The following is a 48,555-nucleotide window of genomic DNA, read 5'->3' on the forward strand; positions in this document are numbered from 1 at the left end:
GGACGACGGGACGGCGTGGGAGGAGACGGCGGACCAGTACGAGTCCGACCGGGACGGGCTCACGGAACGGCTGGCCGACCGCTGGGGCCCGCCCGACCGCGTCAGCCTCGCGAGCACCCTGGAGCGCTCCATGAACGGCGAGGACATACCCGAGCCCTGGGCGTCGCTCAGCGCGCACGTACCGGACGTCCACCTGTGGCGGGCGCCGGGCACCGCGCGCTGGGTCGCCCTGGGCGTCTCCCAGTGGGACAGGGAACTGCCGTTCCAGCTCCTCGCCGTGGTCACTCAGACGGATCCGCCGTAGCGGGCGGAGGCAGTTCCGCCGCCCCCCGCAGCCGGGCGAACTCCTCCGCCATGGTCGCCGCCGTCCAGTGCGCGTTGAGGCCACTGGGGTTGGGCAGCACCCAGACGCGCGTGTTCCCGATGACCCGCTCCTGCGGCCCCACCGCGGCCTTGCGGTCGTCGAACGCCGCCCGGTAGGCGGTCACGCCCACCACCGCCAGCCAGCGCGGCTCGAGCCGCGTCACCTTCTCCGCCAGCAGCCGCCCGCCCTCGCGGTACTCCTCGGCGCTCAGTTCGTCGGCCCGCGCGGTCGCCCGCGCCACGACGTTCGTGATGCCGAGCCCGTACCGCAGCAACTCCCGCTGTTCGGCCGGCCTCAGCAGCCGGGGGGTGAACCCGGACAGGTGCAGCACCGGCCAGAAGCGGTTGCCGGGGCGGGCGAAGTGGTGACCGGTCGCCGCCGTCATCAGCCCCGGGTTGATGCCGCAGAAGAGCACACGCAGGCCGCCCGCGACGACGTCCGGGACGAGACGGTCGCGGGCGGCCTCCAGCTCCGCCTGGGTGAAGCGCGTCAGAGGATCGCTCCGGGGGTGTAACCGGCGGCCTCCGGCCGCTGCTTGACGATCTCCTCGATCCGGGCGACGACGACGGCCACCTGGTCGGCGGCGGCACCCGTGAAGGACAGCTTGTCCGCCATCAGCGCGTCCAGCGCGGCGCGGTCCAGCGGGAGGCGCTCGTCGGCGGCGAGCTTGTCCAGCAGTTCGTTGCGCTCGGCGCCCTGCTCGCGCATCGCCAGCGCGGAGGCGACGGCGTTCTCCTTGATCGCCTCGTGCGCGACCTCACGGCCCACGCCCGCGCGCACCGCGCCCATCAGGACCTTGGTGGTGGCGAGGAACGGCAGGTAGCGGTCCAGCTCACGGGCGACGACCGCGGGGAAGGCGCCGAACTCGTCGAGGACGGTCAGGAACGTCTCCAGCAGACCGTCGAGCGCGAAGAACGCGTCCGGCAGCGCGACGCGGCGCACCACCGAGCAGGACACGTCGCCCTCGTTCCACTGGTCGCCCGCCAGCTCGCCCGTCATCGACGCGTAGCCGCGCAGGACGACCATGAGGCCGTTGACGCGCTCACAGGAGCGGGTGTTCATCTTGTGGGGCATCGCCGAGGAGCCGACCTGGCCGGGCTTGAAGCCCTCGGTCACCAGCTCGTGGCCCGCCATCAGCCGGATCGTCTTCGCCAGCGACGAGGGCGCCGCCGCGAGCTGCACCAGGGCGGTGACGACCTCGTAGTCCAGCGAGCGCGGGTAGACCTGGCCGACGGAGGTGAACGCCTGCGAGAAGCCGAGGTGGTCGGCGATGCGCTGCTCCAGGTCGGCCAGCTTCCCGGCGTCCCCGCCGAGCAGGTCGAGCATGTCCTGGGCCGTGCCGACCGGGCCCTTGATGCCGCGCAGCGGATAGCGGCCGAGAAGCTCCTCGACCCGGGCGTGGGCCACGAGCAGCTCGTCGGCGGCGGTCGCGAACCGCTTGCCCAGGGTGGTGGCCTGCGCGGCCACGTTGTGCGAACGGCCGGCCACGACCAGCTCGCCGTACTCCGCCGCGAGCCGGCCAAGACGCGCCAGCACGGCCACCGTGCGGTCGCGGACCAGCTCCAGGGAGAGGCGGATCTGGAGCTGTTCGACGTTCTCCGTGAGGTCGCGCGAGGTCATGCCCTTGTGGACGTGCTCGTGCCCGGCGAGGTCGTTGAACTCCTCGATCCGCGCCTTCACGTCGTGCCGCGTGACCTTCTCGCGTGCGGCGACGGAGGCCAGGTCGACCTGGTCGAGGACGCGCTCGTAGTCGGCGATCGCCGCGTCCGGCACCTCGATGCCGAGATCCTTCTGGGCCCGCAGCACGGCGAGCCAGAGCTGACGCTCCAGCTTCACCTTGTGCTCGGGCGACCAGAGCGTGGCGAGCTCGGTCGAGGCGTAGCGTCCGGCGAGGACGTTGGGGATGCGGGGCTTGGCGGGAGCGGAAGTCACGTGTACGGATTCTACTGGCGATTCGTGCAGGCCAGCGCCATGGGCTCGTTCGGCGGAACCTACGAGAGCCACGTCACCGCACGGCGTCGGCGCGGCAGCCCCGCCTACGGGGTGTTTCGAAGGTCGTGTGCGGTGCCCGCGGTGTCCGGTGCGTACTCTCGGCGTGCCGGACGAAGCGCTCGTACTGGATGTACTCGGCTTTCGGCCGGTGCGGCGAGAGGGCGTGCCGGGCGCCGTGGGTGCTGTGCGGGACTGTCGAAACACCCCCTAGGCCGGCGGAACCTCGTAGGGCAGCAGCTCGGGCCGCTTGGGCGGCAGGCCGTCGCCGGAGGAGCGGCCGGTCAGACGGCGGCCGATCCAGGGCAGCAGGTGCTGCCGGGCGAAGCGCGCGTCGGCGACGCGGCGGGTGAGCCAGCCGGGCGGCAGCGTCGCCGGCATCGGCGCGTGCCAGTCGGTGTCCTCGGGGTCGTGTCCGAGGCCCTGCCACACCGCCTCGGCGACCCTGCGGTGGCCCTCGGTCGTCAGGTGCAGCCGGTCCACGTCCCACATCCGGGGGTCGCCCAGGGAGGCGGCGCCGTACAGGTCGACGACCAGCGCGCCGTGCCGGGCGGCGAGGTCGTCGACGCAGGCGAACAGCTCCTCCATGCGCGGCCGGAACCGCTCCAGGACCGGGCCGCGGCGGCCCGGGCTGCGCATCAGCACCAGCTGCTTGCAGGAGGGGGCGAGCCGTTCCACGGCCTCGGTCAGCAGGTCCCGCACCCGGCCCATGTCGCACTTGGGGCGCAGCGTGTCGTTGAGGCCGCCGACCAGGGTGATCACGTCGGCGCCCATCGCGGCCGCCACCGGCACCTGCTCCTGGACGATCTGCCCGATCAGTTTGCCGCGCACCGCGAGGTTGGCGTAGCGGAAGCCCGGCGTGCGGGTGGCCATCCGGGCCGCGAGGAGGTCCGCCCAGCCCCGGTAGGTGCCGTCGGGCAGCCGGTCCGACATGCCCTCGGTGAAGGAGTCGCCGACCGCGACCAGGCTGGAGTACGGGGGTGTGGTGTTCGTCTGCATGGCGTCAGCGATGGTAACCCCTTCACATACCCGCCGGTCGGTCACCTCGGCGCCCCACCGGCGGGTCAGGCCCGCTGACCGAACAGCTCCCGCAGCACGTCCTCCATCGTCACCAGTCCCGCCAGCCGTCCGTCGGAGCCGAGCACAGCCGCCAGGTGCGTACGGCTGCCGCGCATCGCGGTGAGGACGTCGTCCATCGGCGTCGTCCCCCGCACGCGCGCGATGGGCCGCAGGTCGCGCACCCGGAACGGCTCGTCCCGGGGCGAGGCGTCCAGTGCGTCCTTCACGTGCAGGTAGCCGACGATCCGACGCCCCTCGTCCACCACCGGGAACCGGGAGAACCCGGTCCCGGCCGCCAGCCGCTCCAGTTCGTCCGGCGTGATGCCCACGTGCGCGGACACCACCCGCTCCACCGGCAGGACGACGTCCCGCACCGGACGGCGGCCCAGCTCCAGGGCGTCGTGCAGCCGCTCCTGGGCCCGGTCGTCCAGGAGACCCGCCTCACCGGCGTCCCTGACGATCTGCGCCAGCTCCGCGTCGGAGAACGTGGCCGTGACCTCGTTCTTGACCTCGATCCGCAGGAGCTTCAACAGGCCGTTGGCGAAGGCGTTGATCGCGAAGATCACCGGGCGCAGAGCCCGCGAGAGCGTCACCAGCGGCGGTCCCAGCAGCAGCGCGCTGCGCACCGGTTCGGCGAGCGCGACGTTCTTCGGGACCATCTCGCCCAACAGCATGTGCAGATACGTCGCCAGGGTCAGCGCGATCACGAAGGAGACCGCGTGTCCGGCGCCCTCGGGCACACCGAGCGCGTGGAACACCGGCTCCAGCAGGTGCGCGATCGCCGGTTCGGCGACGACACCGAGGACCAGGGTGCACAGCGTGATGCCGAGCTGGGCGGCCGCCATCAGCGCCGACACGTGCTCCAGCCCCCACAGCACGCTCCTGGCGCGCCGGTCGCCGTGCTCGGCGTACGGCTCGATCTGGGAGCGGCGTACGGAGATCAGCGCGAACTCCGCGCCGACGAAGAAGGCGTTGACGACCAGGGTCGCAAGACCGATCAGCAACTGGACGGCGGTCACTTCACGGCCTCCTGTTCGGACGGGTCGTCGAGCGGGGCGTGCAGCAGCACGCGCGCGGCGCGGCGGCCGGACGCGTCGACGACGTCCATCCGCCAGCCGGCGACCTCGAGGCTGTCACCGACGGCCGGGATGCGGCCCAGTTCGGTGGCGACCAGACCGGCGAGCGTCTCGTACGGCCCCTCGGGGGCGTGCAGGCCCACGCGGACGAGCTGGTCGGTGCGGGCGGCGCCGTCGGCCGAGTAGAGCACGCGGCCGTCGTCGTCCGCGCCGGCCGGGGCCAGGTCGGGCGTCTCGTGCGGGTCGTGTTCGTCGCGGACCTCGCCGACGACCTCCTCGACGATGTCCTCCAGCGTCGCCACGCCCGCGGTACCGCCGTACTCGTCGATGACCACGGCCATGGTCCGCTTGCCGGACAGCCGGTCCAGCAGTCGGTCCACGGTGAGCGACTCGGGCACCAGCAGGGGGTCGCGCATGATCTCGGCGACCGACACCCGGGTGCGACGGTGCGCCGGGACGGCCAGGACGTCCTTGACGTGGGCGGTGCCGACCACCGTGTCCAGGCTGCCGCGGAAGACGGGAAACCGGGACAGTCCGGTCGCCCTGGTGGCGTTGGCCACGTCCTCGCAGGTCGCCTGGGCGTCCAGGGCGATCACCTGCACGCGCGGGGTCATCACGTTCTCCGCGGTCAGGTCGGCCAGGTTGAGCGTGCGCACGAACAGCTCGGCCGTGTCCGCCTCCAGGGCGCCCTGCTTGGCGGAGTGGCGCGCGAGCGCGGCCAGCTCCTGCGGACTGCGGGCGGAGGCCAGCTCCTCGGCGGGCTCCAGACCCAGCCGGCGCACCATCCGGTTGGCGGTGTTGTTCAGATGGGTGATGAAGGGGCGGAACGCGGCGCTGAACCAGCGCTGTGCGTTGCCCACGGTCTTCGCCACCGCCAGCGGCGCGGAGATCGCCCAGTTCTTGGGCACCAGCTCGCCGACGACCATCAGGAACACCGTCGACAGGGCCGTGCCCAGCACCAGCGCGACCGAACTAGCCGTCGAGCGCGACAGCCCGACCGACTCCAGCGGCCCGGAGATCAGCTTGGCGATCGACGGCTCGGCGAGCATGCCGACCACCAGGTTGGTGACGGTGATGCCGAGCTGGGCGCCGGAGAGCTGGAAGGTCAGGTTGCGGACCGCCTTGAGGGCGCCGGCCGCACCCGTCTCGCCGCGCTCCGCGGCCCGCTCCAACTCGCCGCGCTCGACCGTGGTCAGCGAGAACTCCGCGGCCACGAAGGCACCGCAGGCGAGCGACAGCAGGATCGCCACCAGCAGAAGCAGCACTTCCGTCATCGGTTCACCCCCGTCCCATGGTCCGACAGGGCAGGAGGGACCGCGCGACGGCGGGTACTGCGAGGCTCGCCCATGGGCGGACGCTCACACCTTTCATGACGTGGAAGAGGCGGGGTGCCGTACGGTCCGCACGGTCACCCCTATGGTAAAGGAACGGTAAAGCGGCTCGTGCGGTGGTGGTCCGGGCTCAGCCGCCGAACGGCTTCACCCAGCGCCGCCACTGCTCCTGGGGCGTGTACCCCGCCGCATGCCAGGCATGGTGCGCCGTCTCGTTCGCCGTCAGCACCATGGCGTCCCCGCGCCGCCCCCCGAGCCGTACGAACCGTTCCTGGGCGGCGGCGAGCAGCGCAGAGGCGATGCCGCGGCGGCGCCGCCGCGGGTGCACCGCCAGCCGGTACAGATGACAGCGCCAGCCGTCGAACCCGGCGATCACCGTGCCGACCAGTTCGCCGTCCTCCTCCTCGGCGAGGATCAGCGCCTCCGGGTCACGGGCGACCAGCCGCTCGACGCCGTCCCGGTCGTCACTGATGCTCGTCCCCTCGGCCGCGGTCTTCCAGAAGGCCAGAACGGTGTCGAGGTCCTCGGGCGTCGCGGCCCGTATCCGCAGATCAGACATGAGCCGATCCCACCACGGCGACGGGGCCCGGACCCGGCATTCCACGATCCGGACGGCCGCCACCGGGCCGCCGGGCCCGACCCGGGATGCCATGACCGGGAGGCCGCCACCGGGCCGCCGCGTCCGGCGTGGGGCCGCACCGGCCCGTGGGGACAGGCTGCGTCCGGCATGGGGGCCGCACCGGCCCGTGGGGATCGGCCGGGTCCGGCCCGCATGGTGGTCGGCGGCCGGGCCCGGGTGTGTCACCGGCGCTCCCGGTACGCCACGGGGCTCCCGGGCGGGGCCGGTCGGCCGAGCCGTCCGACGTCAGCGCCGCACGACCGGGCCGCTGAGATCACGCACGACATGGCCGGACGCGGGACCGCTCGCGGTGTCGTCCCGCGTGCGGGGCGTACGCCGGGTCCGCCGGGCTCCTGCCGTCCGTACCGGGCGACGTGAGTCGCCCGCCGTCCCCTCACTCGTGCGCGACGGCCGCCAGCACGTTCATGCGTGAGGCGCGCAGCGCCGGCAGCAGCGCCGCCACGACACCCACCACGGCCGATCCGACGACGACCGCGGCGATCGTCCCCCACGGCACGGCCAGCGCCTTCATGCCTTGCAGGGCCAGCACCCGCTGGGTGCACACACCCCACACCAGCCCCAGCCCGAGTCCGAGCACCGCGCCGAACACGGCGATCACCACCGACTCCAGCCGGATCATCCGGCGCAGCTGCCGCCGGGACAGCCCGATGGCCCGCAGCAGCCCGATCTCGCGGGTTCGCTCCACCACCGACAGCGCCAGCGTGTTGACCACCCCGAGCACCGCGATGACGATCGCGAGCCCGAGCAGCGCGTACACCAGGTACAGCAGCACGGCGATCTGGTCGTGGACCAGGTCCTTGTAGTCGGCCTGGTCCCGCACCTGGACCTGGGGATACGGTGTGAGCGTCCGCTCCAGCACCGGCCGCAGCCGGTCGGCGTCGGTGCCGGCGGACGCGTTGACGTACAGCACCGAGTCCTGCCCGCCCGGCACGTACGCCTCGACGGTCGCGACGCCGACGAACAGGCCGCCCCGCATCCCGAAGCCCTCGGCGGCGTCCTGGTCGGTGAGCGCGCCGACCCGCAGCGACACCGTCCGGCCGCCGGGGAACTCGACCGGGAGCACGCTGCCCACCCGCACGCCGTGTTCCCCGGCGAAACCGACGTCCATCCCGATCGCGCCGTCGGCCAGCGCCGCCGCCGTGTCGCCGTGCGCGTACGTCACACGGGCGACCTCGTCCACCCGGTCGTCGTACCCGGCGGCCGTGGTCTCGATCCGCTCGCCGTCCGGCAGCCGCACCGCGAGCGGCGCGAAACGCTGCCGTACGACGGTGCCGACGCCCTCCGTGGCGCGGACCCGGTCGGTGACCTCCCGCGGGAACGGCGTGAAGTTGGCGTTCTGGATCACGAAGTCGGCGCCCAGCGTCTCGTCGATCTGCCGGTCGAAGGACTTCGCCATCGAGGCGCTCGCCACCGACATGCCGCCCACCAGGGCCAGGCCCACCATGAGCGCGGCCGCGGTCGCGCCGGTGCGGCGGGGGTTGCGCAGGGCGTTGCGCCGGCTCATCCGGCCGACCGGGCCGAACAGGGCCGGGAAGGCCGCCCCCAGCACCCGGATCACCGGCCGCGCCAGCAGGGGACCGGCGACGACGGTCGCGACGAGCGTGAGGACGACGCCGAGGCCCAGCAGGGACGCCGCCGCCGACGTCTCCGACGCGGTCACGCAGCCCACGAGCGCGGCCACGCCCAGCACCCCGACGGCCGACCCGACCACGGCGCGCGCCCTCAGCGGGCGCCCCACGCCGGCGACGTCGGCGTCGGCCAGCGCCGCCATCGGCGACACGGCCGCCGCCCGCCGGGCGGGGAGATACGCGGCCACGAAGGTGACGCCGACACCGACGGCGTACGCCGCGACGGGGGTGGCCCAGCCGACGACCATCTCGGCGGTCCTGAGATTCATGCCGAACGCGCTCATCAGCCGGATCAGCCCGGCCGCCAGCCCGATGCCGGCCGCGAGGCCGAGCGTCGAGCCGACCAGGCCCAGCAGCACCGCCTCGGTGAGCACCGAGCGCCGTACCTGACGGCGGTCGGCGCCCAGGGCGCGCAGCAGGCCCAGTTCCCGGGTGCGCTGGGCGATCAGCATCGAGAAGGTGTTGACGATCAGGAACACGCCCACCAGCACGGCGATCCCGGCGAAGCCGAGCATCACGTACTTCACGACGTCGAGGAAGCCGCCGAGCTGCTCCGCCGCCGACTTCGCCTGCTCGTCGGCGGTCCGCACGTCGTAGGGGCCGGACCCGAGGGCGGCGGTGACGCGGCGCTTCAGCTCGGCGTCGCTCACCCCCGGTGCCGCGTCGACGGAGACGGCCGTGGCCCTGTCCGCCGAGCCCAGCAGCCGCACGGCGGCGACCTCGGGGTCGAGGAGGACCAGGGCCGCGCCCGGGTTGGTGGTGCGGAAGGTGACGATGCCGACGACCCGCACCCGGAACGAACCCGGCTGGGCCATCACCGTCAGGGCGTCACCGATCTCCACGTCCTTCTTCTCGGCGGTGTCGGCGTCCAGCAGCGCCTCGGCGGCGCCGCGCGGGGCGCGCCCGAAGGTCAGCTGCACCGCGCTGCGGTCGGTGACGTACCAGTCGCCGGCGACGGTGGGCGCGCCGGTGGTCGGGCCGACGGACTCGTTGTCGCCGTCGACGACGGTGATGTTCTCCACGCTCACGTCGGCATGGGCCGAGGCGACCCCGTCGACGCGGGCCACCCGCTCGGCGAGGCCCGCGGGCAGGGTGCGCGCCGCGCCGGTGGGCACGGAGGCGTTCAGGTCGTCCCGGGGCTCGATCGCCACGTCGGCCGACGTGGACGCGAAGAGCCGGTCGAAGGTGCGGGTCACCGTGTCGGAGAAGATCAGGCTGCCCGCGACGAAGGCCACCGACAGCACGACGGCCAGTGCGGACAGCACCAGCCTTCCCTTGTGGGCGAGGAAACTGCGCAGCGTGGTCTTCAGCACCGGGTCACTCCTCCTCGGTGGCAGGGCTTCCGGTGGTGACAGGGCTGGCGGTGGTGGCAGGGCTCGCGGTGGAGGCGCGGTCGGTCCGGTCTCGAGTAGGGTCGAAGAGCTTCATCCGCTCCAGCACCGACTCCGCCGTCGGCCGCGCCATCTCGTCCACGATCCGCCCGTCCGCGAGGAAGAGCACCAGGTCGGAATGGGCGGCGGCGCCCGGATCGTGGGTCACCATCACCACCGTCTGGCCCAGCGTGTCGACGGCCTCGCGCAGGAAGGAGAGGACCTCCAGGCCGGCCCGGGAGTCCAGGTTGCCGGTCGGCTCGTCGGCGAAGATCAGCTCGGGCCGGGAGGCCAGCGCCCGGGCGCAGGCCACCCGCTGCTGCTGGCCGCCGGACAGCTGGGACGGCCGGTGCCGCAGGCGGTCCCGCAGCCCCAGCGTGTCGATCACCCGGTCCAGCCACGCGCGGTCGGGCTTCCGGCCCGCGATGTCCATGGGCAGGGTGATGTTCTCGGCCGCGTTCAGCGTCGGGATCAGGTTGAACGACTGGAACATGAACCCGATCCGGTCCCGCCGCAGCCGGGTCAGCTCCCGCTCCCTCAACGCCGTGATCTCGGTGTCGCCGAGCCACACCTGCCCGGCCGAGACCGTGTCGAGCCCGGCCAGACAGTGCATCAGCGTGGACTTGCCGGAACCCGACGGCCCCATGACCGAGGTGAAGCGACCGCGCACGATGTCCACGTCGACCGAGTCCAGCGCGAGGACCGTGGTCTCGCCCGACCCGTACGCCTTCGTCAGACCGCGGGCGCGGGCCGCCGTGCCGTCGGCCGGGACCGAACCGGGGGCGTGCCGCGCGGCAGGTGTGGACAAGACCGCCTCCTCGCTCAGGGGGACGTGCCGACTCGTCGTACCGGCCGAGAGTAGTGTGACTGGGCGCACACCCGGTATCCCTTTTCGGTCACCGGTCCGGCCTTGCCGGTGCTAGCGCATCGGCGCTAGCTTCGGAGTATGGCGAAGACCCAGCTGAACGTACGCGTCGACGAGGGCACGGCCCGGGCGGCCCGTGAACGCGCCACGGCGCGCGGCATGAGCGTCAACCGCTACATCGAGGAGCTGGTCCGACAGGACACCGGGGAGGCCGGCCACTCGTTCGTCGAGGCCGCCGCCGACTTCATGAAGGAGTACGAGACCCTCTTCGCCCAGGAGTTCGGCGCGGAACGCGAAGGCGGACCGGGCGAGGGCTCCCCGCGCGAGACCGGCACGCACGAAGGTCGCCGCTGAACCCTTGAGCGACCTCCGCATCGACCTCGCCTGGCTGCTGATGCTCGCCGAACAGAGGACACCGGGCGACCCCCAGGTCACCGACTGGGGCGCCCTGGTCGCCGCCGTGGCCCGCCACCAGGCCGAGATCTTCGACGTCCCCGTCTACGACACCCCGCACGCCCGCGCCGCCTCGCTGCTCCAACTCCTCCTGCACGTCCCGGCCCTGGAGCGCTCGAACGCCCTCTTCGCCTGCTCCGTCGCCTACGCCTACCTGGTGGCCAGCGGCGTCAAGGTCCTCACCTCGCCCGAGCAGGTCCGCGACCTGGCGCGCCTGGTCAAGAGCGGTGAGGCCTCGGTGGACGACATCGCGCGGGAACTGCGCCAGTGGAGCCGGTGAACCGCGCGCCCGCGCCGGTCAGTCCCCGTCGTCCGCCGGCCGCCAGGCCGTGCCCAGCACCCAGTACGACACCGGCAGCCTCGGCCCCCTCTCCGGCAGCACCAGGCTCCGGTACGGGCCCAGCGCGAACCCGGCCTCGCGCAGCGCCCGGACCGGCTCGCGGGAGAGGTGACAGCCGCCGCCGAGGTACGGCCACACCGTCCGGTCCAGCGCGCGCTGGGTGAACCTCATCGCCCGGCCGCCGCCCCGGCCGTGCTCCAGGAACCGCACCTCGGCCCCGGGCCGCAGCACCCGCCGCACCTCCGCCAGGGTGCGCGGCACGTCCCGCACACTGCACAGCACCAGGGAGAACACCGCCGCGTCGAAGGCCTCGCTCTTGACCGGCAGCGCCTCCGCCGTCCCCGGGACGACGTCGACCGGCACCTCGGCCCGCAGGGCCGTCTCCCGGGCCAGCCCGCGCAGCGTGCGCTCCGGCTCGATCGCGACGACCTCCGAGACGGCACCCGGGTAGTGCGTGAAGTTCAGGCCGTTGCCCGCACCGATCTCGATGACCCGGCCCGAGAGCCCGGCGAGCAGCCGCTCGCGCAGTCCGCCCAGGCCCACGCGGGTCTCCGCGGCCACACTGAGCCGGGCGTAGCAACGGGCGAACAGAGGATGGTGGACGGGATCACCGGACACCCTGCCGGAACCGATGGACCGTGGCGGCATGGCTACCTCCCGGGGCAGGACGGGCCTACCCGGAATTCTCCCCCGTACGGGCCCGTCGCACCCCTGCCACGCCGCACGGACCGGACGTCACCGGAGGACGTCGTGGGGTAGGTGCCCGGGTCCGTGTCGCCGTCGGTGTGCGGGACACGGCCGCCGCCGACGTCGGCCGCCCCGCTCGACGGCGCCGAGATCTCCGGGTCGGTCACCGAGTCGCGGCTCCCCTGATGACGAGAGCGGCGTCCCGGGGGCCGCGGAACACCGGCCCCCGCGGACGGGACCGGCGCCCCTACGGCGCCGCCCCCGCCCGGAACGCCTCCGCCTCCCACGTCCCGTCCAGCCGCGGCGCCAGCCACCCCGGCGCCGCCGTGCGGAAGTCGGCTGGGGCGAGGGACCCGGCGCCGAACGGCAGCGCCCCGAGCAGCGGGGCGCCGGCGACCTCCGGCAGGTCGCTGACGTTGCACCGCATTGCCAGGTCCGGCGCCTCGGGCCAGCCGCCGATGACGACGCCCAGCAACTCCAGCCCGCGCGAGCGCAGTTCACGGGCGGTCAGTTCGGTCGTGTTCAGCGTGCCCAGACCGGCGGAGGCCACCACCAGCACCGGCGCGCGCAGCAGCTCCGCCGCGTCGGCCAGGGTCGACCCGGTGTCGTCGAAACGCACGAGCAGCCCGCCCGCCCCCTCGACCAGCACCAGGTCGTGTTCGGCGGCCAGCCCGGCGGCGGCCTCGGCGACCTCGCGCGGACGCACCGGTGCCAGGCCCGCCCGGCGGGCCGCCGTCGCCGGCGCCAACGGGTCGGGATATCGGACGAGTTCGGTCGCGGTCACGGCCCCCGCGAGCCGCGCCACCTCGTCGGCGTCCCCGCGCTCGCGCGGCCCCACACCGGTCTGGGCGGGCTTGAGGACCGCCACCGTCCGGCCCGCCGCCAGCGCCGCCGCCGCGAGGGCCGCGGTCGTGACGGTCTTGCCGACCTCCGTGCCCGTCCCCGTGATCACCAGGATCGGCATGCTCACCCCTCCCGCGCCGCCGCGCACACCGCGCGCGCGATCCGTGCCACGTCCGCGTCGTCGGTGACGTACGGCGGCATCGTGTACACCAGGTCGCGGAACGGCCGCAGCCAGACGCCCTCGCGTACCGCCGCCCGGGTGGCGGCCGCCATGTCGACGGCGTGGTCCAGCTGGACGACGCCGATCGCGCCGAGGACTCGTACGTCCCGCACGCCCGGCAGTTCGCGGGCCGGCGCCAGCCCCTCGCGCAGGCCCCTCTCGATCCGCTCGACCTCCGCGAGCCAGTCCTGCCCGAGCAGCAGGTCGATCGAGGCGCAGGCGACGGCCGCCGCGAGCGGGTTGCCCATGAACGTCGGACCGTGCGCCAGCACCGGCACCTCGCCCCGTGAGATGCCGTCCGCCACCCGCGCGGTGCACAGCGTGGCCGCCATCGTCAGATATCCGCCGGTCAGTGCCTTGCCCACGCACATCACGTCCGGGGTCACCGCCGCGTGCTCCGCCGCGAACAACGCGCCCGTACGGCCGAACCCGGTCGCGATCTCGTCGAACACCAGCAGCACGTCGTGGGCGTCGCACGCCTCGCGCAGCACCCGCAGGTACGCGGGGGAGTGGAACCGCATGCCGCCCGCGCCCTGCACGACCGGCTCCACGATCACCGCGGCCAGTTCGTCCGCGTGCCGCTCGACCGCGGCCCGCAGCCGCTCGGCGTACGCCTCCTCGTACGCGACCGGGGGCGGGTCCACGAAGAGCTGGCGGGGCAGCACCCCGGTCCACAGTTCGTGCATCCCGCCCTCGGGGTCGCACACCGACATCGGCTGCCAGGTGTCGCCGTGGTAGCCGCCGCGCCAGGTCAGCAGTCGCTGTTTGCGCGGACGGCCCAGCGAACGCCAGTACTGCAGGCACATCTTGGCCGCGACCTCGACCGACACCGACCCCGAGTCGGCGAGGAACACGTGCTCCAGACCGTCGGGCGACATGTCGACAAGACGCTTCGCCAGTCGTACGGCGGGCTCGTGGGTGAGCCCGCCGAACATCACATGGCTCATGCGCCCCAACTGCCCGCGCGCCGCCTCGTTCAGCACCGGGTGGTTGTAGCCGTGGATCGCCGACCACCACGACGACATGCCGTCGACCAACTCGCCGGAGCCGTCGGCGAGCCGCAGCCGGACCCCGCTCGCCGACTGAACGACGAGCGGTTCGACCCGGCCGGGCATGGGGCCGTACGGATGCCACACGTGCCGCCGGTCCAGCTCCAGCAGCGCGCTCACGTCCGGATCAGGCATTGGGCGCGAGATCCGTCCCGGCGCCCCGGCGGCGGACGGCGACCAGGTCGGTACGGGCCTCGTGGGCGGTGGCCGGAGCCGTACCGCACACCCCGCCCCCTTCGCCGCCGTCCTGCGCCCCGCAGCCCCCGCCGCCGCAGCCCTCGGCGGCGCGGTGCTCCGGCAGCGTCACCTGGTCGGCGCCCTCCACCTCGAACCCGGCGTCCGCGATCATCTCCAGGTCGGCCCGGCCGGCCTGGCCCTCGCTCGTGAGGTAGTCGCCGAGGAAGATCGAGTTGGCCAGGTGCAGGGCGAGCGGCTGCATCGTCCGCAGATGCACCTCGCGGCCCCCAGCGATGCGCACCTCCACGTCCGGGCAGACGAACCTCACCATCGCCAGGATCCGCAGACACCGCTGCGGGGTGAGGTTCCACTCCTTGGCCAGCGGGGTGCCCTCGAACGGGATGAGGAAGTTGACCGGCACCGAGTCCGGGTCCAGCTCGCGCAGCGAGAAGACCACGTCCACCAGGTCCTCGTCGCTCTCGCCCATGCCGGCGATCAGACCGGAGCAGGCCGACAGCCCCGCCGCGTGCGCCTTGTGGACGGTGTCCACCCGGTCGGCGTACGTGTGCGTCGTCGTGATGTCCCCGTACGTCGACTCCGACGTGTTCAGGTTGTGGTTGTAGGCGTCGGCGCCCGCCTCGCGCAGCCGCTCCGCCTGGCCGTCGGAGAGCAGGCCGAGACAGGCGCACACCTCGACGCCCTCGTTCTGGTCCTTGATGGCCTTGATGGTCTCGGAGACCCGGTCGACGTCCCGGTCGGTCGGACCGCGCCCGGACGCCACCAGGCAGACCCGCTTGGCACCGCCGGCCAGCCCGGCGGCCGCCGCCTCGGAGGCCTCGTCCGGCTTGAGCCAGGTGTACTTGAGGATCCCGGCCGTCGAGCCCAGCCGCTGCGAGCAGTAGGAGCAGTCCTCGGGGCACAGGCCCGACTTCAGGTTGACGAGGTAGTTGAGCTTCACCCGCCGCCCGAACCAGTGGCGGCGCACCTTCCCGGCCGCGGCCACCACATCGAGCAGATCGTCGTCGGACGTGGCCAGTACGGCCAGCGCCTCCTCGCGGGTCGGCAGCTCGCGCCGAAGCCCCTTGTCCACCAGCATGTTCAGCAGGTCCATGGGAGCCGATCCTGTCCTACGGAACCGCTCGCGGCCAAGGTAGGGATCGCACAACACGCCCCCTTCGAGGTGTGGGTATTGCCACACCCTGGGTGGCGGGCCGTGCCGCTAGGGTCTGTCCGCTACCTACAAAAGCACCGGAGGACCCATGGCGTTCGGCTGGATCGACGAGCAGGCGGAGCTGCGCCGCCGCGCCGGACTCGTACGGACCCTGCGCCCCCGCCCGGCCGACTCGCCGCTCCTCGACCTCGCGAGCAACGACTACCTGGGGCTGGCCCGCCACCCCGAGGTCGTCGAGGGCGCGGCCCGGGCGGCGCGGACCTGGGGCGGCGGGGCGACCGGGTCCCGGCTCGTCACGGGCACCACCGAGCTGCACACCGGGCTGGAGCGCGAGCTGGCCGCCTTCTGCGGTGCCGAGGCGGCGCTCGTCCTCTCCTCCGGGTACGCGGCCAACCTGGCCGCGGTCACCGCGCTGGCCCCGCACGGCTCCCTGATCGTCTCCGACGCGGGCAACCACGCCTCCCTGATCGACGGCTGCCGGCTGGCCCGCGGCACGACCCAGGTCGTCGCCCACGCGGACCCCGACGCCGTGCGCAAGGCGCTCGGCACGCACGACGGTCCCGCCGTCGCGGTCTCCGACACGGTCTTCTCCGTGGACGGCGACGCCGCCCCGCTGGCCGCCCTCGCCGGGGCGTGCCGGGAGCACGGCGCCGGGCTGGTCGTCGACGACGCCCACGGGCTCGGCGTCCTCGGCGACGGCGGGCGGGGCGCCCCGTACGCGGCGGGTCTCGCGGGCGCGGACGACGTCGTCGTCACGGTCACGCTGTCCAAGTCGCTGGGCAGCCAGGGCGGAGCGGTGCTCGGCCCGGCGCGGGTGATCGACCACCTGGTCAACACCGCCCGTACGTTCATCTTCGACACCGGGCTCGCCCCGGCGGCGGCGGGCGCCGCCCTGGCGGCCCTCGGGCTGCTGCGCCGCGAGCCGGAACGGGCGGCACGCGCGCGGGCGGTGGCGGACGAGCTGCACGCGCGCCTGACGGCCGCGGGCCTGGCAGCGGTACGTCCGGACGCCGCTGTCGTCTCCGTGCGCGCCCCCTCCGCGGAGGGGGCCGTGCGCTGGGCGGCGGACTGCCGGGCGGCAGGCCTGGCCGTGGGCTGCTTCCGTCCTCCTTCCGTGCCCGACGGCGTCTCGCGCCTGAGGCTGACCGCCCGCGCGGACCTGTCCGAGGCACAGATCGAACGTGCCGTCCGGGTGATCAGCGGAACGCGGCCGTGAAACCCGTCCAGCTCTCGGGGGAGAAGAGCAGGGCGGGGCCGGCCGGGTCCTTGGAGTCGCGTACGGCGAGCAGACCGGCCCAGGGACCGGTGGTCGGGCGGGCCGTCTCGACGCAGTTGTTGGCTCCCGTGCTGTAGCTGCTGCGCAGCCATCGCAGGGCGGGGGGATCGTGGGAGTCCCGCGCTCCGGTGCTGGAGGGGACGTTCCGAGGCAGTGCGGTCATGGTGCCTCCCTACGCGCCGTCACCTGTCGCGGCGATGTAGTCCAGTGAGTCCTCGGGCGAGAGGGCGTGCGCCCGAAGGTTGTCGAAGGCCTCCCGGTAGACCCGGAGGTCTTCTTTCCGCTCGAGATAGAGGCTACTCGTCAAGTGGTCGAGAACAACCACATCCAGATCAGATGTGATCGAAAATGAGAAGATAACGAAAGGGCCGGTGACGCCGATGTGTGCCCCGGCCGTGAACGGCAGCACCTGCAGGGTGACTTGCGGCAGTCGTGCCGCCTCCACCAGCCGATCCCGCTGGCGGGCCATGACCTCGGGACCGCCCACCTCCCGGCGCAGCACCGCCTCGTCCAGCACCGCGTTCAGCTCCAGCGGCGGATCGGCGCGCAGGACGTACTGGCGGGCCAGCCGCACCTCCACCAGCGTGTCCAGCCGGTCCTCGTCGACGCCCTCCACGGCGGCCCGCGTCACCGCGCGGGCGTACTCGGGGGTCTGGAGCAGTCCCGGCACCACGGTCGTCTCCAGCGTCCGCATGGCGCTCGCCTGCGACTCCAGGCTGATGAAGTCCCGGTAGGTCGGCGGCAGCACCCCGCGGTAGGCGTGCCACCAGTGGTCGCGTCCACCGCCGCCGTCACCGTCGGAGCCCGCCAGGGCCAGCATGACTCCGCGCAGTTGGGTGTCCTCCACGCCGTAGGCGTCGAGGAGTAACCGCACATCGGCCGGTTTCGTGCCGCTCGTGCCGGTCTCGATCCGGCTCACCTTCGACTGGTGCCAGCCCACGAGCCGGGCCGCCTCGCCGCTGGTGAGGCCCGCGCGGGCACGCAGCGCCCGCAGTTCTGCGCCCAGCTTCCGGCGGCGCACCGCGGGACCGTGCTGCATGCGCGTCTCCTTACTCCCTCCGAGCCGTCCGCATACGTCCTGCCGTAGCGGAGTTCACCGCATCGGGCGACAGATATATGCACATCCTGGTGGATCGCCACCCGTGACCGGCGGGGTGATGGCACTCTGGCGGCGAAGCACCAGTCCGGGACCGTACTCGAACCATCCGCTCCGTGTCGGACCGCGGTCCCGTGGGAAAGGGACGACGTCGCCATGGCAGACCATCTGGAAGCATCCGTCACTCTGCCGAGCGAACCCGCCTCGGTGTCCACCGCCCGCGCCTATGTGCTGAGCACCCTCGGGGAATGGGGCCTGCCGGCCGACACGGAGGTGGCCGACACCATCCGGCTCATCGTCTCCGAACTCGCCACCAACGCCGTACAGCACACCTTCGGGCAGTCACCCACCTTCACGGTGGACGTCGTGCTCGACCGTGACGAACAGTTGCGCATCGGTGTCACCGACAGCCACCCGCGCTTCCCCAAACGCCTGCCGGCCGCCGTCCAGCAGGACAACGGCCGGGGCATGGTGATCATCCGCTGGCTGACCGCCGAGTGCGGCGGCAAGCTGCGCGTGCGGCCCACGCGCGAGGGCGGCAAGACCGTCTTCATCGAACTGCCGTGGGCGGTCCCGGCGGAGCCGGTGACGGCGGCGGGCCAGCAGGAGCCCTGACCCGCGCCCGGACGGCAGCGGCCGCGCGCGGTAGGGGCTTCGCCCGGCAACCGGGGCGGTGACGGCGTGTCAAGGTCCGCCGGCACCGCCCCGGAGGGTCACCTGACCCGTCCGTACCAGACGCTCTTGGTCCAGATCTTCTGCAGACGCACCACGTCCCCGGTCTTCGGCGAGTGCCAGATCTTGTTGTGACCGGCGTAGATGCCCACGTGGTAGACGTTCGACCCCGAGTGGAAGAACACGAGGTCACCGGCCTTGCGGCTGCCCGCCGAGATGTGACGGGTCTTGTTGTACTGCTGGGCGGCCGTCCGCGGCAGCGTCTTGCCGGCCTTCTTGTACGAGTACAGCGTGAGGCCCGAGCAGTCGAACCGGTTGGGTCCGGTGGCGCCGTACTTGTAGGGCGCACCCTTCTTGGACGCGGCGATCTGGAGGGCCTTCGTCGCGGGAGTCACGGCCGCGGCGTCGGAGGCGACACCCGGCACCACGACCGAGGCGCCCACGGCGGCGATGGCGAACGCCGAGGCCGTACCGGCCCGGGCCATGAGCGACGGGACACGATTCAGCGCAGTCATGCGCAACCCTTCGTCAGCCGCCTGTGAAGGATGACCTGTCGGATTCGGGCTGGCGAAGTTGCCCGGCCGCTGACGCGGCTTCACCCCAAGGGCTGCTCGGCCCGGCGCCTCCCCGCGGGGATGACCGTTCCGGCGACCCGTCGTGCTTGGGTCCTCCACTCCTGCCGATGCACTTCTGTCGACCGGTCATCCGGGCGGCGGCAGGACTCGGCGTCCGCCCGGACCGCCCCGCCGCTTGTGGCGGGGGCTTGTCGTCAGTCACGGATCTTGGCTCACGGATGTCCGAAAATCCCAATGGAATCGGGGATTTGTGGGCTTACTCACCACTCACCCGTTCGGGTGGACACCCTGATGTTCGATCAGATGTCAAGGTCGCATAAGGCCTCCGACCAGCGGCGGAACCCTGAGTTCCACCCAAGACGCGGGGGTGTCGCGCAACCCGTGAGGGCCCGGAACAGCAGTCAGATCTACACCGAACGGAGGTAAGCCGTTCAGCCCGTTTCAACCCCGGGCCGGACGGCGCGCCCGTCACGCGACCGACCGGGCCGGACGCGCGCCGCGTCAACTGTCGGAGAGCGGCGGAACCGTGACGCGCGCCGTGCGTCGCTCGCCGTCCAGGACGCGCAGCGCCCGCGCGAGCGTGGGCGCGTGCACCTCGCTCTCGCCGCGCTGGTGCATCAGCGTCAGCGCGTCGCGCAGGGCGGTCACCCGGCCCACCAGCGCCTGGGCGGCACGCAGTCCGCGGTAGGTGTCTCCGTGGCGGGCGGGGTTGATCCGGCCCAGCAGGTCGACCACCTCGAGGTAACGGTCGATCAGCTCGGCCTCGGCCCGCGTCAGCGCGGGCAGCGGCGGCAGCTCGGGAGGCAGCATCGGAGGGTCACCTCGCGTCCGGCGCGGTGCCGGTCACCCGACGGGCCGGCATGACCCGGTCCGCCAGGCCGTACTCCACCGCCTGATGGGCGTCGAGGATCAGGTCGCGCTCGATGTCGGCGCTCACCTGCTCCGGGCTGCGCCCGGTGTGCCGTACGAGCATCTCCTCCAGGAGGGCGCGGGTGCGGGCCAGTTCCCCGGCCTGGACGGCCAGGTCGCCGGTCCGGCCCCGCACCGGCTCCGGCAGCGCCGGCTGGCCCAGGACCACGCGCGCGCCCGGCAGGACGTGGCGCTTGCCCGGGGTGCCCGCGGCGAGCAGGACGGCGGCGGACGTGCCCGCCCGACCCAGGCAGACCGTCTCGATGTCGCAGGTGACGTAGCGGAGCGTGTCGTGGACGGCGGTCATCGCGCTGAACGAGCCGCCAGGGGAGTTCACGTACAGCGAGATGTCCCGCTCGGGGGCGCTGTGCTCCAGGTACATGAGCTGGGCCATCACGTCGTTGGCCGCGGTGTCGTCGATCGGCGTCCCGAGGAAGACGATCCGTTCCTCGAGGAGCCTGGAGTACGGATCCAGCGTCCGCTGCCCCGAGCCGGTGCGTTCGGTGAACTCGGGCAGGACGTGGCGTGCGTGGGCGGACGGTCGGGCCATGGGAACCCCTCCTTCGGCGTCTGTAAAAAATGTACAGGATGTACGTGACGTTAGAATGGGGTCATGGCCTACGAGATTCCGGTGACGCAAGCCAGGGCTGAACTCGCCGACCTGATCAACCGCGTGGTGTACGGCGGTGAGCGCGTCGTCGTGACGCGACACGGCAAGCCCCTCGTCGCCCTCGTCTCCGCCGCCGACCTGGAGCGGCTCGACGCGCTCGACGCGCCCGCCGAGGAGCCGGTGGTCCGCTCCGTCTCCGGCGTCCGGGACGTCGCGTCCGCCCCTCGGGGACAGCGCCGGTTCGGGATCACCGCGGAACACCGGGGGCCGAACCCCTCTTGACCGAGGGGCCGGCACCTCGGGCGGCCGTCAGTCGGCGAGCGCGGCCTCGCGGCCCCCGGCGGGTGCCGGGGTCGCACGGCGCTGACGCCTGAGCGCCCTGCCCAGCAGGACCGCCCCGAGGCCCAGCGCGGCCCACCACACGAGGGTCAGCAGCGGGCCGGTCGCCGCCGCGCCGTCGAAGAACGCCACCGAGCGCACCAGCGTCGTGCCCGCCCCCGGCGGCATCCACTGACCGATCGCCCCGGCCGGCTCGGGCAGCATCTGCGGGGCCGTGGCCGCGCCCGAGAACGGGTTGCCGAGGAACATCACCACGAAGGCCGTCAGGCCGATGCCGACCGGACCGAGCAGGGCGGCGCACCCGGCCACGGCCGCGCTCACCGCCAGCGTCGACAGGCCGAGCGTCGCGGCCTCCGCCCACCAGTTCCCGGTCAGCGCTCCGAGCCAGGTGTGCGCGAGCGCCGTGGCGACCATGCCCACCAGCGCCGCCGCCCCGACGAGCGCGGCGACGGCCCGTCCGCCGCGCAGGCCCAGCAGGGTGACGGCGGCGCCCGTCACGAGGCCGGCCAGCGCCAGCGGCAGCACGCTCGCGTTCAGCGCCGCGCCCCGCGGGTCGCTCCGCGGCGTGGCGACGACGTCCACCGTGCGCACCTCGCCGCCGTCCGCGGCGGCCTGCCGGGTCACCGCCTGCTGCAACACCTGGGCGACGAAGGGGCTCGCGGCCGACGCGGTCAGCAGCTTCGGGCCCTGAGGCGTGACGACCACGGCGCCGTAGACCGTCCGGTCCTCGATCGCGGCGCGGGCCGCCGCCTCGTCGGCGTAGCGGTGGATTTCGAAGGCACCCTCATGCTGCCGCAGCCGCTGCTCCACCTGGGCGGCGGCGGTGGTGGGTCCCGCCACGCCGAGCGGCAGGTCGTGGGGTGCGGTGCGGGCGGCCGGCCAGGCGAAGGCCCACAGGGCCAGGGCCGCGAGGAGCGGCACGAGCAGGACGACGACCGCGGTCGCGCGCCCGGCGGGTGTCCGGGGCGGGGCGGCGGAGGCTGCGGACATGGGAGTCTCCCGGGTCGAGAAGAAGAGGGCCGACGAAAAAGAAGGATCGTTCGTTTTCGATGCGCCACCACCGTGCGCCGGGAGGGCGGGGCTTGTCAAGAAGGAACGTTCGTTTTAAATTGGGGCCATGGCACGCGTATCCCAGGCCCACCTCGACGCCCGCCGGCGGCAGATCCTCGACGCCGCCGCGCTGTGCTTCGCCCGCAACGGCTTCCACGCCACGTCGATGCAGGACGTCCTGAAGGAGGCCGACCTCTCGGCCGGAGCCGTGTACCGCTACTTCAGCGGCAAGGACGAACTGATCGCCGCGATCGTCTCCGAGGTGCTGGGGGAGGTACGGGCGGCCTTCGAGGAGGCTGCCGGGCAGACTCCGCCCCCGCCGCCCGACCGACTCGTCGGCTCCGTCCTCGGCCGGGTCCTCGAGCTGCGCGAGTCGCTCGTCCTCGACGGCGCCCCCGCCTTCCCGCGCCTGGTCGTCCAGGTGTGGTCGGAGATCCCCCGCAACCCAGAACTCGCCGCCGTCCTGGGCGAGGGCTACGCCTCGGTCCGCGCGGCCTGGGGGCGGATCGTGCAGGCCTACCAGGACGCCGGCCTGATGCGCTCCGACGTCCCGACCGACCACGTGGCCCGCACGATGATCGCCGCCGTCCTCGGTTTCATCGCCCAGCAGTCCCTGTTCGGGCCCGCCCCGGTGGACGTCCTGCGCGACGGCCTGCGCGCGCTGACGACCATGTCGGACCCGCGGCCGGACGCCGGGTGATCACAGCTTGGTTAACGTGCGCGAAATGCACCGCAACTAGCCTGCCCCTCCACGCCACCAGGGACTTTGCCCCGTGGCCGCGGCAACCGGACCCCGCACGGTCCGGAGCGAGAGGTGAGGTGGGACGTGCAACTGACCCCGCACGAGCAGGAGAGGCTGCTGATCCATGTGGCGGCCGACGTCGCCGAGAAGCGCCGGGCCCGCGGGCTCCGGCTCAACCACCCCGAGGCCGTGGCCCTCATCACGGCGCACATCCTCGAGGGCGCGCGGGACGGCCGGACCGTCGCCGAACTCATGGCCTCCGGCCGCAAGCTGCTCACCAGGGACGACGTCATGGAGGGCATCCCCGAGATGATCCACGACGTCCAGGTCGAGGCGACCTTCCCGGACGGCACCAAGCTCGTCACCGTCCACGACCCGATCGTCTGAGAGGGCCTCGATGATTCCCGGAGAGATCCTCTTCGCCGAGGACCCGATCGTCTACAACGAGGGCCGCGAGGTCACCCGGCTCACCGTCCTCAACGCCGCCGACCGGCCCGTCCAGGTCGGCTCCCACTACCACTTCGCCGAGGCGAACCCCGGTCTGGAGTTCGACCGCGCCGCGGCGCGCGGCAAGCGGCTGAACGTCGCCGCCGGCACCGCCGTGCGCTTCGAGCCCGGGATCCCCGTCGACGTCGAACTCGTCCCGCTGGCCGGCGCCCGCGTCGTGCCCGGGCTGCGCGGGGAGACCGGAGGTGCCCTCGATGCCTGAGATCTCGCGCGCCGCGTACGCCGACCTGTTCGGCCCCACCACCGGCGACCGCATCCGGCTCGCCGACACCGATCTGGTCGTCGAGATCGAGGAGGACCGTTCCGGCGGCCCAGGACTCGCCGGCGACGAGGCCGTGTTCGGCGGCGGCAAGGTCATCCGCGAGTCCATGGGCCAGGCGCGCGCCACACGCGCGGAGGGGACCCCGGACACCGTCGTCACCGGTGCGGTGATCATCGACCACTGGGGGATCGTCAAGGCCGACGTCGGCATCCGCGACGGCCGGATCACCGGCATCGGCAAGGCGGGCAACCCCGACACCATGGACGGGGTGCACCCGGACCTCGTCATCGGGCCGGAGACCGAGGTCATCGCGGGCAACGGGCGGATCATCACGGCCGGCGCGGTCGACGCGCACGTCCACTTCATCTGCCCGCAGATCGCCGACGAGGCGCTGGCGTCGGGCGTCACCACGCTGGTCGGCGGCGGCACCGGGCCCGCCGAGGGATCGAAGGCGACGACGGTGACACCGGGCCCCTGGCATCTTGCCCGCATGCTGGAGGCGATGGAGCACCACCCGCTCAACATCGGCTTCCTCGGCAAGGGCAACACCGTCTCGCACGAGGCGATGCTCTCGCAGATCCGGGGCGGCGCGCTGGGTCTGAAGCTGCACGAGGACTGGGGGTCCACCCCGGCCGTCATCGACGCGTCCCTGACCGTCGCCGACCGCACCGGGATCCAGGTCGCCATCCACACCGACACGCTGAACGAGGCCGGGTTCGTCGGCGACACGCTCGCCGCGATCGCCGGACGCGGCATCCACGCGTACCACACCGAGGGCGCGGGCGGCGGGCACGCGCCGGACATCATGACCGTCGTCTCCGAGCCGCACGTGCTGCCCAGCTCGACCAACCCGACCCGCCCGTACACCGTCAACACCGCCGAGGAACACCTCGACATGCTGATGGTCTGCCACCACCTCAACCCGGCGGTCCCCGAGGACCTGGCCTTCGCCGAGTCCCGCATCCGCCCGTCCACGATCGGCGCGGAGGACGTCCTGCACGACCTGGGCGCCATCTCGATCATCTCCTCCGACGCACAGGCCATGGGCCGCGTCGGCGAGGTGATCCTGCGGACCTGGCAGACGGCCCACGTCATGAAGCGGCGGCGGGGCGCCCTGCCCGGCGACGGGCGCGCGGACAACCACCGCGTACGACGCTATGTCGCCAAGTACACGATCAACCCGGCCCTCGCGCAGGGGCTCGCCCGGGAGATCGGCTCCGTCGAGAGCGGCAAGCTCGCCGACCTCGTGCTGTGGGAACCGGCGTTCTTCGGCGTCAAGCCGCACCTCGTCCTCAAGGGCGGGCAGATCGCGTACGCGCAGATGGGCGACGCCAACGCCTCCATCCCCACCCCCCAGCCGATCCTGCCGCGGCCGATGTTCGGGGCGATCGGGCGGGCGCCCGCCTCGAACTCGTTCAACTTCGTGGCTCCGCTGGCCATCGAGGACGGGCTGCCGGAGCGGTTGCAGCTCGGCAAGCGCTTCGTCGCCATCGACTCCACGCGCGAGGTGACCAAGGCCGACATGCGGGAGAACGACGCCCGGCCGCGGGTACGGATCGACCCGGACAGCTTCGCCGTGCACATCGACGGGGAGTTGGTGGAGGCGACCCCCGCCGCCGAACTGCCCCTGGCCCAGCGTTACTTCCTCTTCTGATGTCCCGGGCAGCGCTTCTCGTCCTGGCCGACGGCCGCTTCCCCGCCGGAGGGCACGCGCACTCGGGCGGGGCGGAGGAAGCCGTGAAGGCGGGACGGATCACCGGGGCGGAGAGCCTGGAGGGCTTCTGCCGTGGGCGGCTGCACACGGCGGGGCTGGTCTCGGCCGCCCTCGCCGCGGCCGCCGCGCTCGGCGCGGACCCCGTGGCCCTCGACGCCGCCGCCGACGCCCGTACGCCGTCACCCGCTCTGCGGGCCGCCGCGCGCAGGCTGGGCCGGCAGCTGACGCGGGCGGCGCGGGCGGCCTGGCCGTCCGTCGAACTCGACTCCCTGGCAGGCGCGTTCCCCAAGGGAGCGCATCAGCCCGTGGTGCTCGGGCTCGCGGCGCGGGCGGCCGGTCTCGGCGCGTCGGAGGCCGCCCACTGCGCGGCGTACGAGAGCGTGAGCGGGCCCGCGACCGCGACGGTACGGCTGCTGAGCCTCGACCCGTTCGACGCGACCGGCGTCCTCGCCCGGCTGGCACCGGAACTGGACCGGGTCGCGGACCGGGCGACGGACGCGGCGCACCGGGCGCTCACCGAGGGGATCGACATGCTTCCGTCCGCGTCCGCGCCCCTGCTGGAGATCGGCGCGCAGGCGCATGCCGGGTGGGCGGTGCGGTTGTTCGCCTCGTGAAAGGCCGAGAGCGAGGCCGAGGTCGCCGCCGAGGCGTCCCCGCCTCCTGCCCGCCCGCCCGGCTCGGCAGGGCGAGCACCACCCCGCCAGGGCCGCGCCCCCGCACCCCGTCCGCGGTACCGCCTCCGCACCCCAGGCGCGGGTGGTCCGGCACCCCGGCGGGGCCGCACCCCCCGACCTCGCCCGGACCCCCCGCTCGGCCGCCGCATCCCGCCAGGGGCTGCGCGACCTCACCACAGGGGGTGCGCCCCCACACCACGAGGGGCGCGCCCTCACACCCACCGGGGACGCAGCCCCCGCGACCCACCGAGCACTCCGTCCGTCCCCCCACCCCGTCCCCGACCCCGACGGGCCCGTCCGCAGTCCCCGCCCGGGCCCACCGCCCCGGCCCGCCAGTGAAGGAGCCGCACATGCATCTCGACCACTCCCACGACGCCGCCCCGGCGCTCAGTGCCGACGCCCGCCGCGCCGACGGGTCCCGGCGTGCCCTGCGGATCGGGCTCGGTGGGCCCGTGGGATCGGGGAAGACCGCCACCGTGGCGGCGCTGTGCCGGGCGTTGCGGGACGACCTCTCCCTCGCCGTCGTCACCAACGACATCTACACCCGTGAGGACGCCGAGTTCCTGCTGCGGGAGGCCGTGCTGCCGCCCGAGCGGATCACGGCCGTCGAGACGGGCGCCTGCCCGCACACCGCGATCCGCGACGACATCTCCGCCAACCTCGAGGCGGTGGAGGACCTGGAGGACGAGGTCGGGCCGCTCGACCTGATCCTCGTCGAGTCCGGTGGCGACAACCTCACCGCCACCTTCTCCAAGGGGCTCGTGGACGCACAGATCTTCGTGATCGACGTCGCCGGCGGCGACGACATCCCGCGCAAGGGCGGTCCCGGCGTCACCACCGCCGACCTGCTCGTCGTCAACAAGACCGACCTCGCGCCGTACGTCGGATCCGACCTCGCGCGGATGGCCGCCGACGCCAAGGCACAGCGCGCCGAACTCCCCGTGGTCTTCCAGTCGTTGCGCGGCGAGAGCGGTGTGCGGGACGTCGCCGCCTGGGTACGGGCACAGCTCGCCGCCTGGACGGCCTGACATGAGCGGCGTGCACGCCACCGCGCGGATCCGGGCGCGCGAGGACGGTCGCGGGGGCACCTGCCTGCCCGTCCTGGAAAGCGACGGGCCGCTCGCGCTGCGCCGCACCCGTGCCCGTGGCGCCGAGGCGCACGTCATGCTCGTCGGCGCGATGAGCGGGCCGCTCGGTGGTGACCGCTTCGCGGTGGAGGCGCACGTCGAGCCGGGCGCCCGGTTGCGCGTCGGCTCGGCCGCCGCCACCATCGGCCTGCCCGGGCAGACCAAGGACGAGGCGCGCTACGACCTGCGCCTCGACGTCGCCGAGGGAGGGGAACTGCACTGGCTGCCCGAGCCGCTGATCTGCGCGCGCGGCAGCGAGCTGTACGTCACCACCCGCGTCGACCTCGCCCGCGGGGCGCGGGCCGTGCTGCGGGAGGAGCAGGTGCTCGGGCGGGCCGGGGAGGAGTCCGGGCGGCTCACCAGCCGGCTCGTCGTGCGGGTCGGCGGACAGGTGTTGCTCGACCAGGAGGTGGCCTGCGGAGCGGGCGCCCCCGGCGGCTGGGACGGGCCCGCCGTCCTGGCCGGGCACCGGGCCCTGGGGCAACTCCTCGTCGTACGACCCGGGTTCGCCGAGCAGCCGGTGAGCGCACGGATCGTCGGGGAGAGCGCCGCGCTGATGCCGCTCGCCGGCCCCGCCGCCCTGGTGACCGCCGTCGCGGCGGACGGGCTGCGGCTGCGGCGTGTGCTGGACGAGGCCCTCGCGTCCCTGGGGTGATCCGCCCCTCCATCCGGTCAGCGGTACGAACCTCTCCGGTTATCGGATTGGCAAAGAAGGCCGGCGAGACCTGTTCTCAGGAACCTCACAGCAGCAAGGATCCCCGTACCTGTGTAACGACTATGGGAAGGGCCCCACTTGAGGGACATACGACCGAACAGGCGTACCGCCGCGATCCGTTCGGCCGGCGCACTCGTCGCCGCGACCCTGATGGCCGGCGCGCTCGCCGCGCCCACGGCGAGCGCGACCAGCGGCCGTCCGGGTCAGGACCGGGAGATGCGCGGCGCCGCCGTCGCCGCGGAGCGCGCCGCGAAGGCCGGCATCGACTGGCAGGACTGTCCCGCCGACTGGGGCCTGGAGAAGCCGATCCAGTGCGGCTGGGTCACCGTGCCGCTCGACTACGCCAAGCCCTACGGCAAGCAGATCAAGCTCGCCGTCGACCGCATCGGCAACACCGGTACCAAGGGGGAGCGCCAGGGCGCCCTCCTCTACAACCCCGGCGGCCCCGGCGGCTCCGGACTGCGCTTCCCGCGCCGCGTGGTCACCAAGGCGCCCGTATGGGCCAACGTCGCCAAGGCCTACGACTTCGTGGGCTTCGACCCGCGCGGCGTCGGCAAGTCCGCGCCCATCTCCTGCGCCGACCCGCAGGAGTTCGTCAAGGCGCCCAAGGCCGACCCGGTGCCGGACAGCGAGGCCGACAAGCTGGCCCAGATCAAGCTGGCCCGTGAGTACGCCGAGGGCTGCGACGAGCGCAGCGGCGAGATGCTGCCGTACATGACGACGCCGAACACCGTGCGGGACCTGGACGTCATCCGCGCCGCCCTCGGCGAGAAGAAGCTCAACTTCCTCGGCGTCTCCTACGGCACGTACATCGGTGCCGTCTACGGCACGCTGTTCCCGGGCCACGTCCGCCGGATGGTCGTGGACAGCGTCGTCAACCCGTCCCGCGAGAAGATCTGGTACCAGGCCAACCTTGACCAGGACGTCGCCTTCGAGGGCCGCTGGAAGGACTGGCAGGACTGGGTCGCCGCCAACGACGCGACCTTCCACCTCGGCACCACCCGGGCCGCCGTCCAGGCCAAGTGGCTCGCCCTGCGCGCCACCGCCAAGAAGAGCCCCCTCGGCGGGGTCGTCGGCCCGGCCGAGCTGATCTCCTTCTTCCAGAGTGCCCCGTACTACGACTCCTCGTGGGTGCCGGTCGCCACCGCCTTCAGCAAGTACTTCGCCGGTGACCCCCAGGCCCTCGTGGACGCGGCCGCGCCGGACCTGACGGACACCGTCGGCAACGCCACCGCCGAGAACGGCAACGCCGTCTACACGGCCGTCGAGTGCACCGACGCGAAGTGGCCGACCAGCTGGCGGACGTGGAACCGCGACAACACCCGGCTGCACAAGGACCACCCGTTCATGACCTGGGCCAACGCCTGGATGAACCTGCCCTGTGCCTTCTGGCCGGCCAAGCAGCAGACCCCGGTGGACGTCACGACCCACAGGAATCTGCCGCCGGTGCTGATCGTGCAGTCCGAGCGTGACGCGGCCACCCCCTACGAGGGCGCCGTCGAACTGCACCAGCGCTTCAAGGGCTCCCGTCTGATCACCGAGCGGGACGCGGGCTCCCACGGCGTCACCGGCCTGGTCAACCCCTGCGTCAACACCCGGGTCGACGCCTACCTCCTCACCGGCGAGCTGGACACCGCGGACGTGACCTGCGCCCCGCACGCCACGCCCAAGCCGTAGGCTCCGCCGTACGACGACGAGGGGCGGCCGGATCGTACCGGCCGCCCCTCACCGTCGTCGCGGGCCCTCAGCTCAGCGGCATCCGGGGGAACCTGCGCGCCTTCTCCCTGGCCGCCGCCTCCTCCGCCTTGACCACGGCCGCGTACTGGTCGACGTACTCCTGTCCCGACAGCGACAGGATCGCGTACATGATCTCGTCGGTGATCGCGCGCAGGACGGCCTTCTCGTGCTCCATCCCCGCGTAGCGGGAGAAGTCCAGCGGCTCGCCGAAACGGATCACCACGGGGTGGACACGGGGGATCACCTTGCCCGGCGGCTGCGCCTCGAAGGTGCCGATCATCGCGCAGGGGATCACCGGCACCCCGGCCTTCAGGGCCATCACCGCGACGCCGACCTTGCCCTTGTAGAGACGGCCGTCGTGCGAGCGGGTGCCCTCCGGGTAGATGCCGAGCAGCTCGTCCTTGGAGAGGACGCCGAGGCCCTCGCGGATCGCGGCCTGGCCCGCCTCCTTGCCGGAGCGGTCGACCGGGATCTGGCCGGCGCTGCGGAAGAACGCCGCGGTCAGACGGCCCTTGATGCCGGGACCCGTGAAGTACTCGGCCTTGGCGAGGAACGTGATGCGCCGCCTGAGGATCGCGGGCATCAGGAAGTGGTCCGAGAACGACAGGTGGTTGCCCGCGACGATCGCCGCACCCGAGGCCGGCACGTGGTCGAGCCCCTCTATGCGGGGCCGGAACACCACGCGCAGCAGCGGTCCCAACACCACGTATTTCAGGAGGTAGTAGAACAAAGGGTCGCTCCTCAGTCCGACGCGTCGGCGGCGCCGCGGTGTTCCGGCAGGTCAACAGGCATGGCGAGGCCTGCCAGTCTAGGCGGGTGCGGGTGTCGCCGGAACCCGGCCGGCTGACGCTGCGTCACCGCGCGGGCCCGTGTCACAGCCGCACGATGACGAGCGCCGTGTCGTCGGTCGCGCCGCCGGGCGGCAGCAGCTCCAGCAGGACGGCGTCGGCGAGCGTCTCGGGGTCCGCATCCCGGTGCCGGGCGAGGGAGTCGGCCAGCCGGACCAGACCGGTGTCGAGGTGCTCGTGGCGCCGCTCCACCAGGCCGTCGGTGTACAGCGCGAGGGTGGCGCCGGCGTCGAAGGTGGTGTCCGCCTGCGGCCGGGGGACCGGGTCGGGGCGGGCGTCGAGCGGGGGGTCGGTGGCCTCGTCCAGGCACTCCACCCGCCCGTCGGCGTGCACCAGCATCGGCGGGGGATGGCCGGCGCTGCTGTAGGTGATGGTGTGGTGGTCGAAGTCGATGAACGTGGTGACCGCGGTGGCCGACTCGGCGCCGTCCACGACGTGCGCGTACCGGCCGAGCACGTCCAGTGCCTGGGCGGGCCCGTCCGCGACCCGGGAGGCGGCGCTGAGCGCGCTGCGCAGCTGGCCCATCACCCCGGCGGCCTCCAGACCGTGGCCCACCACGTCGCCGACCGACACCCCGATCCGGTTGCCGCCGACGAGGTCGACCAGGTCGTACCAGTCCCCGCAGACGTTCAGCGCGCCCACCGCGGGCCGATAGCGCACGGCCGCGCTCTGGTGCCGTACCTGTCGACGGGCGGGCAGCATCGCCTCCTGGAGGGCGAGGGCCACCTCGCGTTCACGGGCGTGTGCGTGACGCAGGCGCTCGTTGAGCTCCTGCAGTTCGCGGGCGCGCGTGTACAGCTCGGCCTCCAGCACCCGGGTCCGGCTGCCGGCCCGGATCCCGGTACGGCCGCCCCGGGCCCGGATCAGCTCGGTGACCTCCTCGACGCGGTGCACCAGCAGCACCACCGAGCCGTCCGGGCCGCTCACCGGCGCGTTGACCGGACTCCAGTACCGCTCCTCCCACTCGCCGGGCCGGTCGGGCGACTCCACGTCGTAGCGCTGCAGCGCCATGGCGTCGCGCTCGCCGGTGGTCATCACCCTGCGCAGCGACGCCTCCAGATTGCGCATGCCGCTCGCGGCGGGGTTGTGGGGGTTGTCGGGGAACACCTCGAAGAGGTTGCGGCCGACCACGTGCTCTCGCCTGCGGCCGGCCACCCGCAGGAACTCCTCGTTGGCGTCGGCGAAGGTCAGGTCGGGGGTGAGCAGCGCCACCATGCCCGGCAGGGCCTGGAACACCGCCGCGTAGTCGATCACCGAGTCGCCCATTGGACCATGCCCCATCTGCCGCTTTTGTCGCATTTTCTCATGCGGGGCGGGGGTGGGACCGGCCGTCTCACCTCGCGGGAGCCGTTCCGTCCGCGACGTCGGGGTCGCCGAGTGGCTGCTCGGCCCAGATGATCTTCCCGTCCGGCACGAAGCGGGTGCCCCAGCGCCGGGTGACCTGCGAGACCAGCAGCAGCCCGCGTCCCCCCTCGTCCGTGGTGCGCGGATGGCGCAGGTGCGGTGCGGTGGCGCCGCCGTCGTGGACCTCGCAGACCAGGGTGTGCTCACGGATCAACCGCAGTCGGATCGGTCCCCGGGCGTACCGGATGGCGTTGGTGACGAGCTCGCTGACGACCAGCTCGGTGGTGAACGACAGCTCCGTCAGGCCCCACTCCGCCAGTCGGCGGCTCGCGGCCTTGCGGGCGTCGGCGACCGCCGCCGGGTCGGCGGGCAGCTCCCACTGCGCGACCCGGTCCGCGGGCAGCAGCCGGGTGCGGGCCATCAGCAGGACCACGTCGTCGTACGGCCGGTCCGGGACCAGGGCGTCGACGACGGCACGGCAGCGCAGGTCCAGCGAGGGCGTCCGCAGCTCCAGGGCCCGCCGCAGCCGGCCGCGGTCCGTGTCGAGCGCCCACTCCTCGCCGCGGGCCAGCAGACCGTCGGTGTGCAGGGCCAGCGTGCTGCCCTCCGGCAGCACCAGCTCGGTCGACTCGAACGGCGGTCCGCCCGCCCCGAGCGGTGGTCCCTGCGGCAGCTCGACGAACGTCACCGTGCCGTCGGGCAGCACCACCGCCGGGGGCGGGTGACCGGCGGCCGCCATCGCGCACCGCCCGTCGACCGGGTCGTAGACGACGTACAGGCACGCCGACCCCACGGCCTCGGTGGCGTCGGCCGCGGTGGACGGAACGGGGCCCTCCTCGTGGGCCGGACGGGAGACGAGGTCGTCGAGGTGGGCGAGCACCTCGTCCGGCCGCAGGTCCAGGGCGGCCAGGGTGCGCACGGCGGTGCGTACCCGCCCCATCGCCGCGGCGGCGCCGATGCCGTGCCCGGGCACCTCGCCCACGACGAGCGCCACCCGGGCCCCCGACAGCGGGATCAGGTCGTACCAGTCGCCGCCGAGGCCGGTCAGCTCGTCGGCCGGACGGTAGCAGGCGGCCACCTCCACCGCGTCCTGCTCGGGGAGCCGGCGGGGGAGCAGACTGCGCTGGAGCACCAGCGCCGCGTCACGCTCGCGGGTGTAGCGGCGGGCGTTGTCCACGCAGACCGCCGCCCGCGAGACGAGCTCCTCGGCCAGCACCACGTCGTCCTCGTCGAACGGTTCCTGCCCCGGGCGGCGCAGGAACGTGGCGACGCCCAGGAGGGATCCCCGCGCCCGTACCGGCGTGACCAGCACACTGGGCGCCCCGGCCCCCTCGCCGCCCACGGACGGCAGGAGGGCGCTCCAGTCCCCGCCGTCGTCCGGCCCGAGCCGCTCCGAGCGCCAGGCCCGGCCGGTCGTCAGACAGCGGGCGGGGGGCGAGTCGGCCCGGTAGGTGACGACGACCGGGTCACCGGTACCCGCCCGCTCCTCCGCCCGCGCGGGCTCCTCGTCGGCCGACCGCTGCCCGGCCCGGCACAGTGGCACCGCCCCGTCCGCCGTCTGCCCCTGCCCCGCCGCGGGTTCCGCACCGCGCAGCACCGCCTCCGACAGGTCCACGGCGACGGCGTCGGCGAACCCCGGCACGACCACGTCGGCGAGCTCCTGCGCCGTGCGCTCGATGTCCAGGCTGCGGCCGATGCGCCGGCCGGCCCGGTCCAGCAGGGCGAGGCGCCGCCGCGCGCGATGACGGTCGGTGATGTCGACGACCGTGTAGTAGACGCCCATCGGGTGACCTCGGTCGTCGTCGAGCCGGGAGAACGACAGCATGTGCGCCGTCTCCCGGTGCGGCGCCGCCCGGACGCGCCCCACGTGCTCGTAGCCGACGACGGTCTCGCCGCTGTCCAGCACGTGCCGCATCCGCGCCTCGACCGCCTCGGCGTCCAGGCCCGGCTGGACGTCCCCCAGCCGCAGTCCCAGCCGACGCTCGGGCGGCCCGCCGCCGAACCGGGCGAGGGCCGCGTTCGACCACACGAAACGCAGGTCGGTGTCCACGACCGCGATGCCGATCGGCGAGCCGCCGACGATCTGCTCCAGCATCGAGCGGCTCATGCTCCAGCCGGGTGCGTCACCCATCTCGCTGAGCAGCACCAGCCAGCGCGCCGGGCCGTCCGGTTCGTCGGCCGAGGTGAACCGGGCCATCACCGGGATCGGGCGCCCGTCCCCGCGCACCGCCGACAGCAGCCCGCACCACCCGCCCTCCCGACGGCACCGCTCGAGCACCTCCGGCACCCGTGCGGCGTCCCCGTGGGTCAGCAGTACCGCCAGGTCCCTCCCGACGGCCTGCGCGGACCCGTAGCCGAGCAGCCGCTCGGCGTCCCTGGTCCAACTCGTGACCACGCCCCGTGCGTCGAGCAGCAGGGGCGCGGCATCCGCCACGTCGAACCGCCGACGGGCAACGTCGTCCTGGTCCTGTGTGCCCACGGTCGACCTCTCTGTCGCTGAGAGTGGTCTACCACCTCTTCCGCCCATGTTCACCCCGTCCGTACGGCCGGGTGCGCGGCGCCCTGCGGGCCCGCCCGGGCCGCGCGGCCCGGAACCGCGCCTCGCGAGGCACCGGACCACGCGGCCTGGTCAGGCGCTCACCGTGCGAGGACGACCCCTCGGCCCAGCACCTTCTCGAGCGCCCCCAGAGCCGACCGCAGCTCCTCCTCCGTGATCGTCAGCGGGGGTGCCAGGCGGATCGTCGAGCCGTGGGTGTCCTTGACCAGGACCCCCTCCCGCATCAGACGTTCGCTGATCTCGCGGCCCGTGCCCAGGGCCGGGTCCACGTCGACGCCCGCCCACAGGCCGCGGGCGCGGAAGCCGACGACGCCCCTGCCGATCAGCCCGGTCAGGCCGTCCCGCAGGACGGCGCCCAGCTCCGTCGCCCGCCGCTGGAACTCGCCCGTCTCCAGCAGTTCGACCACCGCCGTGCCGACCGCGGCCGCCAGCGGGTTGCCGCCGAAGGTGGAACCGTGCTCGCCCGGGTGCAGCACGCCCAGCACCTCGCGCCGGGCGACGACCGCCGACACCGGCACGATGCCGCCGCCCAGCGCCTTGCCCAGCAGCAGCACGTCGGGCACGACCCCCTCGTGCTCCACCGCGAGCGTGCGGCCCGTGCGGCCGAGGCCCGACTGGATCTCGTCCGCGACGAAAAGGCAGCCCTCGCGGGAGGTCAGCTCGCGCACGCCCGCCAGATAGCCGTCGTCCGGGACGACGACGCCCGCCTCGCCCTGGATCGGCTCGAGCAGCACCGCCGCGGTCGTCTCGTCGACCGCCGCCTCCAGCGCCGCGAGGTCGTTGTACGGCACGACCCGGAAGCCGGGGGTGAAGGGGCCGAAGCCCTGCCGGGCCGTCTCGTCCGTGGAGAAGCTGACGATCGTCGTCGTCCGGCCGTGGAAGTTGTCCGCCGCGACCACGATCGTCGCCCGGTCGGCCGGCACGCCCTTCACGTCGTAGGCCCACTTGCGAGCCACCTTCACACCGCTCTCGACCGCTTCCGCGCCCGTGTTCATCGGCAGCACCATGTCCAGCCCGGTCAGCTCCGCGAGCCGCTCGGCGAACCCGGCGAGGCGGTCGTTGTGGAAGGCACGTGAGGTGAGGGTGAGCCGGTCCAGCTGGCGGTGCGCCGCCTCGATCAGCGCCGGGTGCCGGTGACCGAAGTTCAGGGCCGAGTAGCCGGCCAGCATGTCGAGGTAGCGGCGGCCCTCGACGTCCTCCACCCAGGCGCCCTCGGCCCGCGCGACGACCACGGGCAGCGGGTGGTAGTTGTGTGCGAGGACGGGCTCCTCGGCGCGGATCAGGTCGGCGGAGGTGCGCGTGCGGGCGGGAGCGGTCATGAGCGGATCTCCTGGGTGCAGCACTTGATGCCGCCGCCGGCCTTCTGGAACTCCGAGAGGTCGACGGGGACGGGGACGTAGCCGCGCTCGGCCAGACGCGTGGCGAGGGCCTCAGCCCGGGGCGCGATGAAGACGTGACGGCCGTCGGAGACGGAGTTCAGACCGAACGTCATCGCGTCGTCGCGGGTGGCGATCACCGCCTCCGGGTACAGCCGGGCGAGCACCTCGCGGCTGCCGGGCGAGAACGCCTGCGGGTAGTAGGCGACGTTGTCGTCGTCCAGGACGAACAGCGCCGTGTCCAGGTGGTAGAAGCGCGGATCCACCAGGGTCAGCCCGATCACCGGGTGGCCGAAGAACTCCTGCACCTCCCGGTGCGCCTCACGGGTGGTGCGGAACCCGGTGCCGGCCAGCACGTACCGGCCCGTCCACACCAGGTCGCCCTCGCCCTCGCAGACGGACTCGGGCCGGTACACGTCGTAGCCCGCCGACTTGAACCACGTGTCGTAGTGGGTGGACTCCGGGCGCCGCTCGGGCGCGTGGAACAGGGAGCCGAAGACCCGGCCGCCCACGACGACCGCGGAGTTCGCCGCGAACACCATGTCGGGCAGGCCGGGGGCGGGCTCCACGGCGTCGACGGTGTGCCCGTGGGCGCGGTAGGCGCTGATCAGCGAACGCCACTGCTCCTGCGCCAGGTCCACGTCGACGGGAGTGTCGGGATGCATCCAGGGATTGATGGCGTACTGCACGGCGAAGTGTCTGGGTTCGCAGACCAGGAAGCGCCGGGGGCGCGACACACGACGGACGGCCACAGAGGGGTTCCTCCGCTTTTCCTACGATGTCGACTTGGGGTGGACACCACGGTAGAAAGCGACAGGCACGCGCGACAAGCAACCATCGCTGCGTGTTCACGCAGCATCACTGCGTGATCGGTCCGCTCGGCGCACGTCTGCTGCGTCAGTCCGTACCGGAGGGAGCCGCATGGGTGGCGCCCGCCTCCGGGCTCTCCGGCAGCAGGTGGGACAGCACCATCACACTGATCGTCTTCCTGATGAACGGCTCCACCCGGATGCGCTCCAGCACCTCCTCGAAGTGCTCCACGTCCCGCGCCCGCACGTGCAGCAACGCGTCCGCGCCGCCCGTCACCGTCATCGCCGCCGTGATCTCCGGATGGTTGCGCACCACCTCCGCCAGCCGCCGCGGCGGCGCCGCCCCCTCGCAGTACACCTCCACGTACGCCTCGGTTCGCCAGCCCAGCGCGGACGGCTTCACCGTCGCCGTGAACCCGGTGATCACCCCGCTGTCCCGCAGCCGGTCCACCCGGCGCTTGACCGCCGTCGCCGACAGCCCGATCGCCGTGCCGATCTCGGCGAAGCTCGTCCGTGCGTTCGCCATCAACGCGGTGAGGATCTTCCGGTCGAGTTCGTCGAACGGCGGCGGTGTGCTGTTCATGGCGGCACTGTATCCAGCACGGACGTCCCACCCCCGGCCCGTGTCAGCCGTGGCGATCGCCCCTACACTCCACCTTCATGCTGCGCGCCCTCGCCGTCGACGACGAACGCCCCTCGCTGGAGGAGCTGCTGTACCTGCTCACCGCGGACCCCCGGATCGGGAGCGTGGAGGGCGCCGGTGACGCGACCGAGGCGCTGCGCCGGATCAACCGTGCCCTGGAGTCCGGCCCCGACGGGCCCGAGGCCGTCGACGTCGTCTTCCTCGACATCCAGATGCCCGGCCTGGACGGCCTCGACCTGGCCCGGCTGCTCACCGGCTTCGCCCGCCCGCCGCTCGTCGTGTTCGTCACCGCCCACGAGGACTTCGCCGTCCAGGCCTTCGACCTCAAGGCCGTCGACTACGTCCTCAAACCCGTCCGCAAGGAACGCCTCGCCGAGGCCGTCCGCCGCGCCGCCGAGCTGCGCGGCACCGCCCCGCGCATCCCCGTGCACGAACCCGACCCCGACCACATACCCGTCGAGCTCGGCGGCGTGACCCGCTTCGTCGCCGTCGACGACATCACCCACGTCGAGGCCCAGGGCGACTACGCCCGCCTGCACACCGACCGCGGCAGCCACCTCGTCCGCATCCCGCTCTCCACCCTGGAGGAGCGCTGGCGCGCCCGCGGCTTCGTCCGCATCCACCGCCGCCACCTCGTCGCCCTGCGCCACATCGGCGAACTCCGCCTGGACGCCGGCACCGTCAGTGTCCTCGTCGGCGGCGAGGAACTCCAGGTCAGCCGGCGCCACGCCCGTGAGCTGCGGGATCTGCTGATGAGGAGGCCGTGACCGTGCCGCACCAGGACCCCGCCGAGCGCCGCGTCGTCGTCACCGGCCCGCCCCGGCGCACCCTCCCCCACGCCCGGCTCCGCTCGCGCGGGCGCTACCCCCATGCCTCCGGCTACTACCGTCCGCGCACCGAGATCGACGAGCAGACCACCCTCGGCCACACCTACGTCCGCTCCCTCATGCGCACCCAACTGCGCGCCGCGCTCACCGTGTTCGCCGTGCTGGCGCTCCTCATCGGCCCGCTGCCGCTGCTCTTCGCGGCGCTGCCCGACGCCCGCCGCCTGGAATGGCTCGTCCTCGGCTTCTGCCTCTACGCCCCGCTGATCCTGCTCGCCCGCTGGTACGTGCGCCGCGCCGAACGCAACGAACGGGACCTGATGCGGCTGGTCGAGGACCGATGAACTCCACCTTCGCCGTCCCCGCCGTCGCCCTCGTCGTCGTGGCGACCGTCCTCGTCGGCGCCTTCGGCCTGCGCATCTCGCGCACCACCTCCGACTTCTACGTCGCCTCCCGCACCGTCGGCCCCCGCCTGAACGCGGCGGCGATCAGCGGCGAGTACCTCTCCGCCGCGTCCTTCCTCGGCATCGCCGGACTGGTCCTCGTCCAGGGCCCCGACATGCTCTGGTACCCGGTCGGCTACACCGCCGGATACCTGGTCCTGCTGCTGTTCGTCGCCGCCCCGCTGCGCCGCTCCGGCGCCTACACCCTCCCCGACTTCGCCGAGGCCCGTCTCGCCTCCCCGGCGGTGCGGCGGCTCGCGGGCGCCTTCGTCGTCGGCGTGGGCTGGCTCTACCTGCTGCCCCAGCTCCAGGGTGCCGGACTGACGCTCACGGTCCTCACCGGGGCGCCCGACACACTCGGCGGGCTGATCGTCGCCGTCGTCGTCACCGCGACCGTCGCCGCGGGCGGCATGCGCAGCATCACCTTCGTCCAGGCCTTCCAGTACTGGCTGAAGCTCACCGCCCTCCTCGTGCCCGCCCTCTTCCTGGTGCTCGCCTGGCAGGCGGACGGGGCGCCCCGGCAGGCCTTCGAGGAACCGCCCGCCTTCCGCGAGCAGCGCTCCGTCCGCGTCGACGCCACCGTCGACCTGAGACTGGAGACCCCCCTGACCGTCCGCGTGAGCGGCACCGTCGACGGCCGTCGGCACGACGACACCGTGCTCGGCCTCCCCGCCGGCACGCACCGCATCGGAGAGGGCACCCGCCTCACCTTCCCGCAGGGCTCAGCCGTCCCCACCGCCGACCGCGGCAGCAACGGCGGCATGTCCACCTCCCTCGCCGCCGGCCGCGAGGAACGGCCCCTGTACGCCACGTACGGGCTGATCCTCGCCACCTTCCTCGGCACCATGGGCCTGCCGCACGTCGTCGTCCGCTTCTACACCAGCCCGCACGGCGTCGCCGCCCGCCGCACCACCGTCGCCGTCCTCGCCCTGGTCGGCGGCTTCTACCTGCTGCCGCCCCTGTACGGCGCCCTCGGCCGTCTGTACGCCCCCGAGCTCGCCCTCACCGGCGACGCCGACGCCGCCGTGCTGCTGCTGCCCGACCGGGTGATCGGCGGCCTCGGCGGCGACCTGCTCGGGGCGCTGGTCGCCGGCGGCGCCTTCGCCGCGTTCCTGTCCACGGCGTCGGGGCTGACGATGGCCGTGGCGGGAGTGCTCACCCAGGACGTCCTGCCGTCGCGCGGCGTGCGCCACTTCCGGCTCGGCACCGGACTCGCCATGGTCGTGCCGCTCGCGGCGAGTGTGCTGGTGGGCGGGCTGCCGGTGGCCGACGCGGTCGGGCTCGCCTTCGCCGTCTCCGCCTCCTCCTTCTGCCCGCTGCTCGTCCTCGGCATCTGGTGGCGCCGGCTCACCCCGCCCGGGGCGGCCGCCGGGATGCTCGTGGGCGGCGGCTCGGCGTTCCTCGCCGTCGCCGCCACCATGGCCGGACCACCCGTGACGGGCGGGCTGCACGCCCTGCTCGCCTGGCCCGCCCTGTGGTCGGTACCGCTGGGCTTCCTCACGATGATCCTGGTGTCCTTGGCCACCCCGGGCCGCGTACCGGCCGGAACGGCGGCCATCCTTGCCCGCTTCCACCTGCCGGAGGAACTGCGCGCGGAAGAACTGCGGGAGGTGAAGGCGTGAGCGGCTTCCTGGCGGGCCTGTGCATCGCCATCCTTCCCTTCCTCGCCGTCGGCTTCTGGCTCGGCCGGCGCACCGCCCGCCCGCAGAACCTCGGCGACCTCGGCACACCCGTCGAGCACGCCACCTTCCAGACCCTGCACACCGCGTCCCTCGCCGCGCCCCCGCTGCGGGCCGGGCTCACCGAGGAGACGGCCCGCAAGTCGGCCCGCCGGCTGCGCACCCTGCTCGGCACGGACGCGCTGTGCCTGACCGACGACGAGCGGGTCCTGGTCTGGGACGGCGTCGGCGCCCACCACCGCACCGAGATCATGGCCGCCCTCGCCGGCCCGCTGGACACCGGACGCGGCGAGGCCTTCCCGCTGACCTGCGACGCGCCCGACTGCCCCGTCCGCTGGGCGGTGGTCGCCCCGCTCACCGTCGACGACCGGGTGTACGGCGCGCTCGTCGCCTGCGCGCCCCGCGAGTCCGCCGTCCTCGTGCGGGCCGCCGGCGAGGTCGCCCGCTGGGTGAGCGTCCAACTGGAACTCGCCGACCTCGACCAGTCCCGCACCCGGCTCATCGAGGCCGAGATCAAGGCCCTGCGCGCGCAGATCTCCCCGCATTTCATCTTCAACTCGCTCGCCGTGATCGCCTCGTTCGTCCGCACCGACCCTGAGCGGGCCCGTGAGCTGCTCCTGGAGTTCGCCGACTTCACCCGCTACTCGTTCCGCCGGCACGGCGACTTCACCACGCTCGCCGACGAGCTCCACGCCATCGACCACTACCTGGCGCTCGTGCGCGCCCGCTTCGGCGACCGCCTCGCCGTCACCCTGCAGATCGCCCCCGAGGTGCTGCCGGTGGCCCTGCCCTTCCTCTGTCTGCAGCCCCTCGTCGAGAACGCCGTCAAGCACGGCCTGGAGGGCAAGGCCGACAAGTGCCACATCCAGATCACCGCCCAGGACAGCGGCGCCGAGGCACTCGTCGTCATCGAGGACGACGGCGCGGGCATGGACCCGGCCCTGCTGCGCCGGATCCTCGCGGGCGAGACCAGCCCGTCCGGCGGCATCGGTCTGTCCAACGTCGACGACCGGCTCCGCCAGGTGTACGGCGACGACCACGGCCTCGTCATCGAGACCGCGCCCGGCGCGGGCATGAAGATCACCGCCCGGCTGCCGAAGTACCAGCCGGGCGTGCACTCGGGCGGCCGTCTCGCGCCGGAGTAGGGATCAGGTGGTCCGCATCAGGACCAGCGCGAGCGTGATCAACCCCAGCACGACCCAGCCGAACCACAGCCAGCCGTTGCTGCCGAGAGCCACCGTGTAGGCGGTCACCACGACCAGGCCACCGAGGGTGAGCGCCCCCATCGTCCTGGTCGAACCGTCCGTGGAACCGGGCATCGCGACACCCTCCTCCGGCACACCCTCCACAGGGCGCGTCCCCCTCCATGGTGCCCGGCCTCGCGCGCCTCCGCGCCACAGACGCCCCAACCCGTTGCGGACGTTCCGCCTCCGCACCGCCCGGCCGGTGTCGTCCGGATCAGCCGCGGCGGGTGTTCAGCGACGCCAGGTAGGCGTTGTACGCCTCCAGCTCCTTGTCGCCGTCGCGGTCGGCGGCGCGGTCCTTGCGCCGGGCCTGGCGCTGCTCGGAGCCGTACCACTGGAACAGCAGGGCGATCAGGACCAGCACCGAGGGGATCTCGCTGAACGCCCAGGCGATCCCGCCGGCCGCGTTCTGGTCGGAGAGGGCGTCGATGCCGAGGGAGGCGGGCGGGTTCTCGAACGACTTCACCATCGGCGTCGACGCCATCATCAGCGCGATCCCGAAGAACGCGTGGAACGGCATGCCCGCGAACAGCTCCAGCATCCGCATCAGGTACCCCGGCCGGTGCGGCCCCGGGTCCACGCCGATGATCGGCCAGAAGAACACCACGCCCACGGCGAGGAAGTGCACCATCATCGCGACGTGCCCCGCCCCGGAGCCCATCAGGAAGTCGAAGATCGGCGTGAAGTACAGCGCGTACAGGCTGGCGATGAACAGCGGGATGGTGAACGCCGGATGCGTGACGATCCGCATGTACCGGCTGTGCAGCAGCATCAGCAGCAGCTCCCGCGGTCCCCGGCTCCCCCTGCCCGCCGCCGGCAGCGCCCGCAGCGCCAGCGTGACCGGCGCGCCCAGCAGGACCAGGATCGGCGACAGCATGCTGATCACCATGTGCTGCACCATGTGCACGCTGAACATGACCATCCCGTAGTCGTTCAGCTTCGTGCACATCACGAGCGCGATCGTCAGCACGCCGACGGCGTACGACACCGTCCGCCCCACGGGCCACGCGTCGCCGCGCCGTCGCAGCCGTACGACCCCCCACCCGTACAGGCCCAGCCCGAGCAGGCAGGCGACGAGGAAGAACGGGTCCGGCGACCACTGCAGCCCCCGTGCCAGCGTGAACGGCGGCAGATCCATGGTCATGCCGTGCCCGCTGTGATCCATTCCGTCGGCTCCTGGTGCGTGGGGGGATTGTGCGTTTCCTGCCGCCCCAAGAGTAGGACCGCCCCCGGCGATCTCCGTCACCGGGGGCGGGCGTCGTCGCGTGCGACGGCTACAGCACGGTCTCGGCTTCCGCGTACCGCTCGTCCGGCACCGTCTTCAGCGTCCGGACGGCCTCCGCCAGGGACACCATCACGATGTCCGTCCCCCGCAGGGCCGTCATCATGCCGAACTCGCCCCGGTGCACGGCCTCCACCGCGTGCCACCCGAACCGGGTCGCCAGCACCCGGTCGTACGCCGTCGGGGTCCCGCCCCGCTGCACATGCCCGAGGATCACCGGACGGGCCTCCTTGCCGAGCCGCGACTCCAGCTCGACGGAGAGCTGCCGGGCGATCCCGGCGAACCGCTCGTGCCCGTAGATGTCCTTGACGCCCTCGTCGAAGGCCATGGTGCCCGGCCGGGGCTTGGCCCCTTCCGCCGCGACGACGATCGCGAACCGCTTGCCCGCCTCGAACCGCTCGCCGACCCGGCGGGCGAGCTCCTCGAAGTCGAAGGGCCGCTCCGGCACGACGACGGCGTGGGCGCCGGCGGCCATCCCGGAGTGCAGCGCTATCCAGCCGGTGTGCCGCCCCATGACCTCCACGACCAGCACCCGCTGGTGGGACTCGGCGGTCGTCTTCAGCCGGTCGAGCGCCTCCGTCGCGACCCCGACGGCCGTGTCGAAGCCGAAGGTGACGTCGGTGACTGCGATGTCGTTGTCGATGGTCTTGGGCACCCCCACGACGGGCAGCCCGTTGTCCGCCATCAGCTGGGCGGCCTTGAGGGTGCCCTCACCGCCGATCGGGATGACGGCGTCGAGGCCGAGCTCCGCGAGATGGCCGCGCGCCCGCTCCACGCCGTCCCGCAGATGCGAGGGCTGGACGCGGGAGGAGCCGAGGATCGTGCCGCCGCGGGCGAGGATGCCGCCCACCGCGTCCAGGTCGAGCTTGAGGTAGTCGCACTCCAGGAGGCCCTTCCAGCCGTCCCGGAAGCCGATGACCTCGTCGCCGTGGTCGGCGACGGCACGGTGCACGACGGACCGGATGACGGCGTTCAGGCCGGGGCAGTCGCCGCCGGACGTGAGGACACCAATGCGCATAGCCCGAACAACCTTCTTGACGTGGGCCGGGTCCGGACCACGCTGTCCGGCTCGATCCCCGCCACCCTAGCGGCAGGAGGGGGCGGGACCGAAGCACACGTCCGCCTGCTGGACGTGCCCGCTCACCTGTGCGGATGCACCGTCAGACGGGCTGCTGACGGTACCCCGAACATCAGGTGAACAGACCGCTCAGGCGGGCTGCTGCTGAGCCGCCGCGATGCGCTCGTTGCGCAGCGCCTCGTACCAGCGGTCGTCGATCGGCGGCAGCGCGTTGACGTCGAGCGCCAGCTTCAGCAGCAGGTCCGCGATCAGCGGGTTGCGGGCCAGCACCGGGCCGTGCATGTAGGTGCCGAACACGGTGTCGTTGAACGCGCCCTCGGTGCCGTCGCCGGTGCCGTTGCCCCGGCCGAGCTGGACCCGGGCGAACGGGCGGGCTGTCGGGCCGAGGTGGGTGACGCCCTGGTGGTTCTCGAAGCCGGTCAGCGGCGGCAGCCCCAGTCGCGGGTCGATGTCCGCGAGGACGTCGCCGACGCACCGCTCGCCCTCGCCGCGGGTCGTGGTGACGTCGAGCAGGCCGAGGCCCGGCTCGCGCTGCCCGAGGTCGTTGACGAACTCGTGGCCCAGGATCTGGTAGCCGGCGCACACCGCGAAGACGATCGCGCCGTTGTTCACCGCCTGGTACAGGTGCCCGTCACGGCGCAGACGCTCCGCCGCGAGCCGCTGCGGACGGTCCTCGCCGCCGCCGATCAGGTAGATGTCGCCGGAGGTCGGGATCGGCTGGTCGCTGCGCACGTCCAGACGGGCCACGTCGAGGCCGCGCTGTCGGGCCCGCCGCTCCACGACCAGGACGTTGCCCTGGTCGCCGTAGGTGCTGAGCAGGTCCGGGTAGACCCAGACGACCCGCAGTTGGTTGTCGCTCATCAAGTGAAGGTCCCTCGTGCTCAGTTGCCCACGCGACGGCGCAGGTCCTGGAAGGCGGTGTAGTTCGCGATGACCTCGATGCGGCCCGGCGGCGCCGACTGCACGGCCTGGTCGACGCTCTCGCAGACCTGGAAGTGCTGGTTGGCGACCTCCAGCCGCACCGCGAGGTCCAGCCTGCGGTCGCCGATGACGAAGATCGGGTGACCGGTGAGCCGCGTGTAGTCGACGTCCCACAGCCAGGAGGTGTCGGTGCCGTCCGCGCCGCGCGCGTTCACCGACAGGATGACCGGCGTGGGCGGCGGGTCGATCAGGCTGAACGTCTCCAGCCAGCCCGCCGGGTTCTTCGCCAGCAGCAGTCGCAGGTCGCGCTGCATGAACTGCACGACGTCATAGCGTCCGGCGACGGCCTGCACCTGGTACATCCGCTCCAGCGCCACCTGGGGCGGCACCCCGAAGACGGCGGCCACGGCGGCCGAGGACGCGGCGTTGGCCTTGTTGGCGCGGCCCGGCAGCTGAAGGTGGATCGGCCAGGCGGATCCGTGCGGGTCCAGGACGTGGTCGCCGGAGAGCACCCAGCTCGGGGTCGGCCGGCGGAAGCCGCAGTCGCCGCAGAACCAGTCGTCGCCCGGACGCTGCATCACACCGCCGCAGGACGGGCAGGACCAGGCGTCGTCCTTCCACATCTGCCCCGCGGCGACCCAGATCACGTTGGGGGAGGAGGACGCGGCCCACACCACCAGCGGGTCGTCGGCGTTGGCGACGATGACGGCCTTGGAACCGGCCAGTCCCTCACGCCAGTTCTCCGCGAGCATCCGGGTCTCGGCGGCGCGGTCGAGCTGGTCGCGGGAGAGGTTGAGCAGCGCGATGCACTTGGGGGCGGTGTCCCTGGCGACGCCCGCGAGGTACTTCTCGTCGACCTCGATGACGCCGTATCTCGCCTCCGAGCCGCCCGCGAGCGCCGAGGTGATGCCGGCGGGCATGTTGGCGCCGAGCGCGTTGGACACGACCGGTCCGGCGGCCCGCAGCGCCTCCGCGATGAGCCGGGTGGTCGTGGTCTTGCCGTTGGTCGCCGAGACCAGGACGACGTCCAGGTTCTGGGCGAGCCGGGCGAGGAGGTCGGGGTCGAGTTTCAGCGCCACCCGGCCGCCGATCACCGAACCGCTGCCGCGCCCGGCGGCACGGGATGCCGCCGCGACCGCCTTGCCCGCGGTCACGGCCAGCTTGGCCCGCGGCGTGAGCGGGTCCGAGTTGCCTGCCATCAGTTCTCGATCCTCCTTGCGTACGCGCCGCGCCTCTGCCTGACGGCAACGTGGTAGGCGGTCAGCCTATCGAGATCCATTCGCACTCCCGAATCCCGGCACCTCCCACGCCACCCGTGCGGCATGCGCGTGTCAGAAAGGACCGTACCCTTGCCGGCATGCGACACGGCTCCATCCCGGGCGCCCGAGGGCGCGTCCGGCCCCTGACCCTCCTCGGCGACCCCGCCTTGCGGGAACCCTGCCGGGAGGTCACCGACTTCGGCCCCGAACTCGCCCGCCTCGTCGAGGACATGTTCGCCACGATGTACGCCGCCCAGGGCGTCGGCCTCGCGGCGAACCAGGTGGGGGAGTCGCTGCGGGTGTTCGTCTACGACTGCCCCGACGACGAGGACGTCCGCCACCTGGGCCATGTGGTGAACCCGAGGCTGGTCGAGGCGGACGGGATCGTCCTGCGGGGTCCGGAGGGCTGCCTGTCGCTGCCGGGCCTGGAGGCGGGGACGGAACGGTACGACCACGCGGTGGTCGAGGGCCTCACGGTGGCGGGGGAACCGGTGACGGTCCACGGCAGGGGGTTCTTCGCCAGGTGCCTGCAGCACGAGTGCGACCACGTGGAGGGGACGGTGTACGCGGACCGGGTGAAGGGCTGGCGCAGGGGAAGGCTCATGCGCCAGGTCAGCCGGGCCCCCTGGAGCCGGGCGGGCCTGCCCTAGGACCCGCGGAGCCGGGCGGGGCCCGCCCGGCTGGGCGGGCCCCGCCGTGCGGGCGCGACCGGGACCCGCCCGGGTCCGTGGCCGGCGTCCGGCCGTCAGAACCCCGGGCCCCCCATCTTGTCCCCGGCGGCCGCGAGGCGACCCCACAACAGGTCGGCGAGGCTGCGCACCAGTTCGGCCCGGGAGCAGGGCCGCTCGCCCAGCCACCAGTCACCCGCCGCGTGCATCATCCCGACGATCCCGTGCCCCCACACCCGGGCGAGCTGCTGACTGCCCGGTCCGAGGTCCAACCGCTCCTCGATCACCTGGGCCAGCTCCTCGCCCATGCGCCGAAGGAGCGGAGCGGAGTGCTTGCCGACGTCGAACCCGTGGTCCCCGCCCTGACCGCCCTCGGAGGGGTGCATCAGGAACCGGTACACCTGAGGCCGGGCCTCGATCGCCGCGAGGTAGGTGTCGAGGGTCGCCTCGACCCGCTCCCGGCGCTCGGCGGGAGCGTCCAGTGCCGCCCGCAGCGAGTCCAGCAGCGCGTCCGTGTGCCGTTTGGCAAGGGCGGCGTAAAGTCCGCCCTTGTCGCCGAAGTGGCGGTAGAGAATCGGCTTGGTGATGCCCGCCTCCGCGGCGATCGCGTTCATCGAGGCCTGGGGGCCGTCCCGGAGCACCACGCGGTCCGCGGCCTCCAGCAACTCACGCCGTCGGCGGTCGGCGGACCGCTGCTGCTCGGTCCGCTGCGTGGTGTCCATGTGCTCTCCCCACCCGTGCTGATTCCGTGACGCCTGCGCAAACTAACACCTGACAGCAGCCTGACATCGAACGGGCTTCAGGGCTCCGGCGCCGTCATCGGGAGTTGACTTTTCCTACCGACCGGTAACACACTCGGGTTACCGCAAGTAACATGCACTGCCGCCGCTGGAGGGGACATGGCCGAGTTCACCATGGAGCTCAACGACGAACAGAAGGAGGTCCGGGACTGGCTGCACGGCTTCGCCGCCGACGTCATCCGCCCCGCGGCCGCCGAATGGGACGAGCGTGAGGAGACTCCCTGGCCGGTCATCCAGGAGGCGGCGAAGGTCGGCATCTACTCCCTCGACTTCTACGCGCAGCAGTACTTCGACCCCACCGGCCTCGGCATCCCGATGGCCATGGAGGAGTTGTTCTGGGGCGACGCGGGCATCGCCCTGTCGATCGTCGGCACCGGACTGGCCGCCGTGGGCGTCCTGGCCAACGGCACCGAGGAGCAGATCGGCACCTGGATCCCCCAGATGTACGGCGACGCCAACGACGTCAAGGTCGCGGCGTTCTGCTCCTCCGAGCCCGACGCCGGCTCGGACGTCGCCTCGATGCGGACGCGGGCCGTGTACGACGAGGCCAAGGACGAGTGGGTGATCAACGGCACCAAGACCTGGGCGACCAACGGCGGTATCGCCAACGTCCACGTCGTCGTCGCGGTCGTCGACCCGGAGCTGGGCTCCAAGGGCCACGCGTCCTTCATCGTCCCGCCGGGCACGCCCGGTCTGGCCCAGGGCCAGAAGTTCAAGAAGCACGGCATCCGCGCCTCCCACACCGCCGAGGTGATCCTCGACGGCGTGCGCGTCCCCGGCTCCTGCCTCCTCGGTGGCAAGGAGAAGCTGGACGAGCGGCTGGCGCGGGCCCGTGAGCGGGCCAGGGCGGGCGGCGAGCGGGTGAAGAACGCGGCGATGGCCACGTTCGAGGCCTCGCGGCCGGCGGTCGGCGCGATGGCCGTCGGGACGGCCCGGGCCGCGTACGAGGTGGCCCTCGACTACGCCCGGACGCGTGAGCAGTTCGGACGCCCGATCATCGACAACCAGGGTGTGGCCTTCCAGCTCGCCGACATGCGGACGTCCGTCGACGCCGCCCGCCTGCTGGTGTGGCGCGCCTCCTGGATGGCGGTCAACGGCAGGCCGTTCACCGCGGCGGAGGGCTCGATGTCCAAGCTGTTCGCGAGCGAGACGGCGAAGAAGGTGACCGCGCAGGCCATCCAGATCCTCGGTGGCAACGGCTACACGCGGGAGTACCCGGTCGAGCGGATGCACCGGGACTCGGCCATCTACACGATCTTCGAGGGGACGAGCGAGATCCAGCGGCTGGTGATCGCGCGGACGCTGTCGGGGATGCCGATCCGGTAGCGCCGCCCGGGGGCCGCGCGATGTGGTCGGACGGTCCGTCGTGGCCCGTCGCGCGGTTCCCCGCGCTCCTCGAGGCCGGACGGCTCGGCGGAGCCTGGGGCCCTTCTGATGGATCTCCGCGGCGTCGCGACGCCCGGCACGCACTCTCGCCGCACCGCGCGAAAGCCCAAGCAGCGCCGCTACGAGG

At 73.1% G+C, this 48,555-nt stretch carries 50 protein-coding genes and 1 riboswitch (1 of these 51 cut by a window edge); of the genes, 20 read left to right on the forward strand and 30 right to left on the reverse strand.

All coding sequences use genetic code 11. The annotated features are described in order from the left end of the window. Positions 1 to 304 carry the 3' portion of a hypothetical protein gene (locus ACZ4YY_RS28890; protein ID WP_468296569.1) on the forward strand. Its footprint begins 140 nt before the window's first position, so only the last 304 of its 444 coding nucleotides appear in the window; its start codon lies beyond the left edge, outside the window; the stop codon is at positions 302 to 304. Here the strand turns inward: ACZ4YY_RS28890 and mug are convergent. From mug to ACZ4YY_RS28930, 8 genes are all read right to left on the reverse strand, one after another. Then, entirely contained in the window at positions 282 to 857 is a 576-nt protein-coding gene (gene mug, locus ACZ4YY_RS28895) for a G/U mismatch-specific DNA glycosylase (RefSeq protein ID WP_468296731.1), read from the reverse strand. The two genes, ACZ4YY_RS28890 and mug, sit on opposite strands and share 23 nt — an antisense overlap. Next, positions 854 to 2,296 carry an adenylosuccinate lyase gene (gene purB, locus ACZ4YY_RS28900; protein ID WP_468296572.1) on the reverse strand — a complete coding sequence of 481 codons (1,443 nt, stop codon included), beginning with the start codon at positions 2,294 to 2,296 and terminating at the stop codon, positions 854 to 856. The genes mug and purB overlap by 4 nt, the downstream gene beginning before the upstream one ends. Positions 2,297 to 2,563: 267 nt before the next feature. Then, positions 2,564 to 3,352 carry an SGNH/GDSL hydrolase family protein gene (locus ACZ4YY_RS28905; protein WP_468296575.1) on the reverse strand — a complete coding sequence of 263 codons (789 nt, stop codon included), beginning with the start codon at positions 3,350 to 3,352 and terminating at the stop codon, positions 2,564 to 2,566. 65 nt (positions 3,353 to 3,417) lie between these two features. Next, on the reverse strand, positions 3,418 to 4,431 hold the full coding sequence (locus ACZ4YY_RS28910) for a hemolysin family protein (RefSeq protein WP_468296577.1): 1,014 nt from the start codon (positions 4,429 to 4,431) through the stop codon (positions 3,418 to 3,420). Then, positions 4,428 to 5,762 (reverse strand): hemolysin family protein, encoded by a 1,335-nt coding sequence (locus ACZ4YY_RS28915; RefSeq protein ID WP_468296583.1) that lies wholly within the window; start codon positions 5,760 to 5,762, stop codon positions 4,428 to 4,430. Before ACZ4YY_RS28915 ends, ACZ4YY_RS28910 begins: the two co-directional genes overlap by 4 nt. 187 nt (positions 5,763 to 5,949) lie before the next feature. Beyond that, entirely contained in the window at positions 5,950 to 6,378 is a 429-nt protein-coding gene (locus ACZ4YY_RS28920; RefSeq protein WP_468296586.1) for a GNAT family N-acetyltransferase, read from the reverse strand. 454 nt (positions 6,379 to 6,832) lie between these two features. After that, entirely contained in the window at positions 6,833 to 9,400 is a 2,568-nt protein-coding gene (locus ACZ4YY_RS28925) for an ABC transporter permease (RefSeq protein ID WP_468296589.1), read from the reverse strand. A gap of 4 nt (positions 9,401 to 9,404) precedes the next feature. After that, entirely contained in the window at positions 9,405 to 10,265 is an 861-nt protein-coding gene (locus tag ACZ4YY_RS28930) for an ABC transporter ATP-binding protein (protein ID WP_468296592.1), read from the reverse strand. A 138-nt stretch (positions 10,266 to 10,403) separates the two neighbouring features. Between ACZ4YY_RS28930 and ACZ4YY_RS28935 the strand changes: the two genes are divergently transcribed. Together ACZ4YY_RS28935 and ACZ4YY_RS28940 are read left to right on the forward strand one after the other, a co-directional pair. Further along, positions 10,404 to 10,676, forward strand: coding sequence for a toxin-antitoxin system HicB family antitoxin (locus ACZ4YY_RS28935; RefSeq protein WP_468296595.1), 273 nt, complete (start codon positions 10,404 to 10,406; stop codon positions 10,674 to 10,676). Between the two features lie 4 nt (positions 10,677 to 10,680). Next, positions 10,681 to 11,055, forward strand: coding sequence for a fic family toxin-antitoxin system, toxin component (locus ACZ4YY_RS28940; RefSeq protein ID WP_468296598.1), 375 nt, complete (start codon positions 10,681 to 10,683; stop codon positions 11,053 to 11,055). Between the two features lie 18 nt (positions 11,056 to 11,073). On the opposite strand, the gene ACZ4YY_RS28945 is transcribed toward ACZ4YY_RS28940, so the two are convergent. The 4 genes from ACZ4YY_RS28945 to bioB form a co-directional block, all read right to left on the reverse strand. After that, positions 11,074 to 11,763 carry a class I SAM-dependent methyltransferase gene (locus tag ACZ4YY_RS28945; RefSeq protein ID WP_468296601.1) on the reverse strand — a complete coding sequence of 230 codons (690 nt, stop codon included), beginning with the start codon at positions 11,761 to 11,763 and terminating at the stop codon, positions 11,074 to 11,076. A 286-nt stretch (positions 11,764 to 12,049) separates the two neighbouring features. After that, a complete protein-coding gene (gene bioD, locus ACZ4YY_RS28950; RefSeq protein WP_468296604.1) occupies positions 12,050 to 12,766 on the reverse strand; it encodes a dethiobiotin synthase in 717 nt (238 codons plus the stop codon). Between the two features lie 2 nt (positions 12,767 to 12,768). Further along, on the reverse strand, positions 12,769 to 14,049 hold the full coding sequence (locus ACZ4YY_RS28955) for an adenosylmethionine--8-amino-7-oxononanoate transaminase (protein ID WP_468296607.1): 1,281 nt from the start codon (positions 14,047 to 14,049) through the stop codon (positions 12,769 to 12,771). Further along, entirely contained in the window at positions 14,042 to 15,202 is a 1,161-nt protein-coding gene (bioB, locus tag ACZ4YY_RS28960) for a biotin synthase BioB (protein WP_468296610.1), read from the reverse strand. Before bioB ends, ACZ4YY_RS28955 begins: the two co-directional genes overlap by 8 nt. A gap of 148 nt (positions 15,203 to 15,350) precedes the next feature. On the opposite strand from bioB, the gene ACZ4YY_RS28965 reads away from it, so the two are divergent. Further along, positions 15,351 to 16,478 carry an 8-amino-7-oxononanoate synthase gene (locus ACZ4YY_RS28965; protein ID WP_468296613.1) on the forward strand — a complete coding sequence of 376 codons (1,128 nt, stop codon included), beginning with the start codon at positions 15,351 to 15,353 and terminating at the stop codon, positions 16,476 to 16,478. Here ACZ4YY_RS28965 and ACZ4YY_RS28970 read toward each other — a convergent pair. Then, positions 16,459 to 16,701, reverse strand: a complete 243-nt coding sequence (locus ACZ4YY_RS28970; protein ID WP_468296616.1) for a DUF397 domain-containing protein — start codon at positions 16,699 to 16,701, stop codon at positions 16,459 to 16,461. The two genes, ACZ4YY_RS28965 and ACZ4YY_RS28970, sit on opposite strands and share 20 nt — an antisense overlap. Positions 16,702 to 16,710: 9 nt before the next feature. Further along, positions 16,711 to 17,577: a helix-turn-helix domain-containing protein gene (locus ACZ4YY_RS28975; RefSeq protein ID WP_468296619.1), complete on the reverse strand. Its 867-nt coding sequence runs from the start codon at positions 17,575 to 17,577 to the stop codon at positions 16,711 to 16,713. 213 nt (positions 17,578 to 17,790) lie between these two features. On the opposite strand from ACZ4YY_RS28975, the gene ACZ4YY_RS28980 reads away from it, so the two are divergent. Continuing rightward, the gene (locus ACZ4YY_RS28980) at positions 17,791 to 18,249 is read left to right on the forward strand and encodes an ATP-binding protein (protein WP_468296622.1); all 459 of its coding nucleotides are present in this window, start codon (positions 17,791 to 17,793) and stop codon (positions 18,247 to 18,249) included. Between the two features lie 98 nt (positions 18,250 to 18,347). Here the strand turns inward: ACZ4YY_RS28980 and ACZ4YY_RS28985 are convergent, their stop codons facing one another. The 3 genes from ACZ4YY_RS28985 to ACZ4YY_RS28995 form a co-directional block, all read right to left on the reverse strand. After that, positions 18,348 to 18,821, reverse strand: coding sequence for a C40 family peptidase (locus tag ACZ4YY_RS28985; protein WP_468296625.1), 474 nt, complete (start codon positions 18,819 to 18,821; stop codon positions 18,348 to 18,350). A 3-nt stretch (positions 18,822 to 18,824) separates the two neighbouring features. Continuing rightward, a riboswitch (cyclic di-AMP (ydaO/yuaA leader) is annotated at positions 18,825 to 18,966 on the reverse strand. Between the two features lie 416 nt (positions 18,967 to 19,382). Next, the gene (locus ACZ4YY_RS28990; RefSeq protein ID WP_468296628.1) at positions 19,383 to 19,691 is read right to left on the reverse strand and encodes a hypothetical protein; all 309 of its coding nucleotides are present in this window, start codon (positions 19,689 to 19,691) and stop codon (positions 19,383 to 19,385) included. Between the two features lie 7 nt (positions 19,692 to 19,698). Continuing rightward, positions 19,699 to 20,340, reverse strand: coding sequence for an ATP-dependent Clp protease proteolytic subunit (locus ACZ4YY_RS28995; protein WP_468296631.1), 642 nt, complete (start codon positions 20,338 to 20,340; stop codon positions 19,699 to 19,701). Between the two features lie 63 nt (positions 20,341 to 20,403). Between ACZ4YY_RS28995 and ACZ4YY_RS29000 the strand changes: the two genes are divergently transcribed. Next, the gene (locus ACZ4YY_RS29000) at positions 20,404 to 20,682 is read left to right on the forward strand and encodes a type II toxin-antitoxin system Phd/YefM family antitoxin (protein WP_468296634.1); all 279 of its coding nucleotides are present in this window, start codon (positions 20,404 to 20,406) and stop codon (positions 20,680 to 20,682) included. Between the two features lie 27 nt (positions 20,683 to 20,709). Here the strand turns inward: ACZ4YY_RS29000 and ACZ4YY_RS29005 are convergent, their stop codons facing one another. Continuing rightward, on the reverse strand, positions 20,710 to 21,729 hold the full coding sequence (locus tag ACZ4YY_RS29005; protein ID WP_468296637.1) for an ABC transporter permease: 1,020 nt from the start codon (positions 21,727 to 21,729) through the stop codon (positions 20,710 to 20,712). Between the two features lie 127 nt (positions 21,730 to 21,856). Here ACZ4YY_RS29005 and ACZ4YY_RS29010 point away from each other — a divergent pair, with 127 nt between their 5' ends. The 8 genes from ACZ4YY_RS29010 (at position 21,857) to ACZ4YY_RS29045 (ending at position 29,207) form a co-directional block, all read left to right on the forward strand. Further along, a complete protein-coding gene (locus ACZ4YY_RS29010) occupies positions 21,857 to 22,489 on the forward strand; it encodes a TetR/AcrR family transcriptional regulator (RefSeq protein ID WP_468296639.1) in 633 nt (210 codons plus the stop codon). 126 nt (positions 22,490 to 22,615) lie between these two features. Further along, entirely contained in the window at positions 22,616 to 22,918 is a 303-nt protein-coding gene (locus ACZ4YY_RS29015; RefSeq protein WP_067256018.1) for an urease subunit gamma, read from the forward strand. Positions 22,919 to 22,928: 10 nt separating this feature from the next. Then, on the forward strand, positions 22,929 to 23,240 hold the full coding sequence (locus tag ACZ4YY_RS29020; protein WP_384005961.1) for an urease subunit beta: 312 nt from the start codon (positions 22,929 to 22,931) through the stop codon (positions 23,238 to 23,240). Continuing rightward, positions 23,233 to 24,954: an urease subunit alpha gene (locus ACZ4YY_RS29025; RefSeq protein WP_468296644.1), complete on the forward strand. Its 1,722-nt coding sequence runs from the start codon at positions 23,233 to 23,235 to the stop codon at positions 24,952 to 24,954. Before ACZ4YY_RS29020 ends, ACZ4YY_RS29025 begins: the two co-directional genes overlap by 8 nt. Next, positions 24,954 to 25,628 (forward strand): urease accessory protein UreF, encoded by a 675-nt coding sequence (locus ACZ4YY_RS29030; RefSeq protein WP_468296647.1) that lies wholly within the window; start codon positions 24,954 to 24,956, stop codon positions 25,626 to 25,628. The genes ACZ4YY_RS29025 and ACZ4YY_RS29030 overlap by 1 nt, the downstream gene beginning before the upstream one ends. Before the next feature lie 410 nt (positions 25,629 to 26,038). After that, complete coding sequence (ureG, locus tag ACZ4YY_RS29035) at positions 26,039 to 26,716, forward strand: urease accessory protein UreG (RefSeq protein WP_468296650.1); 678 nt, start codon at positions 26,039 to 26,041, stop codon at positions 26,714 to 26,716. Position 26,717: 1 nt separating this feature from the next. Continuing rightward, positions 26,718 to 27,470 carry an urease accessory protein UreD gene (locus ACZ4YY_RS29040; RefSeq protein ID WP_468296654.1) on the forward strand — a complete coding sequence of 251 codons (753 nt, stop codon included), beginning with the start codon at positions 26,718 to 26,720 and terminating at the stop codon, positions 27,468 to 27,470. Between the two features lie 138 nt (positions 27,471 to 27,608). Continuing rightward, complete coding sequence (locus ACZ4YY_RS29045; RefSeq protein WP_468296657.1) at positions 27,609 to 29,207, forward strand: alpha/beta hydrolase; 1,599 nt, start codon at positions 27,609 to 27,611, stop codon at positions 29,205 to 29,207. Between the two features lie 67 nt (positions 29,208 to 29,274). Here the strand turns inward: ACZ4YY_RS29045 and ACZ4YY_RS29050 are convergent, their stop codons facing one another. From ACZ4YY_RS29050 to ACZ4YY_RS29075, 6 genes are all read right to left on the reverse strand, one after another. Then, positions 29,275 to 29,997, reverse strand: a complete 723-nt coding sequence (locus tag ACZ4YY_RS29050; protein WP_468296659.1) for a lysophospholipid acyltransferase family protein — start codon at positions 29,995 to 29,997, stop codon at positions 29,275 to 29,277. 142 nt (positions 29,998 to 30,139) lie between these two features. Beyond that, positions 30,140 to 31,381: a PP2C family protein-serine/threonine phosphatase gene (locus tag ACZ4YY_RS29055; RefSeq protein ID WP_468296733.1), complete on the reverse strand. Its 1,242-nt coding sequence runs from the start codon at positions 31,379 to 31,381 to the stop codon at positions 30,140 to 30,142. Between the two features lie 67 nt (positions 31,382 to 31,448). Continuing rightward, entirely contained in the window at positions 31,449 to 33,938 is a 2,490-nt protein-coding gene (locus tag ACZ4YY_RS29060) for a SpoIIE family protein phosphatase (RefSeq protein WP_468296663.1), read from the reverse strand. A 158-nt stretch (positions 33,939 to 34,096) separates the two neighbouring features. Then, on the reverse strand, positions 34,097 to 35,335 hold the full coding sequence (gene rocD, locus ACZ4YY_RS29065; RefSeq protein ID WP_468296666.1) for an ornithine--oxo-acid transaminase: 1,239 nt from the start codon (positions 35,333 to 35,335) through the stop codon (positions 34,097 to 34,099). After that, complete coding sequence (ddaH, locus tag ACZ4YY_RS29070) at positions 35,332 to 36,144, reverse strand: dimethylargininase (protein ID WP_468296669.1); 813 nt, start codon at positions 36,142 to 36,144, stop codon at positions 35,332 to 35,334. The genes rocD and ddaH overlap by 4 nt, the downstream gene beginning before the upstream one ends. 145 nt (positions 36,145 to 36,289) lie before the next feature. Continuing rightward, a complete protein-coding gene (locus tag ACZ4YY_RS29075) occupies positions 36,290 to 36,784 on the reverse strand; it encodes an Lrp/AsnC family transcriptional regulator (protein WP_468296673.1) in 495 nt (164 codons plus the stop codon). Positions 36,785 to 36,861: 77 nt separating this feature from the next. Between ACZ4YY_RS29075 and ACZ4YY_RS29080 the strand changes: the two genes are divergently transcribed. From ACZ4YY_RS29080 to ACZ4YY_RS29095, 4 genes are read left to right on the forward strand one after another with little or no spacing between them, the layout of a single operon-like run. Continuing rightward, positions 36,862 to 37,611 (forward strand): LytR/AlgR family response regulator transcription factor, encoded by a 750-nt coding sequence (locus ACZ4YY_RS29080; protein ID WP_468296676.1) that lies wholly within the window; start codon positions 36,862 to 36,864, stop codon positions 37,609 to 37,611. A gap of 2 nt (positions 37,612 to 37,613) precedes the next feature. Next, positions 37,614 to 38,012 (forward strand): hypothetical protein, encoded by a 399-nt coding sequence (locus tag ACZ4YY_RS29085; protein ID WP_468296736.1) that lies wholly within the window; start codon positions 37,614 to 37,616, stop codon positions 38,010 to 38,012. Next, the gene (locus ACZ4YY_RS29090) at positions 38,009 to 39,733 is read left to right on the forward strand and encodes a sodium/solute symporter (RefSeq protein WP_468296679.1); all 1,725 of its coding nucleotides are present in this window, start codon (positions 38,009 to 38,011) and stop codon (positions 39,731 to 39,733) included. The genes ACZ4YY_RS29085 and ACZ4YY_RS29090 overlap by 4 nt, the downstream gene beginning before the upstream one ends. Continuing rightward, complete coding sequence (locus ACZ4YY_RS29095) at positions 39,730 to 40,935, forward strand: sensor histidine kinase (RefSeq protein ID WP_468296681.1); 1,206 nt, start codon at positions 39,730 to 39,732, stop codon at positions 40,933 to 40,935. Before ACZ4YY_RS29090 ends, ACZ4YY_RS29095 begins: the two co-directional genes overlap by 4 nt. Positions 40,936 to 40,938: 3 nt before the next feature. Here the strand turns inward: ACZ4YY_RS29095 and ACZ4YY_RS29100 are convergent, their stop codons facing one another. The 5 genes from ACZ4YY_RS29100 to ACZ4YY_RS29120 form a co-directional block, all read right to left on the reverse strand. Further along, entirely contained in the window at positions 40,939 to 41,109 is a 171-nt protein-coding gene (locus ACZ4YY_RS29100; RefSeq protein ID WP_468296684.1) for a hypothetical protein, read from the reverse strand. Positions 41,110 to 41,248: 139 nt separating this feature from the next. Further along, positions 41,249 to 42,199, reverse strand: coding sequence for a cytochrome c oxidase assembly protein (locus tag ACZ4YY_RS29105; RefSeq protein ID WP_468296687.1), 951 nt, complete (start codon positions 42,197 to 42,199; stop codon positions 41,249 to 41,251). A gap of 109 nt (positions 42,200 to 42,308) precedes the next feature. Next, a complete protein-coding gene (locus ACZ4YY_RS29110) occupies positions 42,309 to 43,334 on the reverse strand; it encodes a 6-phosphofructokinase (protein WP_468296690.1) in 1,026 nt (341 codons plus the stop codon). A 189-nt stretch (positions 43,335 to 43,523) separates the two neighbouring features. Next, positions 43,524 to 44,255: a type 1 glutamine amidotransferase gene (locus ACZ4YY_RS29115; protein WP_468296694.1), complete on the reverse strand. Its 732-nt coding sequence runs from the start codon at positions 44,253 to 44,255 to the stop codon at positions 43,524 to 43,526. Between the two features lie 20 nt (positions 44,256 to 44,275). Further along, positions 44,276 to 45,514, reverse strand: a complete 1,239-nt coding sequence (locus tag ACZ4YY_RS29120) for a DUF1727 domain-containing protein (protein ID WP_468296697.1) — start codon at positions 45,512 to 45,514, stop codon at positions 44,276 to 44,278. A 158-nt stretch (positions 45,515 to 45,672) separates the two neighbouring features. On the opposite strand from ACZ4YY_RS29120, the gene def reads away from it, so the two are divergent. Next, complete coding sequence (gene def / locus ACZ4YY_RS29125) at positions 45,673 to 46,224, forward strand: peptide deformylase (protein ID WP_468296700.1); 552 nt, start codon at positions 45,673 to 45,675, stop codon at positions 46,222 to 46,224. Between the two features lie 95 nt (positions 46,225 to 46,319). Here the strand turns inward: def and ACZ4YY_RS29130 are convergent, their stop codons facing one another. Beyond that, a complete protein-coding gene (locus tag ACZ4YY_RS29130) occupies positions 46,320 to 46,964 on the reverse strand; it encodes a TetR/AcrR family transcriptional regulator (protein WP_468296704.1) in 645 nt (214 codons plus the stop codon). Between the two features lie 177 nt (positions 46,965 to 47,141). Here ACZ4YY_RS29130 and ACZ4YY_RS29135 point away from each other — a divergent pair, with 177 nt between their 5' ends. Continuing rightward, positions 47,142 to 48,368, forward strand: coding sequence for an acyl-CoA dehydrogenase family protein (locus ACZ4YY_RS29135; RefSeq protein WP_468296707.1), 1,227 nt, complete (start codon positions 47,142 to 47,144; stop codon positions 48,366 to 48,368). The last annotated feature ends 187 nt before the right edge of the window (positions 48,369 to 48,555 follow it).

The sequence above is a fragment of the Streptomyces sp. NPDC030143 genome, assembly GCF_055573695.1.

Bases quoted from the DNA above. Each gene is read 5' to 3' on its own strand.
- ACZ4YY_RS28905 (WP_468296575.1), bottom strand. From the start codon at position 3,352: ATGCAGACGAACACCACACCCCCGTACTCCAGCCTGGTCGCGGTCGGC.
- ACZ4YY_RS28915 (WP_468296583.1), bottom strand. From the start codon at position 5,762: ATGACGGAAGTGCTGCTTCTGCTGGTGGCGATCCTGCTGTCGCTCGCC.
- ACZ4YY_RS28920 (WP_468296586.1), bottom strand. From the start codon at position 6,378: ATGTCTGATCTGCGGATACGGGCCGCGACGCCCGAGGACCTCGACACC.
- ACZ4YY_RS28935 (WP_468296595.1), top strand. From the start codon at position 10,404: ATGGCGAAGACCCAGCTGAACGTACGCGTCGACGAGGGCACGGCCCGG.
- ACZ4YY_RS28945 (WP_468296601.1), bottom strand. From the start codon at position 11,763: ATGCCGCCACGGTCCATCGGTTCCGGCAGGGTGTCCGGTGATCCCGTC.
- bioD (WP_468296604.1), bottom strand. From the start codon at position 12,766: ATGCCGATCCTGGTGATCACGGGGACGGGCACGGAGGTCGGCAAGACC.
- ACZ4YY_RS28955 (WP_468296607.1), bottom strand. From the start codon at position 14,049: ATGCCTGATCCGGACGTGAGCGCGCTGCTGGAGCTGGACCGGCGGCAC.
- bioB (WP_468296610.1), bottom strand. From the start codon at position 15,202: ATGGACCTGCTGAACATGCTGGTGGACAAGGGGCTTCGGCGCGAGCTG.
- ACZ4YY_RS28965 (WP_468296613.1), top strand. From the start codon at position 15,351: ATGGCGTTCGGCTGGATCGACGAGCAGGCGGAGCTGCGCCGCCGCGCC.
- ACZ4YY_RS28970 (WP_468296616.1), bottom strand. From the start codon at position 16,701: ATGACCGCACTGCCTCGGAACGTCCCCTCCAGCACCGGAGCGCGGGAC.
- ACZ4YY_RS28975 (WP_468296619.1), bottom strand. From the start codon at position 17,577: ATGCAGCACGGTCCCGCGGTGCGCCGCCGGAAGCTGGGCGCAGAACTG.
- ACZ4YY_RS28980 (WP_468296622.1), top strand. From the start codon at position 17,791: ATGGCAGACCATCTGGAAGCATCCGTCACTCTGCCGAGCGAACCCGCC.
- ACZ4YY_RS28985 (WP_468296625.1), bottom strand. From the start codon at position 18,821: ATGACTGCGCTGAATCGTGTCCCGTCGCTCATGGCCCGGGCCGGTACG.
- ACZ4YY_RS28990 (WP_468296628.1), bottom strand. From the start codon at position 19,691: ATGCTGCCTCCCGAGCTGCCGCCGCTGCCCGCGCTGACGCGGGCCGAG.
- ACZ4YY_RS28995 (WP_468296631.1), bottom strand. From the start codon at position 20,340: ATGGCCCGACCGTCCGCCCACGCACGCCACGTCCTGCCCGAGTTCACC.
- ACZ4YY_RS29000 (WP_468296634.1), top strand. From the start codon at position 20,404: ATGGCCTACGAGATTCCGGTGACGCAAGCCAGGGCTGAACTCGCCGAC.
- ACZ4YY_RS29005 (WP_468296637.1), bottom strand. From the start codon at position 21,729: ATGTCCGCAGCCTCCGCCGCCCCGCCCCGGACACCCGCCGGGCGCGCG.
- ACZ4YY_RS29010 (WP_468296639.1), top strand. From the start codon at position 21,857: ATGGCACGCGTATCCCAGGCCCACCTCGACGCCCGCCGGCGGCAGATC.
- ACZ4YY_RS29020 (WP_384005961.1), top strand. From the start codon at position 22,929: ATGATTCCCGGAGAGATCCTCTTCGCCGAGGACCCGATCGTCTACAAC.
- ACZ4YY_RS29025 (WP_468296644.1), top strand. From the start codon at position 23,233: ATGCCTGAGATCTCGCGCGCCGCGTACGCCGACCTGTTCGGCCCCACC.
- ACZ4YY_RS29030 (WP_468296647.1), top strand. From the start codon at position 24,954: ATGTCCCGGGCAGCGCTTCTCGTCCTGGCCGACGGCCGCTTCCCCGCC.
- ureG (WP_468296650.1), top strand. From the start codon at position 26,039: ATGCATCTCGACCACTCCCACGACGCCGCCCCGGCGCTCAGTGCCGAC.
- ACZ4YY_RS29040 (WP_468296654.1), top strand. From the start codon at position 26,718: ATGAGCGGCGTGCACGCCACCGCGCGGATCCGGGCGCGCGAGGACGGT.
- ACZ4YY_RS29055 (WP_468296733.1), bottom strand. From the start codon at position 31,381: ATGGGCGACTCGGTGATCGACTACGCGGCGGTGTTCCAGGCCCTGCCG.
- rocD (WP_468296666.1), bottom strand. From the start codon at position 35,335: ATGACCGCTCCCGCCCGCACGCGCACCTCCGCCGACCTGATCCGCGCC.
- ACZ4YY_RS29075 (WP_468296673.1), bottom strand. From the start codon at position 36,784: ATGAACAGCACACCGCCGCCGTTCGACGAACTCGACCGGAAGATCCTC.
- ACZ4YY_RS29080 (WP_468296676.1), top strand. From the start codon at position 36,862: ATGCTGCGCGCCCTCGCCGTCGACGACGAACGCCCCTCGCTGGAGGAG.
- ACZ4YY_RS29090 (WP_468296679.1), top strand. From the start codon at position 38,009: ATGAACTCCACCTTCGCCGTCCCCGCCGTCGCCCTCGTCGTCGTGGCG.
- ACZ4YY_RS29100 (WP_468296684.1), bottom strand. From the start codon at position 41,109: ATGCCCGGTTCCACGGACGGTTCGACCAGGACGATGGGGGCGCTCACC.
- ACZ4YY_RS29105 (WP_468296687.1), bottom strand. From the start codon at position 42,199: ATGGATCACAGCGGGCACGGCATGACCATGGATCTGCCGCCGTTCACG.
- ACZ4YY_RS29110 (WP_468296690.1), bottom strand. From the start codon at position 43,334: ATGCGCATTGGTGTCCTCACGTCCGGCGGCGACTGCCCCGGCCTGAAC.
- ACZ4YY_RS29115 (WP_468296694.1), bottom strand. From the start codon at position 44,255: ATGAGCGACAACCAACTGCGGGTCGTCTGGGTCTACCCGGACCTGCTC.
- ACZ4YY_RS29120 (WP_468296697.1), bottom strand. From the start codon at position 45,514: ATGGCAGGCAACTCGGACCCGCTCACGCCGCGGGCCAAGCTGGCCGTG.
- def (WP_468296700.1), top strand. From the start codon at position 45,673: ATGCGACACGGCTCCATCCCGGGCGCCCGAGGGCGCGTCCGGCCCCTG.
- ACZ4YY_RS29130 (WP_468296704.1), bottom strand. From the start codon at position 46,964: ATGGACACCACGCAGCGGACCGAGCAGCAGCGGTCCGCCGACCGCCGA.
- ACZ4YY_RS29135 (WP_468296707.1), top strand. From the start codon at position 47,142: ATGGCCGAGTTCACCATGGAGCTCAACGACGAACAGAAGGAGGTCCGG.